Below are 55,641 nucleotides of genomic sequence, written 5' to 3'. Positions count from 1 at the left end.
CTCACGCCGTCCATGAAGCTGCGCCGGGACGCCATCGTGCGGCACCACGCGGCCGAGATCGAGGCGATGTACGAGGCGCGCGCCCGCTTGCGGCCGAGCCCTCAGGAACCGGCCGACTGGGACGAGCAGGACGACGTCTTCCGCTGAGGGGGTGCACCGGGGAGCGCGGTCCGGGGAGACGGATAGGCCGCGCCGCTGTGGGAACCCGCAGGGCAAGGAGAGATCAGCAACGACGACCGCGCTGGTCGGAGGGCCTGGATGGGCCCCTCACCGGCCGGAGCCGGGGAATGTGAGATGGCGACGGAGCCGCGTTGGGACGACACATCGCCCTCGGAGGAGAGGTACGAACGTACGTTCTCCTTCGCGGGTGAGCTGCGCAACGTCACCGAGGCGCGGCTCGCGGCGGAGGACTTCCTGGGCGCGCTGGCCGGCGAGACACCGCCGGGCGCGCACGAGTACTGGGACGACATCCTCCTGGTCGTGACGGAACTGGCCGCGAACGTGATCCAGTACGCGCCGGGCCCGTTCGCGCTGCGGATGCGCCGGACCTTCGACGGGGTACACGTGACGATGCGCGACACGAACACGGCCAAGCCGGAGCCGCGGCCCTTCCACCCGCGCACGGGCGGCGGCGGGATCGGCTGGCACCTGGTGCACACGCTGTGCACCCAGGTCAGCGTCGTCGTGCACGACGCCGGCAAGGACATCCACGTGTTCCTGCCGTGGTGACCGGTGTTCGACGTGTAGGTGTGCGCGAACCGGTTACTCCGCATCCGTGGGCGGGCAGGCTGGTGCCCACACGTTCGTATGCCTGCCGCGCCCCGCCGGCGTAGCGGCCGGAGGCACGGTGGGATCGGAGTCGGTGCAGCGATCCGGGGCAGGCGAACGTCGATTCGGACCGCCTGGAGCCGCAGAAAGGGATGGACACCGTGACACGACCCAGGATCCTGGTGGTCGGCGCCGGCTTCGCCGGAGTCGAGTGCGTCCGCCGGCTGGAACGGAAACTCGGACCCGGTGAGGCCGACGTCGCGCTGGTGACGCCGTTCTCGTACCAGCTCTACCTGCCACTGCTGCCCCAGGTCGCCTCCGGCGTGCTGACGCCGCAGTCGATCGCCCTGTCCCTGCGCCGCAGCAGGAAGTACCGCACCCGGATCATCCCGGGCGGCGCGATCGGCGTGGACCTGAGGGCCAAGGTGTGCGTCATCCGCACCATCACCGGAAAGATCGTCAACGAGCGCTACGACTACATCGTACTGGCCCCGGGCAGCGTGACCCGCACCTTCGACATCCCGGGCCTGACCGAGCACGCGTTCGGCATGAAGACCCTCGCCGAGGCCGCCTACATCCGCGACCACGTCATCTCGCAGCTGGACCTGGCGGACGCCAGCGACGACCCGGCTGAGCGGGCCGCGCGGCTGCAGTTCGTGGTGGTGGGCGGCGGGTACGCCGGCACCGAGACCGCGGCCTGCCTGCAGCGCCTCACGCACGCCGCCGTACGGCACTACCCGCGGCTGGATCCGGGGCTGATCAAGTGGCACCTGATCGACATCGCGCCCAAACTCATGCCGGAGCTGGGCGACAAGCTCGGCCGCAGCGCGCAGGAGATACTCAAGCGGCGCGGCATCGACGTCTCGCTGGGCGTGTCGATCGACAAGGCCGGCGCGGAGGAGGTCACCTTCACCGACGGCCGGGTGGTGCCGACGCACACCCTGATCTGGACGGCGGGCGTGGTGGCCAGCCCGCTGATCGCCACGCTCGACGCGGAGACGGTCCGCGGCCGGCTGGCGGTCGACGCCGAGATGACCCTGCCGGGCCACGACGGGGTGTTCGCGCTCGGCGACTCGGCCGCAGTGCCGGACCTGGCCAAGAACGACGAGGGCGCGATCTGCCCGCCCACCGCGCAGCACGCCATGCGGCAGGGCAAGAAGGTCGCCGACAACGTCATCGCGACGCTGCGCGGGCAGCCCCTGCAGCCGTACGTGCACAAGGACCTGGGGCTGGTCGTCGACCTCGGCGGCAAGGACGCGGTGTCCAAGCCGCTGGGCGTGGAACTGCGCGGTCTGGCGGCGCAGGCGGCGGCCCGCGGTTACCACTGGGCGGCACTGCGCACCAACGTCGCCAAGACCCGGGTACTGACCAACTGGCTGCTGAACGCGGTGGCGGGCAACGATTTCGTCCGCACCGGGTTCCAGGCCCGCAGGCCGGCACGGCTGAAGGACTTCGAGTTCACGGACTCCTACCTGACGCCCGAGCAGGTACGGGCCCTGGTGGGAGACACGGGCATCGACCATCCGTGATGTGACCGGGATCACCGAGAGGCCGCCGATCATTCCGCACCGGACCGGCGGTCTTCTCAGGTGTTCAGGAAACGTCACACGGACGGGACACACCACCATGACCGAGAAGACCGTGAAGGGCCCCGCGAGCTACTTCCCCTCGATCGAGAAGAAGTACGGCCGCCCGGTCACCGAGTGGCAGGAGCTGATCCGCTCCTCGCCGCTGACCAGGCACATGGAGCTGGTCGGCTGGCTCAAGTCCGAGCACGGACTCGGCCACGGGCACGCCAACGCCCTGGTGGCCGCCACGCTCGCCGAGGGCCGGTAGTCCCCGGCCCGCGTGCGATGCTGGGCCGGAGATCGATTTCCGGTACGGGAGAGAGCGCGGCGCAGTGAGGGCAGCGGGACGGTCGGGACGGGTACGGATGTGGGACCGGCTCGCCGCGTCCGATCCCGGACTGCTCCGCCTCACCGCGGGACTGCGCACGGTCGCCGCCATCGCCCTCACCCTCGCCGTCCTCGGCGCGCTGCGGGTCCCGGTGCCCCAACTCGTCGCCGGGGCCATCGCGGCGATGGCCGCCACCTTCGCCGTCCGGGAGAAGCAGCGCGCCCGGCAGGCGGTCACCCTGGCGCTGGGCCTGCCCGTCGCGCTGGCGTCCGTGTCGTTGGGGGCGCTGCTCGCCCAACGCGTCGTCGCCGGGGACCTGTTCTTCGTCGCCCTCATCTTCTGTGCCGTCTACGGCCGCCGGTTCGGCGACCGGGGTACGGCACTCGGGCTGATCGGCTTCCAGGTCTACTTCCTCTCCCTGTTCGTGGGCGCGACGCCGTCCGCGCTGCCGGCGCTGTACGGCGTCATCTGCGTGGCTTTCGCGTGCAGCGCACTCGCCCGCTTCGTGCTCCTGCCGCAGACCCCGGCAGGCACCCTGGACCGGCTGCGGAGGGCCTTCCGCGCCCGGCTGGCCCAGCTGCTCGCCGTCCAGGCCGAGTTGCTGGACGCCGGGCCCGACGGGGTGGAGAAGGTCCTGGTGGACCTGCGCACCGGTACCGCCCGGCTGCACGAGACGGCGCTGCTCATCCAGGGCCGGCTGGAGGAAGGCACCGCGGACCCGGCGGTGGCCCGGCTGCTCCAGCGCCGGATCGCGGACGCCGAGATCGCCGCCGAACGGCTCGGTCTGCTGCTGCTCACCGCGCGCAGCGCCGAGCGGACCGACACGCTCACCCTTCATCTGCCGGGCGCCTCGCTGCCCTCCGCGGGGGAGCTGCCGGTGCGGGACGAGGCGACGGCCGCGCTGCGCCGGGACCTGCAGGCGCTGCGGGTGCTGATGCTCCGCCCGGCCCGCGAGGCCTCGGGCACCGCGCTCGCGCAGGTGCGCAACCGGCTGCTCGGCTACCGCGAGGAGGAGAACCTGCCCGAGGCGTCCCCGGCCGTGCAGGACGTCTTCCGGGGCCTCGGCGAGGCCGCGCGGGCGGCCATGGGTCTGCGGGTCGCGCTGGACGGGCCGCAGGACGAGTCCGACGACTCGCCGGCGACCGCCCGCTCCCGCGAGGAGCTGGACGCCGAGGACGCGGCGATCGAGATCAGCGAGGACAGCGAACCGGAGGCGGTGGAGCCGGCCGGGCTGGAGCGGCCCACCACCCGGGCCGCGGTCCAGGTGGCCGTCGGCTCCTCGCTGGCCATCGTCGGCGGTGAACTGCTCTCCAGCCAGCGCTGGTACTGGGCGGTGCTGACCTGCTGGATCGTCTTCATCAACACCGCCTCCACGGGCGAGATCCTGGTGAAGGGCTACCGGCGGCTGCTGGGCACGGTGCTCGGCGTGGTGGCCGGCATCGGGCTCGCCGGGCTGGTCGGGCACCACACCTGGACGGCGTTCGCGCTGGTCCTGCTGTTCATCTTCGCGATGTTCTACACGGCGCCCCTGTCGTACACGCTGATGTCGTTCTTCGTGACGGCGATGCTGGGCCTGCTGTACACCCTGCTGAACACGTACAGCACGTCGGTGCTGGTGCTGCGGATCGAGGAGACCGCGCTGGGAGCGGCCTGCGGGGTGATCGCGGCGGCGCTGGTGCTGCCGGTCCGCACGGACCGGCGTACCAACGACCTCCTCGTGGAGGTCCTGGAGCGGCTCGCGGACGTCACCCGGGCCGCCGTCGACCAGTTGAGCGGCGGGGCGGGCGGGGACCTGGTGGAGCAGGCGCGGGAGCTGGACCAGGCGCTGGCCGACCTGCGCGCGGCCACCCAGCCGCTGACGCATCCGATCACCCCGCTGCGCTCACGGCGGGACACCGCCCGCTACGTGGTGGCGCTGCTGGAGACCTGCGCGTACCACGCGCGCTCCCTCGCGGCGACGGCGGAGCTGCTGCCGACGCATCCGTCGATCGCGGCGGACCCCCGGCTGCGCGGGGCGTGCGGCCGCATCGTGCACAACATCGAGTCGATCGCCGCGCACGTCACGGACCCGCGGTCCGCCGAGCGGATCGAGACCGGCCCCAGCATCGCGTCGATGCTGGAGCCGGGCACCCTGCGCATGCCGCGCTACGGCCGCGTGACGGACCGGGTGCTGCGCCATCTGCAGCGGCTGGACGAGGCCGTCTCCGGCCTGGCACGGCTCCTGGACGTGGCCGGCGGGCCGGCGCAGCCCGCGCAGTGAGCGGGGTGAGCGCTCACCGGGCTTCACCGCCGGGGCGCCGGCTGCCGAGCACCTCGTCGCGGACGCGGGCGCAGCTGCGGCTGATCAGCCGGGAGACGTGCATCTGGGAGATGCCCAGCTGGTCGGCGATGCGGCTCTGCGTCATGTCCTCGAAGAAGCGCATGTAGAGAATGGCCCGCTCGCGCTCCGGCAGCCGGCGCAGCCCTTCCTTGGCGGCCTCCCGGTCGACGACGACGTCGTAGGAGGTGTCGGTGGCGCCCAGGGTGTCGGCCAGGCTGTAGCCGTCGTCGCCGGCGGACAGCTCGGCGTCCAGGGACAGGGTGCTGAAGCTCTCCAGCGCCTCCATGCCCGCGGACACCTCCTCCTCGCTGAGGCCGGTGTGCGCGGCGACGGCGGCGACGGTGGGTTCGGGGCTGCCGGGGTGCTGGGTCAGCTCCCGCCGGGCCACGCGGACGCGGTTGCGCAGTTCCTGCACGCGGCGCGGCACCCGCAGGGCCCACATGCGGTCGCGGAAGTGCCGCTTGACCTCGCCGGTGATGGTCGGCACGGCGTAGCTCTCGAAGGCCCCGCGGGAGGGGTCGAACCTGTCGATGGCCTTCACCAGGCCGAGCGCGGCCACCTGGCGCAGGTCCTCGACGGACTCGCCGCGGTCGCGGAACCGGCCGGCGATCCGGTGGGCCATGGGCAGCCATGCGGTGACGAGCTCGTCGCGCACCGCGTCCCGCTCGGGACCGTCGTCCAGCTCCGCCAGCCGGACGAAGAGCTGGGCGGTGTCCGGGGCGTCGTCGTGGGTACGCCGGGCGGGCGTCGCGCCGGCGGCAGGGGTGGTGTCGGTGACGGCGGTCGTGCCGGGACGGCTTGTCGACATGTCGGTCAGCATGCGGAATCGCTCCTGAACGTGGTTTCAGGGCACGGCCGGAACACGGGTTCCGGGATCCGGCCCGAACGGGGGTGTCAGGGGTCGCCGCGGGTGAGCAACCGGGCCCGCCAGGAGGGGGCCCAGCCAGCCGTACTGGTCACCGCTGGGCGCGCGCCTCCGGTCCGAAGCACGAGATTCCGTCTGCCCCCCGGCCCCGCGGGCAAACACCGGGGGGCGAAACTCCGACGGCCGTCTCAGCGCAGCGGCACGACGGCCGTGATGCGCTTGCCGCCGCGGGGCAGCTCGGTCACCCGGACGTCCCTGGACAGCCGGCACACGATGGGCCAGCCCCTGCCCCCGGGCCGGGCGCGTCCGCGCTCGTCGTCGGCCGCGTGGGCGACCGGAAGTGCTTCGCTGCGGTCGCTCACCGAGACCCGGACGCCGCCGGAGTCCACCTCGACGTCGAAGCCGGTGATGCCGCCGCCGTGCAGCAGCGCGTTGGTGGTGAGTTCGGAGGTGACCAGCAGGGCGTCCTCCACGGCCTCGGGCGGGCAGGACACGGCCCCGGCGCGGCAGCGTTCGGTCATCACCCGCTCGACCGTTCTGCGGGCGTCGGCGGGGCGGAGCGGTGGTCGGCGGCGCTGCTCCGGCAGGGTTGCGGAGGGGCCGGTCCGGTGCTTGTCGAGCATCCCTTCCTCCCTGGACGGTGCCCGGATTGCAAGGTTTTCCTCTCCCTGTCGGCTGACCTCTTCGAGCGCCGTCAAACCCGGCCGGAGCACTTGTCATCGCCGTGCGGGGCGCGGGTACCCGGGCGGTATGACCGATGTGGTGGACGCGGACGAGTTGTTGCGGAGGATCTGGCGGGGCCGTGCGTGCGCGGCCGAGGCGGAGCGCTCCTGGCGGGAGCGGGCGCAGCGGCTGACGGCGACGGATCCGGACGGCGCGCGGGAGGCGGCGGTACGGGCGCACGCGTACGAGGCGGTGCTGCGGGTGCTGGAGGAGATCGTCAGCCCGGGCGGGGGCCCGGTGCGGGCGGACGGAGTGAAACAGGTCACCTGACCTGCTTCTGGCTGGATACTGTCAAGAGCAATGGTTTATTGTTCATCCATACGTGATGCACGGAGCGGCGCGGAACCGTCCTTCCCCCCTCCTATGTGCGTCACCGCATACGGCCCTGGCTGGCTTCCCCCGTCCAGCCAGGGCTTTTTGCTGCCCGCAGAAGGGTGGCAGCGGCGAAAACCGCCGCCTTCGAGGTGCTCCCGACGGCGGCAGCGGCTGAAATGGGCTTAGGCACAGCACTCGAACCGCAACCGCCGCCAGGCGAGGAGCGCGCATGACCAAAGCGATCAAACTGCTCACCGCCCTGCCCCAGGCCCAGCGCGAGCGCCTGATGGAGCTGGCCAAGGAGGTCTCCTTCCCGGAGGACACCCGCATCTTCGAGGCGGGCGGCACCGCCGACCGGTTCTGGGTGATCCGCTCGGGCGCCGTCCACCTGGATCAGCAGGTCACCTCCCGGCAGCGGGTGACCGTGGCCACGCTCGGCGCCGGCGACCTGCTCGGCTGGTCCTGGCTCTTCCCGCCGTACCAGTGGGACTTCGGCGCGGTGGCCTTCAGCAATGTGCGCGCCTACGAGTTCGACGGGCCATCGGTGCTCGCGGTGTGCGTGGAGGACCCGCTGCTCGGGCTCTCCGTGGTGCGGACCGTGGCCGAGATCCTCGCCCACCGTCTGGAGACCACCCGTGGAAAGCTCATGGACCAGTACACGATCCGGCGGCGCGGCGGCCTCCTCTAGTCCGCCGGGGCCCGCCTGGGACGCAGGCCTCAGGAACCGGCGAAGGGTCGCGCCCAGCGCGAGCATGGTGACGGCGACCAGACCGTCCAGCACCCGCCACGCGGCGGGCCGGGCCAGGAACCGGCCGAGCAGCCTGGCGCCGAAGCCGAGCGCGGCGAACCAGCAGAGGCCGGCGAGCGCCGCACCGGCCGCCGCGGCGCTGCACGTGACGCCGTCGGCGGTGAGCCAGCGGGTCAAGGCCCTGGAACAGCGCACCGGCCGGGTCCTGCTCCAGCGCACCAGACCGGTGCGGCCCACGGAGTCCGGCGCGGTGCTCGTGAGGTTCGCCCGGCAGCTCGCGCGGCTGGAGCGGGACGCCTGGTCCTGCTCGCCCCGCGCCGGTGGATGGACGTCGCACTCCACTGGCAGCCGTGGAAGCTGGACTCGCCCGCCCCGGCGGCCCTGGCGGACGCGGTGACGCGTACCGCGGCGGAGACGCGGCGCCGCTGAGCCCCGCGCGGCCGGTGCCGGGCGATCCGTCACATGACGGGCGCCCGGGGCGCCGTGACGGAGTACGGTGGGCCCGCAGTGGCGCGGCGGCCGCCGGACCGCCCCTCGGCCGTGCCGAACTCCCCGCCTCCGGTGCCCGGTCGGGCACTGCGGTGGCCCGCACGCCCCGCATACCGGCCTGTTGGCCGCGCAGGTCCCCCTGGGCCGGCGCGCGCCCCGTGGGAGCGGAGGGCGAGCGCCGCCCGATCCGCCACCGATCCGACCGTTTCACACCGTCCCGACCGGTCACCCGAATCCGGAGAACGCATTCGACAGGACACGGACGACTTCGAGCCGATCCAGGAGATTCCGATGGACAACTGGCGCCAACATGCCGCGTGCCGCCACGAGGACCCCGACCTGTTCTTCCCGATCGGCACCACCGGGCCGGCGCAGGTGCAGACCCAGCAGGCCAAGGTGGTGTGCGGGCGCTGCCCGGTCCGGGAACAGTGCCTGGAGTGGGCACTGGACACGGGGCAGAGCATCGGCATCTGGGGCGGTACGTCGGAGCCTGAACGCCGGGCGCTGCATCGCCGCGCCCGCTCCCGGCCGCGCTCGGGCTGAGCGCCGCCCGCGCCGTGGGGGCTCAGCGGCCCCCGCGGACCGTCCCGCGCCGTGGGGGCTCAGCGGCCCCCGCGGACCGTCCCGCACCGTGCGGCTCAGCGGCCCCCACGGACCAGCCCGCACCGTGCGGCTCAGCGGCCCCCACGGACCAGCCCGCCCCGTGCGGGCTCAGCGGCCCCCACGGACCGTCCCGCACGGTGCGGCTCAGCGGCCCCCGCGGCGTAGCGTCCCCCACTGCCGTTCCTGCCGGGCCACCTCGTCCTTCGCCGCGTCGATCACCTCACCGGCGATCCAGCACAGCGGCTCGGCGTCGGCCACGAGCGGCTCGTTGTCGGGGCCCCGGCCCGTCTCCCTCCCGGTGAGGACCCAGGGACGGACGCCGGGGCCCTTGTCGTGCGGCAGATGCGCGTAGTCGTACAGGCGGCGCGCCACCCACAGCCGCACGGAACGGTCCTCCCACCAGTCCTCCACGTCGAGCGGGTTGGCGGACAGCCCGGGCATGGGCACTCCGGTCAGCTCGTCGACGCTGGACACCTTTTCGAGGTCGGTGTCCGGCCCCTTGGACCAGCGCACGTACAGACCGCGGCGGCGCTCCACGAGGCGGGCCACCTCGCCGAGCGTGGTCACGACCGGCAGGTTCTCCGTGGTGCTCATGGCATGACCTCCCTCGACTGCGCGTGCGCGACCGGAGTACCCCCGGCGTGCGCCGGGAATCGGACCGCAACGTTCCGCCCTCGGCCCCGCCGCCGCAGGCCCCGCCGCTCACACCCGCCGCTCACACCCGGCGCTCACACCCGGCGCTCACACCCGGCGCTCACCCTGGAGAGCGGGAGGTTCCGGCCGCGCCCGGTGACGACGACGGCCCGCTCGCAGCGCTCGGGTAGCGTCGCGGACCGCCGGGGGCCGAGCACGGGTGTGCCCTGCGGCTGCGGCTCTCGCTTCGTCGGCCTCGCAGGGGAGGCCGTCGGGCGCGTGACCGCCTCGTGAGTGGGCGCCGGCGTCGTGCGGGAGGAGGTGGGCGCCGGACGCGAGGGCGTCCGGCGCCCGGTCGCCGCGGCCCCGCCGCCACAGCCGGTGAGCAGCAGCGGGGAGGCGAGGAGTGCGACAGTGGTGGCTCTGCGCCGGATCATGGGTCGACCATGGCCGACGGTCGTCTGGAACCGGTCAGGGCTCAGGCGCTGTCCGGCTTGCCGGCCGTGTACAGCCAGGTGTGCAGCAGCCTCTTCAGCGGCTTCCCCGACTTCTGCTCGGCAAGCCTGACGAACTCCCCGGTCGTGCCGTGCCCGCCGTGGTGCCCGGCCGTCCATGCCCGCAGGATCCGGAAGAAGTCGCGGTCGCCGACGGCCCGGCGCAGTTCGTGCAGGGCCATGGCGCCACGGGCGTAGACGGGCGTGCCGAAGATGCGGGCGCCGCTTCCCGGGTCGCCGGGCGGATAGGCCCACAGGTCGTCGCTCGCGGGGCGGGCGTAGAGCGCGTCGAAGGTCTGCTGCGCGCTCCGGCCGCCGTGCTGCTCGGTGTAGAGCCACTCGGCGTAGGTGGCGAAGCCCTCGTTGAGCCAGATGTCCTTCCAGGCGGTCAGCGAGACGGAGTCGCCGAACCACTGGTGGGCGTTCTCGTGGACCAGGGTGCCGAGGTCGGGCGCGGAGTCGTAGACCGGCCGGGTCTGGGTCTCCAGGGCGAAGCCGACGTTCGGGGCGTGGTCGACGATCGAACCCGCGGCGCGGTAGGGGTAGGGCCCGAACAGCTTGCTCTCCCAGTCCAGTACGGCGGGCAGCTTCTTGAGCACGGGTGCGGCGGCACGCGCCTCGCGGGCGTCCACGGCGTTGTAGACCTGGATGCCGTCGCGGGTGGTGTACCGCTCGATCCGGAACCTGCCGATGGTGGCGGTGGCGAGGTAGGCGGCCATGGGCTGGGTCTCGCGCCAGTGGAACGTGGTCCGCCCGTGGGCGGTGCGCTGCCCGAGCAGGACGCCGTTGGCGACGGCGGTGCGGCCCTGCGGGACGGTGACGGTGAAGTCGTAGGACGCCTTGTCCTTGGGGTGGCTGTTGGCCGGGAACCAGGTCATGGCGCCCTGCGGCTCGCTCGCGACGAACGCGCCGTCGTCGCTGGGGATCCAGCCGTCCACCGCGCCGTCGGGGTCGGTGACCGGTTTCGGGGTGCCGTGGTAGGCGACCGTGACGCGGAAGTCCTGGCCCGCGCGCAGGGCGTGGCGCGGGGTCACGACGAGTTCCTGGCCGTCGCGCCGGAAGGTGGCCGGTGTGCGGTCGACGGTGACGGCGGTGACCTTCAGGCCCTTCAGGTCGAGGTCGAAGCGGGTGAGCCGCCGGCCGGCGCGGGCGGTGAGCACCGCGGTGGCGTCCAGGCGGCGGGAGGTAGTGTCGTAGCGGAGCGTCAGGTCGTAGTGCCGGACGTCGTATCCGCCGTTGCCGCTGAGCGGGAAGTAGGGGTCGCCGGCGCCGGGTGCTCCGGTGGTGCCCGGCGCGGTGGGTCCACCGGCGCCGAGGAGCGCCGCGACGGCGACGGGTACGGTGGCGAGGACGGCGGTACGGCGGCGGGCGGGCTGTCTGCGCGGTGGCGTCACGTGCGCTCCTTGGAACGGGATGACCGGTGATCGACTGGCGGCCACCCTAGGCGCGGCGGGCGCCCGGTTTCCCCCTGGTTCCGGTCAAATCACGCCGCGTCGCCGTCCGGTGGGCGGGGCCGGCCGGAGTACGCTCGCCGGACCGTCCCCGACCTCTGAAGGGCTCCGCCGTGAGCGTGCGTCTGCGCCGGATCTACGAACCGCCCGAGCCCGACGACGGCCTGCGCGTGCTGGTCGACCGGCTCTGGCCGCGCGGCATCGCCAAGGAGGCGGCGCAGGTGGACGAGTGGCCCAAGGGGCTCACCCCGTCGAGCGAGCTGCGCACGTGGTACCACGCGGGCGAGGGCTCGTACGAGGAGTTCCGCACCCGGTACGAGCAGGAACTCGAGGCGCCGGAGGCCGCCGAACTGCTCGACGGCCTGCGCACGTCGGTCCGCGACGGGCGCGTGACGCTGCTGACGGCGTCGAAGAAGCCGGAGCAGAGCCACGCGTCCGTACTGGTGGAGCTGTTGGGCGGCTGAGTTCAGGCCGTCTGGCGGGCCGCCGCTCGTCCCGCGGCGCGCCCGGAGAACAGGCAGCCGCCGAGGAAGGTGCCCTCCAGGGCGTTGTAGCCGTGGACCCCGCCGCCGCCGAACCCGGCCACCTCGCCCGCCGCGTACAGCCCCTCGACCGGCGTGCCGTCGGTGCCGAGGGCGCGGGAGTCCAGGTCGGTCTGGATGCCGCCGAGGGTCTTGCGGGTGAGGATGCGCATCCGGACCCCGATGAGGGGGCCCGCGGCCGGGTCGAGGAGGCGGTGCGGGCCGGCGACCCGGCCGAGCCGGTCGCCGATGTAGCGGCGGGCGTTGCGGATGCCTTGGACCTGGGCGTCCTTGCTGTAGGGGTTGGCGATCTGCAGGTCGCGGGCGACGATCTGGCGGCGCACCTCCTCCGCGTCCAGCAGCGCCTTCCCGGTGAGGGCGTTCATCTTCCCCACCAGCTGCTCCAGGTTCCCGGCGGTCACGAAGTCGGCGCCGTGGTCGAGGAAGGCCTGCACCGGGGCGGGCGCGCCCTTGCCGAGGAGCCGGTCGCGCAGCACCGCCTTGCGGTCCTTGGCGGTGATGTCGGGGTTCTGCTCGGAGCCGGAGAGCGCGAACTCCTTCTCGATGATCTTCCGGGTGAGGATGAACCACGAGTGGTCGTAACCGGCGATGTCCTCGGTGGTGCGCAGGTACTTGAGGGTGCCCAGGGTGTCGTAGCCGGGCAGGCAGGGATCGGGCAGCCGGCGGCCGAGGGCGTCGAGCCAGACGGAGGACGGGCCGGGCAGGATGCGGATGCCGTGGCCGGGCCAGATGGGGTCCCAGTTCTGCAGGCCCTCGGTGTAGTGCCACATGCGGTCCCGGTTCACGAGCCGTACGCCGGCCTCGGCGCTGATGTCGAGCATGCGGCCGTCGACGTAGGCGGGGACGCCGGTGACCATCTCGGCGGGGGGTGTGCCGAGCCGCTCGGGCCAGTGGCGGCGGACGATGTCGTGGTCGGCGCCGATGCCGCCGGTGGTGACGACGACGGCCTGGGCGGTGAGTTCGAAGTCGCCGGCGCGCTCGCGGCCGGAGGCGACGCCGCGCGGGGAGTCGTCGGGGGCGAGTACGGTGCCGCGCACACCGCGGGCCGTTCCGTCCTCGATGACCAGCTCGTCGACCCGGTGGCGGTGGTGGAAGGTCAGCAGCCCGTCGCGGGCGGCCTGTCGGGCGTACCGGACGAAGGGCTCGACCACGCCGGTGCCGGTGCCCCAGGCGATGTGGAAGCGGGGCACGGAGTTGCCGTGGCCGTCGGCCCTGAGGTCGCCGCGCTCGGCCCAGCCGACGGTGGGCAGCAGCTCGATGCCGTGCCCCTGGAGCCAGGACCGCTTCTCGCCGGCGGCGAACTCGACGTAGGCGCGGGCCCAGCGCACCGCCCAGGAGTCCTCGTCCTCCAGACGGTCGAACTGCGCGCTGCCGCGCCAGTCGTTCCAGGCGAGGTCGAAGGAGTCCTTGATGCCGAGGCGGCGCTGCTCGGGCGAGTCGACGAGGAAGAGCCCGCCGAAGGACCAGAACGCCTGGCCGCCGAGGTTGGCGGCGTTCTCCTGGTCGACGAGGGCCACCCTGCGGCCCCGGCTGGTGAGTTCGTGCGCCGCGACCAGGCCGGCGAGACCCGCTCCGACGACGATGACGTCCGCGTCCATGGCGACTGTGTCCTTTCCGAGGGGGCTCATACCGGGGCCGCACCGCCGTCCGTCAGCAGCGCGGTGAGCAGCTGCTTCAGCCAGGCCCGGGCGGCCTCGACGTCCCTGTCCAGCAGCAGTTGGGTGGTGACCCCGTCGTACGCGGCGACCACGGCGTGGGCGGCGCCGTCGGCGTCGCCCAGTACGGCGGGCAGTTCGGTGTGACCCCGGGCCCGGAACAGGCGGTCGGCGATGGCCTGCCGGAGCCGGGCGCGGTGGTCGAGGAGGGCCCGGGCGACGGCGGGGTCACGGGCGGCGTGCACCAGGAAGTCGGTCTTCACCAGGAGCCAGTCCACGTCGAGCAGCAGCACCTCGGTGACCCGGTCCACGGAGGCGGGCACGTCCAGGTCGGGGCCGTCCTGGCCGAGCGCGTCGGCCACCTGGGAGGCGATGAGGTCGGCGCGGTCCTGGTAGAGGGCGAAGAACAGCTCGTCCAGGGTGGCGAAGTTCGAGTAGAAGGCGCCGCGGCTGAACCCGGCCGCCTCGCAGACCTCCTCGATGGAGACGCGCCCGAAGCCCTTGGCGGCGAACACGGCGAACGCGGCGTCGAGCAGCCGGGCGCGGGTGCGGACCCGGCGCCGGGTGACGCGCCTGGGTGCGTCACCCGCGTCGCCGCCCGTCTCACCTCTGCCGCCTTTGCCGCCCTCGTCGCCCGTCGCCACCAGGTCTCGCCTTCCCTCGAACACGCGCCCCCCGTTTCGATACGCGAATGTATCGGATACACCGATGTATCGAAAGAGGCCGGACGCCTCGGGACGCCGGACACAGCAAATGGAACGGATTTTCGATTCAGGAGTACGCTGGGCCCATGTCCACGCACCTCCAGGGCTCCCTGTTCGACCAGACCGACGAGCTGCGGCTCGGCCCGCTCGGCGGGCTGCGCCGGACCGAGCTGGGCGCCGGCGCCTGGATCGACGTCCTGCCGGGCTGGCTGAGCGGCGCGGACGCCCTGTTCGAGAAACTGGCGGCGGACGTCCCGTGGCGGGCCGAGCGCCGCAAGATGTACGACAACGTGGTGGCCGTCCCCCGCCTGCTCGCGTACTACGCGGCCCGGGACCCGCTCCCCCACCCGGTCCTGGCCGAGGCGCGCACCGCCCTGTCCCGGCACTACGCCGAGGAGCTGGGCGAGCCGTTCACCACGGCCGGGCTGTGCTTCTACCGCGACGGCCGGGACAGCGTGGCCTGGCACGGCGACCGGATCGGCCGGGGCGCCCGCGAGGACACCATGGTCGCGATCCTCTCCGTCGGCGCCCCGCGGGACCTGCTGCTGCGCCCGGCGGGCGGTGGCGGCGGCACCCTGCGCCGGCCCCTCGGCCACGGCGACCTCATCGTGATGGGCGGCTCCTGCCAGCGGACCTGGGAGCACTGCATCCCCAAGTCCACCCGCGCGACAGGGCCGCGGATCAGCATCCAGTTCCGGCCGCAGGGGGTGAACTGAGACGTCCGGCCGGCCCCTCCTGCGGGGCACCGGCGGATCTGGTTGGCTGTCCCCGACGATCAGCCGCTCAGGGCTCGGAGAGATCATGCGGGCAGAAGTACACCAAGTCGCCGACGGCACCTATCTGGTGCACGGCAACCACGTCAACTGGGTGATCCTGAAAGACGGCGACGCCGTCACTCTGGTGGACACCGGGTATCCCGGGGACCGCCAGGGAGTCCTGGAGTCACTGGCCGCGGTGGGCAGTTCGCCGGAGGCGGTCGCCGCCGTGCTGATCACCCACGCGCACAACGACCATCTGGGCTCGGCCGAGTACCTGCGCAGCTCCCACGGCACCCCGGTGTACCTGCATCCGGCCGAAGTACCGCACGCCCGCCGGGACTTCCTCCAGCAGGCGACCATCGGGGACGTCGTCCGCAACGCCTGGCGGCCCGGTGTCGTGCCCTGGGCGCTGCACGTGTTCAAGGTGGGCGGCACCGACCACAACCCCGTCAGCGCGCCCGAACCGTTCCCGGCCGAGGGCCCGCTCGACCTGCCCGGCCGGCCGGTGCCCGTGCACACCCCCGGTCACACGGACGGCCACTGCGTCTTCCACCTGCCCGGGTCGGGCATCGTGATCTCCGGGGACGCCCTGGTCACCGGGCACGCCACCTCGCGGATCAAGGGCCCGCAGGTGCTGCTCGACTTCTTCCACCACGAGCGGCCGCGGGCGCTGGAATCGCTGGAGCTGATCGCCGCGCTCGACGGCGACACCCTGCTGCCCGGCCACGGGCCCGTCCACCACGGCCCCGTACGCGCGGCCGCCGAGCAGGCCCGGGAGCGGGCCTCCTAGAAGCCGCGCCCGCCCGGGCCGGACCGCTCAAGAGCCGAGCCGGCCCGGGAGCGGGCTTTCCGGAAGCCGCGCAGACGCGACGCCGGTCTCCCGCAGACCGAACGGACACGGAAGCGGGCCTCCCGCAAAACCGAACAGATGCGGAAGCCGGCCTCCTGCAACGGGCGTCCGGGGTCTTAGGGTGCGTGCCATGGCCTTGCAGATCAGCGCCACGAACCCGGAGCACCCCGCGCTCCTGCTCGCCCTGCCCTGGGACGCGCCCCTGGAGGAGTGGCCCGAGGAATACCTCGTGCCACTCCCGCGCGGCATCTCCCGGCACGTCGTGCGGTACGCGCACGCCGGCGACGAGGTGATCGCCGTCAAGGAACTCGCCGAGCGTCCCGCCCTGCGCGAGTACCGGCTGCTGCGCGACCTAGACCGGCTGGGCATCCCGGCCGTCGACCCCCTCGCGGTGGTCACCGGCCGCACCGACCGCTCCGGCGCCCCGCTGGAGCCGGCCCTCGTCACCCGGCACCTGGGCGGCTCCCTGCCGTACCGCTCGATGTTCGAGACGACCATGCGCCCGGCGACCATGCACCGGCTGATGGACGCCCTCGCCGTGCTGCTGGTCCGGCTCCACCTCGCCGGGTTCGCCTGGGGCGACTGCTCGCTGTCCAACACCCTGTTCCGGCGGGACGCGGGCGCCTACGCGGCCTATCTCGTCGACGCCGAGACCGGCGACCTGCACCCGCGCCTCAGCCCCGGGCAGCGCGAGTACGACCTGGACCTGGCCCGCGTGAACATCAGCGGCGAGCTGCTGGACCTGGAGGCGTCCGGCGCACTCCACCCGTCCGTCGACCCGGTCGGGTTCGGCCGCGAGATCTGCACCCGGTACGAGGGGCTGTGGCGGGAACTGACCCGCACCTCGGTGTATCCGGCCGGCAAGTACCACTACATCGAACGCCGGATCCGCCGGCTGAACGAGCTGGGTTTCGACGTGGCCGAGATGCAGATCGAGCACTCGGCGGGCGGCGACAGCGTCACCTTCGTCCCCAAGGTCGTCGACGCCGGCCACCACCAGCGGCAGTTGCTGAGGCTGACCGGGCTGGACACCGAGGAGAACCAGGCTCGGCGGCTGCTGGGCGACCTGGAGAGCTGGATGGCCACCCAGGACGACCACGGCCCTGGCGATCCCGCCCCGGGCTCCCGGCTGCGCCCGCGCGCGGGGGACCTCCGTCCGGCACGCCCCGAGGTGCTGGCCCACCGCTGGGTCCGGGACGTCTTCCGGCCCGCCGTACGGGCGGTGCCGCCGGAGCTGCGCGGCTCCATGGACCCGGCGGAGATCTACCACGAACTCCTCGAACACCGCTGGTACCTGTCCGAGCGCGCCCAGCGCGACATAGGGCTCGACACCGCCGTACGGGACTACCTCGAGAACGTCCTGCCCAGGGCCCGCACCACCGGGGAGCCGGCCGGCCCCGAGTAGCTCACTCGTGCGGGACCACGGCCACCGGGCAGTCCGCGTGGTGCAGCACCCCGTGCGCGACCGACCCGATGCGGGCGCCCACGGCCGTCCGGTGCGCCCGCCGTCCGACGACCATGAGCTGGGCCCGGCCGGCCATCGACAGCAGCACCTGGCCGGCGCTGCCCATCTCGACGTGCTCGGCCACGGGCACCTCCGGGAACCGCTCCCGCCACGGCCGGAGCGCCTCGGCCAGCGCCTGCTTCTCGTACGGTTCCAGACCGCCCGCGTCGTCGAGCAGCTTGAGCGAACCGGGGCTGTAGGCGAAGACCGGCGGCAGGGTCCACGCCCGCACCGCCCGCACGGTCGCCCCGCGGGCCGCCGCCGTCCGGAACGCGAACCGCAGCGCCGCCGCGCTGTCCTCGGGGCCGCCGTGCTGACCGACCACGACGTCCCGGCCGGCCGCCTCCGCCACGGGCTGGTCCCCGGCGCGCACCAGCACCACGGGCCGGGCCGCCTCCGCGATCACCTGCTGGCCGACCGAGCCGAGCAGGAAGCCGATGACCGGTCCGTGCCCGCGCGAACCCAGCACCAGCATCTCGGCCCCGGCCGCCGCACCCGCCAGCGCCTCCACGGCCGCGCCCTCCACGACGTCCACGGTCACCGACAACTCCGGATGCTGCTCCGCGACGGTGCGCACGGCCTCCGCCACCCCTTGCGAGACCCAGTCGTGCTGGGTGTCCCGGTCGGCGGTCGCCAGTGCCTCGGCGTAGCGCCAGGCGTGCACCGCCCGCAGGGGGAGCCCCCGGCGTACGGCTTCCCTGGCCGCCCAGTGCAGGGCGGCCAGGCTCTCCGCGGTACCGTCCACACCTGCCGTGATCGGGCGTGTCATCCGTGGGCCTCCTCGAAGGATTCGCGCTGCTGCGGAGCCAGTCTTCACTACGCTGCGGTCATGACCTTGGAATGGGAGCAAGTGATCGTCGACGCGGCCGATCCGGCGGCGCTGGGCCGCTGGTGGGCCGAGGCGCTGGGCTGGGCGGTGGTGGACGACTCGTCCGACGAGTTCGAGATCCGGCCGGCACCGGAGCGGCTGCCGGGGCTCCTCTTCGTGGCGGTACCCGAGAAGAAGACGGTCAAGAACCGGCTGCACCTCGACTTCCGTCCGCAGGACCAGGCGGCCGAGGTGGCCCGGCTCCTCGCCCTCGGCGCCCGGCACGCGGACGTCGGGCAGGGCGAGCAGCCGTGGGTGACGCTGATGGACCCCGAGGGCAACGAGTTCTGCGTGCTCGGGCAGCGGCAGGGCTGATCACGGCCCCTGCCTCGTACCGGAGCGGATCCGGGCCATCGAACATACGATGGCCTGGTACCGGTGCGGTGGTCCCCACGACACCGGCCGGCGGGACCGACGCCCGGGGTGGGAGACGTATGGCACAGGCCGGCGAGACCGCGCGGACCGTCATCCTGACCGTGGACGACGATCCGGGGGTATCCCGTGCCGTCGCCCGCGATCTCAGGCGGCGCTACGGCGAGTCGTACCGGATCGTGCGCGCGGAGTCCGGGGAGTCCGCGCTGGAGGCGCTGCGCGAGCTGAAGCTGCGCGGCGACCTGGTGGCGGTGGTCCTGGCGGACTACCGGATGCCGCAGATGAACGGCATCGAGTTCCTGGAGCAGGCGCTCGACGTGTATCCGGGGGCCCGGCGGGTGCTGCTCACCGCGTACGCGGACACCAACGCGGCCATCGACGCGATCAACGTCGTCGACCTCGACCACTATCTGCTCAAGCCCTGGGACCCGCCGGAGGAGAAGCTCTATCCGGTGCTGGACGACCTGCTGGAGGCCTGGCGCAGCGGCGCCTACAAGCCGGTGCCCAGCACCAAGGTGGTGGGCCACCGCTGGTCGTCGCGGTCGTCGGACGTACGGGAGTTCCTGGCCCGCAACCAGGTGCCCTACCGCTGGTACTCGGTGGAGGAGCCGGAGGGGCAGCGGCTGCTGACCGCGGCCGGACAGGACGGGCAGCGGCTGCCGCTGGTGATCACCCCGGACGGTTCGGTGCTGGTGGAGCCGGAGGCGCCGGAGCTGGCCGCGCGGGTGGGCCTGGCGACCATGCCGACGGCCGACTTCTACGACCTGATCGTGATCGGTGGCGGCCCGGCCGGACTGGGCGCGGCCGTGTACGGGGCCTCGGAGGGGCTCAGGACCGTCCTGGTGGAGCGGTCGGCGACCGGCGGACAGGCCGGGCAGAGCTCCCGGATCGAGAACTACCTCGGCTTCCCGGACGGCGTCTCCGGTGCCCAGCTCACCGACCGGGCGCGGCGCCAGGCCGCGAAGTTCGGCGCCGAGATCCTGACCGCGCGCGAGGTGACCGGGCTGGAGATCAACGGAGCGGCCCGCATCGTACGGTTCGCCGACGGCTCGGCGATCGGGGCGCACAGCATCATCCTGGCGACGGGCGTGCAGTACCGGCAGCTGGAAGCACGGGGCTGCGCCGATCTGACCGGCTGCGGGGTGTTCTACGGTTCGGCGCTGACCGAGGCGACCGCCTGCCAGGGCCACGACGTGTACATCGTCGGCGGCGCCAACTCGGCCGGCCAGGCGGCCATGTACCTGTCGCGGTTCGCCAAGTCGGTGACCCTGCTGGTGCGCGGGGCCGATGTGGCGGCGTCGATGTCGTACTACCTGATCCAGCAGATCAACGACGCTCCCAACATCTCGGTGCGCAGCCGGACGGTGGTCGACGCCGCGCACGGCAGCGAGCGGCTGGAGCGGCTGACGCTGCGTGATCTGGCGACCGGGGAGACCGAAAGCGTCGACGCCGAGTGGGTGTTCGTGTTCATCGGCGCCGCCCCGCTGACCGACTGGCTCGGTGACACCGTGCTGCGCGACCCGCGCGGCTTCATCCTGGCCGGGCCCGATCTGACCGCCGACGGCCGGCCGCCGGCGGGCTGGGAGCTGGACCGGCCGCCGTACCACCTGGAGACCAGCATTCCCGGCGTGTTCGTGGCGGGCGACGCGCGCGCCGAGTCCGCCAAACGCGTCGCGTCCGCCGTCGGAGAGGGAGCCATGGCCGTGATGCTCGTCCACCGGTACCTGGAGCAGTCGTGAGCGGGCAGGTCGTGCCGTGCAGCCCGCAGGAGATCAGCTCGCTGTTCCTCTTCGAGAAACTGAGCCCCGAACAGCTGGGCCGGCTGTGCAGCCAGGGCCGGGTGGAGCGGTTCGAGCCCGGCCCGGTGTACACCGAGGGTGACCCCGCCACCTGCTTCTTCGTGATGATCGAGGGCACGGTCGTGCTGTACCGCCGGGTCGGCGGGGACGACGTGGAGGTCACCCGGACCTCGCAGCCCGGGGTGTACGCGGGGTCGATGCAGGCCTACCTGGGGGACCGGGTGCGGCAGGTGTACACCAACTCGATGCGGGTCACGGAGCCGACCCGGTTCTTCGTGCTGCCGGCGGACCTCTTCGCGGACGTCATGCGCGAGTGGTTCCCGATGGCCGTGCACCTGCTGGAGGGTCTGTTCTTCGGGGCGAAGAACACCCAGGCGATGATCGGGCAGCGGGAACGGCTGCTGGCGCTGGGCTCGTTGTCGGCGGGGCTCACGCACGAGCTGAACAACCCCGCGGCGGCTGCCGTCCGGGCCACCGCGACGCTGCGCGAGCGGGTCGCGAAGATGCGCCGCAAGCTCGGCATCATCGCCGAGGGCTCCTTCTCCCGTGACTGTCTGGCGAATCTGATCGAGATCCAGGAGCGCACCGCGGAGCGGGTGGCGAAGGCCCCCGTGCTCAGCCCGCTGGAGGCCGCCGACCGGGAGGACATGCTCACCGACTGGCTGGAGGACCACGGCATCGACAACGGCTGGCAGGTGGCACCCACCTTCGTCCAGGCCGGACTCGACGTCGACTGGCTGGAGCGGGTCGCGGCGGCGGTGGAGGGGGAGATCCTGCCGGGCGCCGTCGGCTGGCTCAACTACACCGTCGAGACCGAACTGCTGATGAACGAGATCGAGGACTCCACCACCCGCATCTCGCACCTGGTCGACGCGGCCAAGCAGTACTCGCAGCTGGACCGGGCGCCGTACCGCGAGGTGGACGTGCACGAACTCCTGGAGAGCACCCTGCTGATGCTCTCCGGGAAGATCGGGCCGGGCATCGAGGTCGTGAAGGAGTACGACCGTACGCTGCCGCCGGTGCCCGCCTATCCGGCGGAGCTGAACCAGGTGTGGACCAACCTCGTCGACAACGCCGTCTCGGCCATGCAGAGCGGCGGCGGCGAGGGCACGCTGACCGTGCGGACGGCGCTGGACCACGACCGGCTGCTGGTGGAGTTCAGGGACACCGGGCCCGGCGTCCCGCCGGAATTCAAGGACCGCATCTTCGACCCGTTCTTCACCACGAAACCGGTCGGTGAGGGGACCGGGCTCGGCCTGGACATCTCCTGGCGGATCGTCGTGAACAAGCACCACGGCAGCCTGCGGGTCGAGTCGGTGCCCGGCGACACCCGGTTCCAGGTGCTGCTGCCCCTGACCGCCGAGACGCCCGACGAGGAGACGGTATGAGCAACGACGACGCGATCGACCCGTCGGTGCCGCCCAGCGGTCCGGGCTGCGTGGAGTGCGACGAGGCGGGCGGCTGGTGGTTCCATCTGCGCCGGTGCGCGCAGTGCGGGCACATCGGCTGCTGCGACGACTCCCCCGCCAAGCACGCCACCGCCCACTACCGGGAGACCGGGCACCCGGTGATCCGCAGCTTCGAGCCGGGCGAGGACTGGTTCTGGAACTACGCCACCGAGGAGCTGTACGCCTCCGGCCCCGAACTCGCCCCACCCGCCGCCCATCCCGCCGACCAGCCGACCCCGGGCCCGGCCGGCCGGGTACCGGCGAACTGGGCGCAGACACTGCGCTGAACGGAGGCCGCTGGGCGGTCGCCGGCCGGGGGTGCGGGCCGGGGCGGTGGTGGCGGACGCGCCGGCGGTGCCGCGTGTCAGGATGGGGCCGTGTCGCAGACCGCCTTCACCACAGCGCCGTTGATCGGCCGGGACGACGAACTGGCCCGGCTCACGGGTGTGCTGGAGCGTGCCCGGGCCGGCGCGGCCGGTGCGGTGCTGATCGCCGGGGACGCCGGCGTCGGCAAGACGCGGCTGCTGGACGAGGTGGCCGGCCGGGCGGCGCGGGCCGGGGCGACCGTGGTGACGGGTCACTGCGTGGACCTGGGGGACGTGGGCCTGCCGTACCTGCCGTTCACCGAGATCCTCGGCGTGCTCGCCGCCGACGCGCGGTTCGCGGCCGTCCTGGCCGCGCACCCGGCGGCGGACCGGCTGCTGGGCGCCGGACCGGACGCGGGTGACGGCCCGGACGGGCGGCTCAGGCTCTTCGAGGACGTCGCCGGGCTGCTGGCCGACCTGGCCGCGGTGGCGCCTCTGCTGCTCGTCCTGGAGGACCTGCACTGGGCCGACCAGTCCTCCCGGGACCTGCTGCGCTTCCTGCTCAGCCGTGGCGTGCCGCACCGGCCCGGCGGCACGGAACGGCGGCTCGCGGTCCTCGCCTCCTACCGCGCCGACGACCTGCACCGCCGGCACCCGCTGCGCCCGCTGCTGGCCGAGCTGGTACGGCTGCCGGCCGTGGAACGCCTGGAGCTGCGTCCCCTGCCGGACCCGGAGGTCGCGCGGCTGGTGCGGTCCCTGGAGGACCGCCCGTTGGCCGACGCCGTCGTGCACGGCATCGTGGCCCGTGCGGAGGGCAACGCGTTCTACGCGCAGGAGCTGCTGGCCGCGGCCGGCGCGGACACCTGCGGGGTGCCCAGCGGCCTGGCCGACCTGCTGCTCATCCGGGTCGAGCAACTGTCCGAGACCGCCCAGCAGGTGCTGCGGACCGCCGCCGTGGCCGGCCGGCGCGTGGAGCACGAGCTGCTCCGCGAGGCCGCCGGGCTGCCCGAGGACACGCTGGAGGCGGCCCTGCGGGAAGCCGTCGGGCACCAGCTCCTCACCCCGGGGGGCGCCGGCACCTACGCCTTCCGGCACGCCCTCACGCGCGAGGCGGTCTACGCCGACCTGCTGCCCGGTGAGCGCTCGCGGCTGCACGGTGCGTACGCCCGGCTGCTGGCGGCCCGCGGACGGGCCGCGGAGACGGCGGCGGAGCGCGCCCACCACGCCCGCGAGAGCCACGACCTGCCCGCGGCTCTCGCGGCTCGTCTGGAGGCCGCCGGCCACGCCCGGCGGCTGGGCGCCCCCGCCGAGGAGCTGCGGCACCTGGAGGCCGCCCTGGACCTGTGGCCGTCGGTGCCGGCGGCCGACCGGCCCGCCGGAGAGGGGCTGGACCGGATCACCCTGACCCTGCGGGCCTCGGCCGCGGCGGCCCATGCCGGGGAGTTCCACCGCGCGGTCTCGCTGACCCGGGCGGCGCTCGCCGGGATCGGCGAGGACACCGACGGGGAGCTGGCCGCCCGCGTCCGCTACACGCTGGCCGGGAACCTGCTGATCGTGGACAGCCTGTCGGCGGCGTTCCGGTACAGCAGCGAGGCACTGGCGATGATCCCGGCCGAACCGCCGTCGCGCACGTGGGTGTGGGCGGCGGCCACCCATGTCGCGGCTGCCCGGCAGGTCGGCGAGGACGAGACCGCGCTGCGCATCGGCCGCCGGGCGCTGCAGGTCGCCGAGGAGCTGGGCGTGACCGCCGCCCGGGCCGATCTGCTGATCTCGCTGGCGGTGACCGAGGCCGGTGGCCGCCGTTCCCCGGGGGGCCGGGAGCGGCTGCGGCAGGCGAGGGAGCTGGCCCGCACCGCGGGGAACGCGCCCGTGGAGATGCGCGCGCTGTTCAACCTGGCGATCGGCACCTTCGAAGCCGGCGACCTCGCGGAGTGCCTGCCGCTGCTGGAGGACGGGCTCGACGGGGCCCGCCGGGCCGGCCTGCTGTCCTCGGCGTACCCGCTCGAGCTGCGCTACCTCCAGCTGCTCGTGCTGTACACGCTGGGCCGCTGGGACGAGTGTGTGCGGGCCGCGGCCGAGGCGGCACCCGGGCTGCCCGCGCAGGGCGGCGCCTACGCGACGAGCCCCGCCCTGTACGTGGCCCACGCCCGCGGTGACGAGACCGCCGTGGACCGGGCCCGGGCGCTGCTGGAGGGGCCGTTCGACTGGATGGGGGCGCTCGTCGCGGGCATCGTCCTCACCGACGCGGCCGTGCGGGACGGCGATCCGGCGGCGGCGGTCGAGCGGTTGCGGACGACGGTCGCGGCCCTGGGTGACGGCACCACGCGGCGTCCGGGCGTGGCGGTGCGGCTGGCCGCGCTCTGTCTGACCGCGGTCGCCGACCGGGCCGTGGAGCTGCGGCGCCGCGCCGACGGGGAGGCGGAGGCGGTCCGCTGGGCCGGCCTCGGGGCCGAGCTGGTGGACCTGGCACGGGCGACGGCCGGGCAGGACGAGGAGGTCCTTGCGCAGGGCCCGGAGGGTCGGGCGTGGCTGGCCCGCGCCGAGGCGGAGTGGGCGACGGCCCGGTCCGGGCCGGACCCGGCGGCCTGGGAGAGGACGGTCGCCGCGTTCGGGTACGGCGATGTCCACGAGCAGGCGCGGTGCCGGCTGCGGTATGCGCAGGCCCTGCTGGCCGTGGACCGCCGGGCGGAGGCGGCGGAGCAGGCGCGGCTGGCCCGGGAGACGGCGGCCGCGCTGGGCGCGGCGCCGCTGCTGGAGCGGATCGACGCGCTGACCCGCCGGGCGCGCCTCGGGGCCGGGCCGGCCGGCGCGGACGAGGCGCCGCTGACCGCGCGGGAACAGGACGTGCTGAGGCTGCTGGCGCGGGGCCGCAGCAACCGGCAGATCGGCGAGGAGCTGTTCATCTCCGGGAAGACGGCGAGCGTGCACGTCTCCAACATCCTGGCCAAGCTGGGCGCCGCGAGCCGTACGGAGGCGGTGGCGGTCGCCTACCGCCGGGGGCTGATCACACCGGAGCCGGCCGGGTCGGGGTGACCCGGCCGGGGCCCGTTCAGCGGGCACAGTCCAGGCGGTCCGGATCGACGGCGTCGGCCAGGGCCTGCATTCCCTTGTCGTTGGGGTGCAGGTGGTCGCCGCCGTCGAAGAACGGCTGGATGCGCTCGGGGTCGTGGGGGCTGCGCAGGATGCGGTCGAAGTCGGTGACGGCGTCGATCTCGGCGCTGCTGCGCAGGAACCGGTTCACCTCCTGCCGTACGGCCTCGGCGGCCGGGTCCCACTCGGACCAGCCCTTGAACGGGCCGACGGTGGCGGCGACCACGCACCTGCCCGCCGCGTGGGTCCGCCGGGCTATCTGCAGGTAACCGGCGATGAGATCGGCCGCGGTGACCCCGGTGTGCGCCTTGAGGTCGTTGACACCCTCGAAGAGGAACACGGTCCGCACGCCGGGCTGGGCGAGGACGTCCCGGTCCAGCCGCTGCAGGGCGGCCTGCCCGGCTCCGTCCGCGAGGATCTTGTTGCCCGAGATGCCCTCGTTGGCCACGCCCCGGACGGCCGTGCCGGCCGTGCCGAGGCGGCGGGCGAGGTAGTCGGTCCAGCGGCGGTTCAGGTCGGTGGTGGACTGCCAGCCGTCGGTGATGGAGTCGCCGAGCGCGACCACGGCCCCGGGTACCGCGTGGTCGGCCCGCACGGCGACGGAGTCGATGTACCACCAGGAGCTGGTCGTCTGCGCCCAGTTGGCGCCGCTCTCCTCGGCGGTGTGGGCGCCCCGGCCGGTGTACGACGTCTGCATCGCCATCCAGTGCCCGGTGGCCGGACCGGCCGCGTCCGGGGTGTGCAGGCTGATGACGAGGTCGGTGCCGGCGGGTATCCGGCCGGGCAGCGGGTCGCTCCAGGCGACGGCGCCGGCCGGGACGGTGACCGTGCGGGCGCCGCCGAAGGTGAGCGGCCGGTTGGTGCCCGGCCGCAGGGCGGCGCCCTGGCTGCGCAGTCCGGCGTGGACGCCGTCCAGGGTCAGCGGCCGGTCGCCGAAGGCGTTCGTGAAGCGGACCCGCAGGTCGCTCCCGCCGAGGCTGGTGCGGACGACGAGCCGGTAGCCCCGGCCGGCCGTGCCCTCGCCCATGCGGTCGGCGCTGGCCGCCCAGGTGACGACCCCGGTGGCCCGGGTCGCCGAGCCGGGCAGGGTTGCTGCGCGAGCGGTGCCCCGCGGCGCCGGGTCGGGCGGCGTGGCCGCCCGGGCGGGCGGCCCGGGCTGGCAGGCGACCGCGGTGAGCAGGGCCGCTGCGGCGCGGCAGCCGCGCCCGAGCCGGCCGGTCACCGGTCGAGGTCCCGGAGCGTGACGGCCCCGCCGGGTTTCACGGGGACCGTCCGGGACGTACCTGCGTATCCCACGGAGGTCATGGTGCCGCCCACGCTGCGGATCCGCACCTCGGCGGGCTTTCCGGCCCGCCGGTGCAGGTCGGCGGGGAAGCCGCCGCGGGCCCCGGCCCCGGTCGGCGAACCGGAGGCGGCCCGGGCGTCCGGGAAGGCCGGGAGCGGTTCCAGGTGCTCCGGCCGGGAGTGGAGCGGCACCGCGGGAACGACGGCCGGGGTGCCGGAGCCGGCGTCGATCCGGAAGATGCCGCGGCCCTGCTCGGCCTCGTGGCTGCCGGACAGGCCGGGGGCGGCGCGATCGCCGCTGTCGGTCGAGGGGCGCAGGTTGTTCACGATGAGCTGGTACGCCTTCTCGGGGTTCTTCAAACGCCCTTCGGCGGTGGTGCGGCCGCCGGCGTCCCGGCGGTTCGCGGGCGCCCGGACATGCGGATGCCCCGCGCGAGGCGGGGCATCCGGTGGTGCTGGTGTCTGCCGGCGTCCGTCAGTGGGCGCGCGGCGTGTTGGCGGCGGTGACGTTCACCGCGGCCCACGACTTGTCGACCGTCTTGTACTCGGTGCTGTTCGAGCCGTACAGGTCCTTGGCCGCCTTCAGGGTCGCGGTGCGCGCCTGGTGGAAGTCGGTCGTGGAGACCATGTAACGGGTCAGCGCACGGTAGTAGATGGCGGTCGCCTTGGTGCGGCCGATGCCCTTGACCGTGACGTTGTGGTACGTCGGCGAGTTGTAGTTGACGCCGTTGATCGTCTTCTTGCCGCTGCCCTCGGCGAGGAGGTAGTAGGCGTGCGAAGAGACACCGGAACCGGCGTGCACCTCGGTGTAGTAGGTGTCCGCCGACCAGTAGTCGATGGTGCCCTCGAGCTTGTCGAGCGACGGGTGGTCCAGGCGGCGCAGGAACTTCTGCGCGAGGCCCAGCTTCTCACCGACCAGGTAGTCCGCGGTGTCCTTCGAGTTCTTGGCGTAGAACTCGACGTTCGAGCCGAAGATGTCCGCGAGCGACTCGTTCAGCGAGCCCGGCTCGCCGTACTGGTTGCCGTCGGAGTCGACGAAGGTCGGCTGCAGGTTGGCGGTCGCCTCGACCACGCCGTGGGTCAGCTCGTGACCGGTGACGTCGAGAACGACGAGCGGCTTCTTGAACATCTGGCCGTCGCCGTCGCCGTACAGCATGCAGTTGCAGGTGGGGTCCCAGAACGCGTTGGCGACCTTGTTGCCCCAGTGGACCATCGCCTGCGCGGGCTTGCTGTTGTTGGCGATGCCCTTGCGCTTGAAGGTGCTCTTGTAGAAGTCGAGCGTCTTCGTGATGCCGTACTGGGCGTCGGCCGCGGCGCTGACCCGGCTGGTGGTCTTGCCGTTGCCCCACACGTTGGACGTGTTGGTGAACTTCGAGCCGGAGCTGAACTTCTCCGTGTACGAGCCCTTGGCGTCCCGCGTCTCGGTGCCGTACCGGTTCGGGTCCTTGAGCTGGTAGTGGCCGCGCGAGGTCTGCGTGGTGGTCAGACCGACGGTGCCCACGAAGAGGGTCTTGCCGGTGCCCTTGGCGGCCGACGGGTAGGCCGCGGCGCCGGTGGAGCGGGAGCCGACCAGGCCCGAGGTGGCGGCGGTGGAGCCGGCACCGGTGGCGGGGTCGGCGCTCTCACCGCGCTCGCGCAGGGTGTCGAGCAGCTTCGGCGACAGGAACTCGTCCTGGTCGGGCGTGTTGCTGCGCACCTTGCCGGAGATCGCGTCGACGACGACGGTGTGGGAGCCGTCCTTGTCGGCGACGGACACCTGGTAGGCGAGGGCGGAGGCGCCACCGCGGGCGTCCAGCACGAGCTGGGCGCTGCGCGCGTCGCCCTTGGCCGCCCGGGCGGCCTTGGCGGCGGCCTGCTCCGCGGTCAGCTTGGCCTTGGCGGCGGCCGGCTTGACGGCGTGGGCGGCCGCACGGGTCACGCCCGTGTACGAGAGCTTGCCGTCGAGGTGGACGATCAGGTCGCCACCGAGGACCGGCAGGCCGTCGTGGGTGCGGACGAAGCGGACGTGGCGGGCGCCCTCGGGGTCGATCATGACGTCCTGGGCGTGCAGTGCATCGCCCTTCGAGACGCCGGTCGCCGAGGCGTGGGCGAAGGCCGCGGTGCGCGCAGCCTCCACCACCGCCGTGGCGTTCGAGGCGGCGGAGGCGGCGGACCGCTCCGCGCTGGTGGAAGGAGCCGCGAAGGCCGTGCCGGCCAGGCCCGTGGCAGCCGTCGCCACCGCGACGGCAACGGCCACGGTACGTATGTGCGGTCTACGCAATCTGATCAGGGTTCCTTCGTTCATCGGCGGCCGGGGTCGCCAACCACCTTGAGGCATGGCGCAGTTGAGCACCATGGGGGCTGTTCCGGCCCCGGGGTAACCCTTGCGGATCAGTCATGTGCGCGTAAAGACGGAATGATCCATTTCGCGAACTTCTATGGCAATCCTTTACGAATGGCCGCCACAGAGTGATCACAGGAGCACCAACTGTGTGTCGGCTGTGGAGACGTTGCCTCAATCCTCTAGGTTCCCAGGGCGGAATGTGACCGATATCGCATCAGGAACCGTACCGATGGGAGTGGGTAGGGGATGGTCTCAGCAACGGTGGGGCGGGGAGCGGTCCTCGGAGCGGTCGCGCTGTCGCTCCTCGCGATTCCGGCGCAGGCCGCGACCGGGGCACCGAACGGCCCGGCCGCAGCGGCTCTTCCGGCGCCCGACACCGCGGGCCTGGCCGCTGTGCTGCGCTCGACGGTGGCCCAGGGCGCACCGGGGGCGCTGGCACGGATCGACGACCACGGCCGGACGTACCGGGTCGCACAGGGCGTTGCCGACCGCGGCACCCAGCGGGTCGTCTCGACCGACGACCGGTTCCGGGTGGGCAGTGTCACCAAGACCTTCTCGGCCGTCGTCCTGCTCCAGCTCGTCGACGAGCACAAACTCGCCCTCGACGCGCCGGTCAACCGCTACCTGCCCGGGCTGCTGCCCGACGACCGCATCACGGTCCGCCATCTGCTGAGCCACCGCAGCGGCCTGTACGACTACACGGAGGACATGTTCGCCGACAGCGTGTCCGGGTTCGAGGCGGTCCGCAAGAAGGTCTTCACCTACCGCCAACTGGTCGCCCTCTCACTGAAGAAGCCCCGCACCAACACGCCGGGCGCGGCCTATTCGTACTCCAACACGAACTTCGTCGTCGCCGGCCTGCTCATCGAGAAGCTCACCGGACAGTCCGTGAAGACCGCGTACCAGAACCGCATTTTCGCACCGCTGAAACTGAACGACACATTCTACGTTCACCCGGACACCGCCATTCCTGGACGATACGCCCGCGGCTACCTCACTCCGGACAAGGCGGGCGCCCCGCTGGTCGACGCGACCACGCAGACGGTGTCCTGGGCGCAGAGCGCGGGGGCCATCATCTCCAGTGCACGGGACCTCGACGCCTTCTACGGCGCCCTGCTCGGCGGCAGGCTGCTGTCCGCCCCGCGGCTCGCCGACATGGAGCAGTTCGTCAAGGTGAACGGCACGACGGCGTACGGGCTCGGGCTGCGGCGCCGCGACCTGTCCTGCGGCATCTCGGTGTACGGGCACACGGGGGCCGTGCAGGGCTACTACACGTACGCCTTCGCGACGAAGGACGGCGGCCGCAGTCTCACGGCCGTGGCGAACACGTCGAACAACGGCAAGGTGCTCGACACGCTGGCGGGGGCCCTGGAATCGGCGTTCTGCGGAAAGCCGGAGAGCAGGACGGGCCGGGAGCAGGGGTAGCGGCCCGGCCGGGTCGGCGCTCGGCACCGGCCCGGCCGGCGGACGCTGAGCGCCGGTCTGCCCGGGCGGACGCTGAGCGCTGGTCCGCCCGGGCGGGCGCTGAGCGGCGGTCCGCCCGGGCGAGTGCTCAGCGCCGGTCCTCCCGGGCGGGTGCCCGGCGCCGGTCCTCCCGGGCGGGTCCGCCGGCCGCGACCGCGGCACCGGAGGGCTGCGGGCCGGTGTCCTCGTCGGGGAGCCGCGCCGCGAGCCGTTCGCCCTCGAGGTCGAGGTCGGGCAGCAGCCGGTCCAGCCACTGCGGCAGCCACCAGCCCGCCCGTCCGACGAGGGCCAGCACGGCCGGCACGAGCGTCATGCGGACCAGGAAGGCGTCGATGAGGACACCGACGGCGAGGGCGAAGGCGATCGGCTTGAGCATGGCACTGCCGCCGGGAACGAAACCGGCGAACACCACCGACATGATGAGCGCGGCGGCGGTGACCACGCGGGACGCGTGCCGGGACCCGGCCAGGACGGCGTCCCGCGGCGCGGCGCCGTGGGCGTACGCCTCGTGCATGCGGCTGACCATGAACACCTCGTAGTCCATGGCGAGTCCGAACAGGACGGCCATCACGAGGATGGGCAGGATGCTGACTACCGGCCCAGTCCCCTCGGCCCCGACCAGGTCCGCGAGCCACCCCCACTGGAAGACGGCCACGACCGCGCCGAAGGTGGCGGCGACCGAGAGCAGGAAGCCCAGGCCGGCCTTCAGCGGCACGACCACCGAACGGAACACCAGCAGCAACAGCAGCAGCGAGAGCCCGACGACGACGAGGGCGAAGGGGGCCAGCGAGTCCGCGAGCCGGTCGGACACGTCGATGTTCACGGCCGTCGTGCCGGTCACCGAGACCTCGGCCCCGGTCCGCTTCTGCCAGCCGTCCGCCTCGCTGCGGAGGTGCGCGACGAGGTCCTCCGTCCTGTCGTCCGTCGGGCCGGTCGTGGGCACCACCTGGATGACGGCCACGTCCCCGCCCTGGGCGAACTGCGGTTCGCCGACCGCGGCGACGCCGTCGGTGGCCTTCAGGTCGCCGGCCAGGGTGGCCGTGGCCTGCCGCGGGTCGCGGGCGCGGGAGGTGTCGGCGCGCAGGAGCAGTGGGCCGTTGAAGCCGGGGCCGAACTTGCCGGCGACCAGGTCGTACGCCTGCCGGGGGCTGCTGCCCGCCGCGGCCGAGCCGTTGTCGGGCAGGGCGAGCCGCAGATCACGGGCGGGCAGCGCGACGACCAGCAGACCGACGAGGACCGCGGCGAGGGTGAGGAGCGGGCGGCGGATCGCGGCCCGGCCCCAGCGTTCGCCCATCGGCCGGCGCCCGGCGGGTCCGGTGCCGTGCGCCGCCTGTTCGCGTCGGGCGGCACGTGAGCCCGGCTTCGGGCGCAGCCGCTCACCGGCGAAGCCCAGCACGGCCGGCAGCAGTGTGGTGGAGGCGCAGACGGCGACCAGGACGGCGGCGGCACCGGCCAGGCCCATCACGGTCAGGAACGGGATGCGTACGACGGCCAGCCCGCACAGCGCGATGATCACCGTGAGGCCCGCGAAGACGACCGCGCTGCCCGCCGTGGCGGTGGCCCGCGCCGCCGACTCCTCGACGGCCATGCCCGCGGCCAGTTGGGAGCGGTGCCGGGAGAGGATGAACAGGGCGTAGTCGATGCCGACCGCGAGGCCCAGCATGGAGGCCAGCGAGGGTGCGGTGCTGGAGACGGTGAGGACGCCGGTCAGCGCCGACAGGCCGAGCAGCGTGACGGCCACGCCGCTGATCGCCGTCAGCAGGGGCAGGCCGGCCGCGAACAGCGAGCCGAAGGTGACGGTGAGCACGACGAGTGCGACGGTGGCTCCCGTCAGTTCCTTGGTGTGGCCGGTGGTCTTGCCGCTGCCGTACGCGGGGCCGCCGACCTCGACGGTGAGCCCGGTGTCCGCGGCGTCCCGGGTGGTGCGCTCCAGCGCGGTGAGGCTGTCGTCGTGCAGGCCGGCACGGGTGACCTGGTAGCGGACCTGGCCCAGTGCGGTCGTGCGGTCCGCCGATATGGCCTTGCTGTGCACCGGGTCGGTGACGGAGACCACCTGCGGGGCCTTGCCCGCCCGCGCCATGGTGGCGGCGACGGCCTGGGCGTACCGCGGCTCGGTGATCTCGTGGCCGGCGGGAGCGACGAAGACGATCTGGGCGCTGGTGCCGGCCGCCGGGGGCAGCTCGGTCCGCAGGGCGTCCATCGCGGTCTGGGCCGGTGAGCCGGGGACCGTGAACTCGTCGTCGGTCTCGCCGCCGACGGTGACGACGCAGGTGACCAGGGCGGTCAGCACCAGCAGCCAGGCGGCGAGCACCGCCCTGCGGTGCCGGAAGGCGGCCCGGCCGAGCCGGTGGAGGAGGGATGGCATGGGACACGTGCTCCTTGGGAGGAACTGGCGGGGCTGAGCGGCACGTTCGGGGCAGGGCCCGCCGGCGGGGAGGGGCCGGGGTCGGGCGCGGACGGCGGCGCGGCTGCCGCTCGGGCACCGGGCCGGGAGCAGACGGCGGCGCGGGGCCGAGGTCAGACGGAGACGGCGGCGTGGCCGCCGCTCAGGGTGAGGCGCAGCCCGGTGTCGGTGACGGTGAGCCGGCGCGGCCGGAGTTCCAGGGGGAGGTCGGTCAGGGGGATCGTGCGGGCGGCCCTCGCGGTGACCTCTTGGGCCAGGGCGCCCGGGAGGGGGCTGCCGTCGAACGCGGGCCGGCCGGGGACGAGGCGGATCGTCCGGCCGTGCAGGGTGGGCGTCACGGGAACGGTCAGGGCACCCGAGCGGCCCAGGTGGACGACGAGTCGTCCGTGTGCCGGGTCGGGGACGACCACGCCGCTCCCGCCGGTGCCGGCCAGGGAGGCGGCGTCGGCGTCGACGGTCACGGCGGACGAGCCGACCGTGCCGCCCTTCCCGCTCCGGCGCACCTGGTGCAGGTGGGCGTCGACGGCGAGGCCGGTCATGTGCCGGGTGGCCACCCCGTCGGCGGTCAGCTCGACGTCGGGGAGCGTGCCCCGGGCCAGTTGCCAGAGCGCGGGCGTGCTGCCGAGGCCGACGTCCGGTGTGGTGCCGAGCCGCTTCCCGGCGGCGGCCGCGATGCGGTCGGCGATGCGGTCCCGGACCGTCACTTCGGCCGTGCCGGTGAGGGCGGCGGCGAGGGTGAGGACGACGGTCAGGACGACCGTCGTACGCCGACGCGCGCGCAGCCAGGAGGGCGGCGACCCGAAAAGTGTCATGACTGACACGATACCCGAAGTGTCAGGGCTGACACTTTCCCGGGGTGCCGGCGGACGGAACCACCCGGCCGGCATGTCAGGATGAAGGCGTGCAGGAGCGGGACGTGCGGGAGATGGGCAGGCGGGACCTCAAGAAGGCCGCCACACGCCGGAGCTTGCTCCGCACGGCCACCCGCATGTTCGCGGAACGCGGGTACCAGGAGACGACGGTCCGGGACATCGCCGCCGCCGCCGGCGTGACCGAACGCACCTTCTTCCGCTATTTCCCGTCCAAGGAGGACCTGGTCTTCGCCGAGGTCCTGGACTTCGTGCCGCTGCTCGTCGAGGAGGTCGCCGGGCGCCCGGCAGCCGAGCCTCCCTACACCGCCGTGCTGAACGGCCTGATCGCCGCCGCCGCGCGTCTCGACGGCGGCCTGGGCATCCTGTTCGTCGGAGCCCCGCCCCGCACCCTGGCCACCGGCACGCGGGGCACCGGCGTGCTCACCGCCTTCGAGGACGGCATCGCCGAAGCCCTCGAGGGCCGGCTCGCCCGCCAGTCCCCGGACGAGCCGGCCCGGGCACGCGCCCTGCGCGCCTCCGTACTCTCCCGCTCGTCCGTCGCCGCCGTGCGCAGCGCCCTGATCGTGTTCACGACCCGCGACGGCGGGCCGGCCGATCCGCTCGCCGTCGAGGAGTTCGGGCGCCTGCTGCACGAGGCCTTCGCCGTCCTGCGCAGCGGCGGAGCGTGACGCCCCTCCCCCGGACTCCGGCTCCGGCCACGGCTCTTCGGTGGCCGAACCGGTACCGTCCGCGATCTTGGCGGAATGCGATCCTCCGGGCCACCATGCCCCCATGAAGGGTGATCTCTTTTCCAGCCGGCACATGGTGCAGGCCGCCGCGCAGCCGGGCATGTCCGTCGAGAACGCCAAGTGCATCAAGTACGCGGTGAGCGGCGAGATGTACGCACGGCAGGGCGCCATGGTGGCCTACCGCGGCGACCTCAGGTTCGAGCGCAAGGGGCAGGGCGTCGGCGGCATGCTCAAGCGTGCGGTCACCGGCGAGGGGCTGCCCCTCATGGCGGTGCGCGGACAGGGCGAGGCCTGGTTCGCGCACGAGGCGCAGAACTGCTTCATCGTGGAGGTCGAACCCGGTGACCAGTTCACCGTCAACGGCCGCAACGTCCTGTGTTTCGACGCCTCGCTGTCGTACGAGATCAAGACGGTGAAGGGCTCGGGCATCGCCGGCGGCGGCCTGTTCAACAGCGTGTTCGCGGGGCATGGCATGCTGGGCCTGGTCTGCGAGGGCAACCCGCTGGTCATCCCGGTGTCCGCGCAGGCGCCGGTCTACGTCGACACGGACGCGGTGGTGGGCTGGACCGCGCACCTGCAGACCTCGCTGCACCGCTCGCAGTCCATCGGCTCGATGCTGCGCGGCGGCTCCGGCGAGGCGGTGCAGCTGATGCTCCAGGGCGAGGGCTACGTCGTGGTGCGGCCGAGCGAACTGACGCCCCAGAAGCCGCAGCAGCACTGAATCCCGCCGGACACCGCGGCACCGAACCTTCACAAGTGATCCGTGCCGCGCGGGCAACCCCCTCCGGCGTACCGGCGTCTTGATCGACAACAGACCGAGCCCCGGCCCCTCGGGCCGGGGCGTGTTTCCGAGACGCTATACACGACATGTATACACTCCGTGTATAGAAGGGTACGCATGTACGGCAAGGCTTTCGCCCCGGAGTACCAGGGCACCCTGACCACCCTGTCCGTGAACTCCTCGCTGGTCGACGTGCTGGCCGAGGGCACCGAGCAACTGCACGCGGCCCAGCGTGCGGGACGCCCCGGCGAGGCGGCGCGCTGCGGGCTCGCCGTCGCCGAGGCGCACCGGCGGCTCGGCCAGGTGCGGGACGCCGACCGGGCCTGGAAGGCGAGTTACCGCGCCGCGCGGGAGGCCGGGGACACGGCGGCCATGGCCTGGGCGCTGTGGAGCGGCGGCACCCTGGCCCGGCAGCGCGGAGCGTTCCCGCTGGCCTGGCGGCTGCTGGGCCTCGCGGCCGAACTCGGCGAGCGCGGCGGGGACGTGGTGGTCCGCGGCTACTCACTGGCCGGCCTCGCGGAGACGGGCCGGATCCAGGGCGACTACGAAGCGGTCGGCCGGCTGCACGAGCAACTGCTGGCCGAGGCCCGCCGGCGCGGGGAGGCCCGGCACACCGTGTGGGCGCTGGAGGGCATCGCCCAGATGCACCGCAACACCGGCGCGTACGACCGGGCGTACGCGCTGTTCGAGGAGGCGGCGGAGATATCCGCGCGGGCCGAGGACCGGCGCGGGCACGCGTGGGCACTGCGCGGACTGGCGGACGTCCTCTCCGTGCGCGACGGCGCCACCGAGCGCGCGCTGGACCTGCTGCACCAGGCGGAGACCACCTGCCGGGAGATGAACCTGTCCAGCGCCCTCGCCTACAACCACAAGATGCAGGGCAACGTCCTCTACCGGGCCGGGCGGTACGCCGAGGCGCGGGAGCGGTACGAGCTGGCGCTGGCGGAGTTCCGGACGATGAGCGAACCGCGCGGTGAGGCACTCTCCCGGCTCGGTCTCGCCAAGTCCCTGGCCCGCCTCGGCCGCGACCGCGCCGAGACCGCCGCCGAACTCGCCGACCTGGCCCGGACGCTGGAGCGCAGCGGCCTGCGGCACGCCCGGGAGATGGTGACCCGGGCCCGGCAGGAATTCGGCCTCGAGGCGGAGGTCGTACGGTGACCGCGCTCACCTCGCCGGTGCAGGAGTCGGCGCAGCAGCTCCTCACCCGCTGCCGGCGGCTGGTGCGGCCCGCGCTGGAGGAGGCGGTCGGGCGGCTGCACCCGTGGGTGGCCGAGATGGCCGCGTACTCCTTCGGCTGGTGCGAGGTCGGCGGGGCTCCCGCCGACACGCCCGGCGGCAAGGGCGTACGGCAGGCGCTGGCGGTGCTCGGCGCAGAAGCGGCGGGGGCGGACGGCCGGGCCGGCATCCCCGCCGCGGTCGCGGTGGAACTGGTGCACGCCTTCTCGCTGCTGCACGACGACATCATGGACGGCGACCCGACGCGGCGCCGCCGGCCCGCCGTGTGGCAGGCGTACGGCACGGGTCCGGCCGTACTCGCCGGCGACGCGCTGTTCGCGCTGGCCGTGGACACCGTCGCCGCCGCGCCCGAGGCGTCCGGCGCACTGCGGCTGCTCACGGCCGCCCTCGCGGACCTGGTGCGCGGGCAGGCCGACGACCTGCTGTTCGCCACCCGGCCGTGGACCGGTCCCGAGCGCGTGACGGCGCCGGAGTACCGGGTGATGGCGGAGGCCAAGACCGGCGCGCTGCTCGGCTGCGCCCTCGCGCTGGGTGCCGCGCTCGGCGGGGCTCCCCCGGGCACGGTCGCCGCCCTGGACCGGGTCGGGCGCCACCTGGGGGTCGCCTTCCAGCTGGTGGACGACGTGCTGGGCGTGTGGGGAGATCCGGACGTCACCGGCAAGCCCGTGGGCGGCGATCTGCGGGAGCGGAAGAAGACGTTCCCGGTGCTGGCCGCACTGGACTCCCCGACGGCCCGGCACCTGCCTGCGCTGCTCGGCTCGCCCGGGCGTGCGCAGGAGGCCGCCGCGCTGATCGAGGCCGCCGGGGGCCGGGCCGCGGCACTGGCCGAGGCCCGCGCCCACACGACCGCCGCCCGGACCCTGCTCGCCGGCACCCCCTTGGCCGGCCGGGCACCGGGCGACCTGGCCGAGCTGCTGGACCTCTTGGTCGGCCGCGAGCTGTAGCCGGGCGAGGGGCCACCGGCCGGCCGCGCGCCGCAGCCGGCCCGGCCGACCGGACCGGCCACCGGTCTCCCGGCCGGCCGCGGGCTCCGGCCGCGCCGGGCGGCCTCCCCGGTCGGCCGCGCCTGCCACCGCCCCGAGGGCTCCCCCGTCGGCCGCGCCTGCCACCGCCCCGGGGGGCCTCGCCCGTCGGCCGCGGGCTGCCGGCGGGCTGCGAAACGGCGTTGACCGGCGACGTCCTGCCGGGTCAAGGTGCGATCGGCGCGGTTCCCGATCCGCGCCGGGAAGGGTGAAGCACCTTGATCGGCATCTCGGACATCGAAGCCGCCGCGGGGCGGATCGCCGGACACGTCGTACGGACCCCCACGGTGGCGAGCCCCGGCCTCACCGAACTGCTCGGCGTCCCGGTCACCGCCAAGCTCGAACTGCTCCAGCGCACCGGCTCGTTCAAGGCCCGCGGGGCCACGGCGAAGCTGCTGTCGCTGAGCGAGGCCGAGCGGGCGGCGGGTGTGGTCGCGGTGAGCGGCGGCAACCACGGGATCGCGCTCGCGGTGATGGCGGCGGCCCTCGACGTGAAGGCGACCGTGGTGATGCCGCGTACCGCGCCGGCACGGTCCCTGGCACTCGCCGGGGACGCCGGGGCGTCGGTACGGCTGACCGACGGCATGGACAGCGCGTTCCGCCTGGTGACGCAGTTGCGGGACGAGGGACTGACGCTGGTCCACCCGTTCGACGACCCGGTCGTCATCGCCGGACAGGGCACCGTGGGGCTGGAGTTGGCCGAGGACGCGGACGAGCTGACGGACGTCGTCGTGAGCATCGGCGGCGGCGGGCTGATCGCCGGGGTCGCCGCGGCCCTGCGCGCCCGGCGGCCCGGGGTGCGGGTCTGGGGCGTGGAGACCGAGGGCGCCGAGGCGATGTCCGCGGCGCTGAAGGCGGGCGGCCCGGTGCCGGTGCCGCTGTCGTCGCTGGTGACCACGCTCAGCGCGCCCTCGGTGTCCCGGCTGACGTACGAGCACGTGTCGGCGCTCGTCGAGGAGGTGCTGGTGGTGCCGGACCGGGATGCGGTGCAGGGCTGTCTGGAACTGGCCGAGCGCGCCAAGGTGTGGGCGGAGCCCGCCGCGGGCTGTCTGCTGCCGGCCGCCCGGCAGGTGGCGGCGCGGGCCGGTGACGGCGCCCGGATCGGACTCGTGGTGTGCGGGGGCAACACGGCACCCGCCGAACTCACCGGGTGGGCCCGGCGCTTCTCCCTCCTGTGAGCCCCCGGCCGCACCGGCGCGTCGGCCGCACCGGCGAATTACCCTCGGTAACAGACAGGTCGAACAGGCGACCGGTGCGACCATCCCTAACTCGCAAGCCCTTTCGAGGGGCGGATTGAAAGGCCTTTCCGGTCCCCTGGTCGAGAATTCTTTGAACGCACCCGGGCGCGCCCCCCGTACCTCTGGGAAACACGAGGCAGGGGTGTCAGCGAGGGATGACCATGGCCAGGACGCACGTCTCCGCACACGAATTGGTCGCCGGGAGGTACCGGCTGCTGGAGGTCTTCGCCCGCGAGACGAACCGCCTGTGGTGGTACGCCGAGGACGTGACCGCCGAACAGCCACGCCTGGTCGCCCAGACGGCCCTGCCGGAGCCGGCCGCCGCGGACACCGCGCGCCGTGTCACGGCCCGCGTCGTCCGCACCTCGGAGACCATGCGGCTGCTGTGCCCGGGCCGGGTCGCCGCGGTCGTGGACGCCGTGGTCGAGTCGGGCACCCTGTGGACGGTCACCGAGTGGATCGACGGCACGCCGCTCGGCGAACTCCTGGCCCGCGAGGGCTCCTTCAACCCGGTCCGGGCGGCCCGGCTCGGCCTGGAACTGCTCGACGTGCTGCAGGCCGCGCACGACGAGGGCATCACCCACGGCGAACTGAGCCCCGGCCAGGTCTTCGTCCGCGAGGACGGACCGGTCGTCGTCACCGGGTTCGGGCTGGCGGGCGCGACACTGGTCCCACGTCTCACGGCACCGTCCTACGCCTCGCCGGAGCAGGCCCGTGACGAACGCATCGGCCCGGCCGCCGACCTGTGGGCGCTGGGCGCGCTGCTCTACACCATGGTCGAGGGCCGGCCGCCGTTCCGGGACCGCGGCCGGCCCGACGCCACCCTGAGGGCCGTGGACCGGCTGCCGCTGCGCACCCCCCTGCGCGCGGGCCCGCTCGGTCAGGCCGTACAGGGGCTGCTGCGCAAGAACGGGCGGGAGCGGCTGACCCGGCCGGTGGTCCGCGAGGCCCTGACCCGGGCACTGAGCGAGGACGCCGACGCGGACCGGCAGCCGGCGCCCGAGCCCCGGCTGCGCGGCGCGTACCGGGGTGTGCGCCACGCCGGACACGGGCCGAGCGGGCGCGTCCTGGCCGCCGGCACCGCGGTGGCCGTGATCGCCGTCGCCGCCGCCGTGCTGGCCGGGACCGGCGCGCTGCCGGGCACCGGCACGGCCGCGGCACCGCCCCGGGCCGGCGTCCCCGCCGCCCCGTCCGGCCGGCACACCGACGGCGGACCCACACCCACACGCACGCCCACACCCACACCCACGGCTACGGCCGCCCCGACCGCTCCGGCCTCCCCCTCCCTGCCGGCCGGCTACCGCCCGTACACGGCTCCCGAGGGTTTCGCGGTGGCACTGCCCGACGGCTGGAAGCGGCTGGCCACCTCCCGGGTCACCGACCTCGCCTACCGGGTCACCTTCGGCCGGGACGACGACTCCCCCACCCTCGCCGTCACCTACAGCGAGCGCGTCGGGCCCGACCCGGTCGCCGTCTGGCGGGACGACGTCGAGCCCGGTCTGGCGCAGCTGCCCGGCTACCGCCGCCTCGGCAGCATCCGGGCCACCACCTACCAGGGCCGCGCGGCGGCCGACCTGGAGTGGCTCGCCGGGTCCGGGGACGAGCGGGTGCACACCTTCGGGCGGGGCTTCCTGCTGGGCGGCCGGCAGGGCTTCTCGCTGCGCTTCACCACCCCGGCCGGGACCTGGGACGACGCGGCCAACCGGCAGGCACTGAAGACGTTCCTGCAGACGTTCCGTGCGCCGCGGAACTGACCGGAGCCCTGGTCGGACGTTCCGTGCACCGCGGGATCCCGCCCGTTTTCCCGCCGCAGGGCCGGGGACTCGCAGTTTATGGTGCAAATCGGATACACGATGATGACGGAGCAGACCGGCCCCCGTGACCTGGTGGACCACCTGGTGCGGGCGGAGGAGGCCGGATTCGACTTCTCGGTGATCTCCGACCACTACTTTCCGTGGCTGCGCTCCCAGGGGCACTCCTCGTACGCGTGGAGCGTGCTGGGCGCGGCCGCCCAGGCCACCTCGCGGATCCCGCTGATGACCTACGTCACCTGCCCGATCCTGCGCTACCACCCGGCGATCGTGGCACAGAAGGCGGCGACGGTGCAGTTGCTGTCCGAGGGCAGGTTCCGGCTCGGCCTGGGCGCCGGAGAGAACCTCAACGAGCACGTGGTGGGCGGCGGCTGGCCTCCGGTGGACGTGCGCCACGAGATGCTGGAAGAGGCGGTGCAGATCATCCGGGCCCTGTTCGAGGGCGGCCATGTCACCCACCACGGACAGCACTACGACGTGGAGTCGGCCCGTCTGTGGGACCTGCCTCAGACGGCACCGCCGATCGGCATCGCCGTCTCCGGCGAACAGTCCTGCAAGCTCGCCGGTCATCTCGCGGACCTGGTCATCGCGACCGAGCCGAAGGCCGGGCTGCTGGAGGCCTTCGACCGGCACGGCGGCAGCGGCAAGCCCCGGGTCGGCCAGCTGCCGGTGTGCTACGACCACGACCGGGACACGGCGATCAAGCGCGCCCACTCCCAGTTCCGCTGGTTCGGGCTGGGCTGGAAGGTGAACGCCGAACTGCCGCACCCCGACTCCTTCGAGGCCGCGACCCAGTTCGTGACCGAGGACGACGTCGCGTCCGCCATCCCGTGCGGCGACGACCCGGATGCCTTCGTGGAGGCCGTACGGCCCTATGCCGAGGCCGGGTTCGGGGAGATCGCCCTGGTCCAGATCGGTGGCGATGCGCAGCCGGAGTACCTGGACTGGTCGGCGAAGACCCTGCTGCCGGCACTGCGGGAGGCGTTCGGCTGAGGCCGTGCCGCCCTGCGCGGGGCCCGTGAAGACGGTGACGGCGGGAATCAGTCGCACGGGTGAGCATTCCGTGCGCTGCCGGGGTACTAGAGGGCTCTACACCGTTCGTCCCCGGAGGCCCCCGCGTGAACTCGTTCGTGCACAAGACCCTGGTGGTGGAGCTGCTCGCTCCGGGCACCGGCCGGTGCCCGGTGCTGGCGCACCTCGGCTACGACGCCGACGACCCGTTCGCCGTCACCGCCGTCTTCGCCCACGACGGCCGCGTGCTGGCCTGCTGGCGGCTGGACCGGGAGATGCTCTCGGACGGCCTGGTGGGTCCGGTCGGTGCCGGTGACGTACGGCTGCGGCCGTCCACCACCGGCCTCTGGCAGGAGCTGCGCCTGGAGTTCTTCGGGGACGTACGGCCGGACGGCGGCAGGCACCACGCAGTGGTGTTCGCGTGGGCTGACGCGGTCGCCGCGTTCCTGCGCGAGACCCACCGGATCGTTCCGCCGGGTGCGGAACGGGTCCCGGTGGACGCCCTGCTCGAGGAGATCCTCTCCACGGGCTGAGTAGCCGTACTCATGCCGCGGCCGTGGCCCGCCGCCACGATGGGGGCACTTCGACGTCCTGAGTCAAGGAGCCCCGCCGTGACCGCAGTCCACCCCACCCTGCTCCCGGCCCCGCGCCGCGTGCCGCCCGCCCTGTTCGCCGTGGTGGCGGCCGTCGGGCTGGCCGTGTCGGCATGGGGGGTGCACGACCGCACCACCTGGTTCCTGGAGACCGTGTGGGCGCTGGCCGGTCTGCCCCTCGTGGTGCTGCTGTGGCGGCGCTTCCCGCTGACGGGGCTGCTGTGCGGGCTGCTCACCGTGCACGCGCTGGTCCTCGCGGTCGGCGGACACTACACCTATGCGCAGGTCCCGCTGGGCGACTGGGTGCGCGACACCTTCGGCCTGGACCGCAATCCGTACGACCGCTTCGGGCATCTGATGCAGGGCTTCGTCCCGGCCGTGCTGGTCCGCGAACTGCTCAGCCGTACCTCGCCGTTGCGCGGCAGCCGCTGGCTGGCGCCGCTCACGGTGTGCGCGTGCCTGGCCTTCAGCGCCTGCTTCGAGCTGCTGGAGTGGCTGGCGGCCGAGATCGGCGGGCACGGCGCGGACGCGTTCCTGGCCACCCAGGGCGATGTGTGGGACACCCAGTGGGACATGTTCTGCGCGCTGATCGGCGCCGTGCTGTCGGTGCTGCTGCTCAGCCGGGTGCACGACCGCCAGTTGCGGTCCCTGCCGGGCCGTCCGTCGCCCTCCGGGACGGAGTGACACGGCCGCTCAGTCGCGGCCGGCCTTCGGCTCGCACATCCGGCGGGCGGCCTCGACGACCGCCGAGCGGTGCGCGGCCAGCCGCTCGGCCGGCCAGGACCGGCCTGCCTCTCCCGGATCGGAGCCCTCGGCGGCCCAGAACCACGCCTGGGCCGCCGCGAGGACCATGCTGAGCAGATCGTCGGGTTCCATCTCCCCGGTGAGCCCGCCGTTTCGCTGCGCCTCGGCCACCGCGGCGATCTTGCGCCGGAGCGCCTCGCCCTCCCCTCCGGTGGCGGAGGGGCGCTCCAGCAGTTTCCACAGCCGCAGCCGCATGAGATCCGGCCGGGCGACCAGGTGATCGAAGATCCGCCCGGCGTATCCGGGCAGGTCGTCGACGTCGAAGGGCACGGACTCCGCCCCTTCGGTCATGGCCCGCCGCAGCACCTCGTCGAACAACTGCTCCTTGTTGCCGAAGTAGACGTAGATCAGCCGCTTGTTCGCCCCCGCCGCTTCGGCGATCCGGTCGACCCGGGCGCCGGCGATGCCGTAGGCGGCGAATTCCGTGAAGGCGGCGTCGAGCAGCCGGGCCTTGGTGGCGCTGGAGTCCCGTGACATGCCGGCCACCCTACCAAGTAACTATCTGGTTATTGACGTCCTCGGCGGGCACGGTCTACGGTGGGTATCTATCCAGTTAGTTATGACAGGAGCACCACTATGGAACACCGCGCACTCGGCAGTCAGGGCCTGACCGTCGGCGAGCAGGGCCTCGGCTGCATGGGGATGAGCGCCTTCTACGGAGCCACCGACGAGACCGAGTCACTGGCCACCATCGACCGGGCGCTGGAGCTGGGCGTCACCCTGCTGGACACCGCGGAGAGCTACGGCCCCTTCGCCAACGAGCGGCTCGTCGGCAAGGCACTGGCCGGGCGCCGGGAGGCCGCCGTGCTCGCCACCAAGACTGGCGTCGAGATCACCGATGACGGCCGGGCGGTCGGGCTGAACGGCCGGCCCGAGTACGTCCGCCGGGCCCTCGACCGCTCGCTGCGGCACCTGGGCACCGACCACGTCGACCTGTACTACCTGCACCGCATCGACCCCGCGGTGCCGGTCGAGGAGACCGTCGGTGCCCTGGCCCAACTTGTCACCGAGGGCAAGATCCGCCACATCGGCGTGTGCGAGGCGTCCGCCCGGACCATCCGCCGGGCCCACGCCGTCCACCCGCTGACCGCGGTCCAGACCGAGTACTCGCTGTTCGAGCGGGGCATCGAGCACAACGGGGTGCGCGACACCCTGAAGGAGCTGGGCATCGGGCTGGTGGCGTACTCGCCGCTGGGCCGCGGCTTCCTGTCCGGTGCGATCACCAGCCCCGACGACTTCGCCGCGGACGACTGGCGCCGGACCGACCCGCGCTTCCAGGGCCAGAACTTCGACCGCAACCTCGACGTCGTCCGCGAGGTCCGGCGCATCGCCTCCGGCAAGGGCGTCACCCCCTCGCAGCTGGCACTCGCCTGGGTCCGGCACCAGGGCGCGATCGCCATCCCGGGCACCAAGCGCCGCCGTTACCTCGAGGAGAACATCGGCGCGACCGGGACGACCCTGACCGACGCCGACATCGCCGCGATCGAAGCGGTCGCCCCGCACGGCGTGGTCACCGGCGACCGCTACACGCCCGAGCTGATGGGCACGCTCGACGGCTGAGAAGCGGACTGCGGACGCCCTGGACCAACGACGACGCGGCGCGCCTGTGGGCGGTCCCGGAGACCTTCGTCGCTGAGCGGAACGCCCCGCCGTGGGCCGGGCTAGTCTTCCGGGCGGGCGGTGTGCCTGTGGCGGGACCACAGCGGCAGGCCGTACCAGCACACGAGGTACCAGGCGACGACGGCCGCCACCAGGTACGGCACATAGCCGTCGTGCGTGGCCACCCGGAGGATCAGCAGCAGGGACGACGTCATCGTGGCGAGCAGCAGGATCAGGCCGATGAACGTCATCCGGGACGCCAGCCGTACCGCCTGCGGTTTGACCCGCCGGCCGGCGACCAGGCGGTGCAGGGACACCGGTCCGATGAGGGCGCCGGTCGCGCAGGCGCCGAGGACGACGGTCACGATGTAGATCGTCTGGTCGACGGTCGCCAGGCCGGCGTACTTGGGCTGGAAGACGACGGTCAGCAGGAAGCCGAAGAGGATCTGCACTCCCGTCTGGGCCACCCGCACCTCTTGGATGAGTTCGCCCCACATCCGGTCGGCCCGCTCCTCCTCGGTCTCGTCGCGCCCCCTGCGGCGTCCTGCGTCCGTCATGCGGTTGCATGTAACCCCGCGGCCGTCACTTCAAACGGTCCGCGTATCCGCGGCTACCAGCGGTGCTCGACCCGGTCCTTGATGCGGCGGTCGTACAGCTCCCGGATCGCGGTGAACGTCTCGGCCGGCAGCGGGGGCAGCTTGGCCGCGGCGGCGTTGGCGCGGGCCTGCTCCGGGTTGCGGGCGCCGGGGATCACCGTGGTCACGCCGTCCTGCTCGGTGATCCAGCGCAGCGCCAGCTGGGCGGGCGTGTACCCCTCGGGAGCGAGCGCGGCGAACTCGGCGGCGGCCTCGACGCCGACGGCGTAGTCGACGCCGGAGAAGGTCTCGCCCTGGTCGAAGGCCTCGCCGTGCCGGTTGTACGTGCGGTGGTCGTCGTCCGCGAACACCGTGTCCTTGGTGTACTTGCCGGACAGCAGCCCGGAGGCGAGCGGTACGCGCGCGATGACGCCGACGCCGGCCTCGCGCGCGGCGGGCAGCACCTCGTACAGGGGTTTCATGCGGAACGGGTTGAGGATGATCTGCACGCTCGCCACGTTCGGCCGGGCGATCGCGGTCAGCGCCTGCGCGCAGGTCTCCACGCTCACCCCGTACGCGGCGACGCGTTCCTCCTCGACCAGGGTGTCCAGGGCGTCGAACACCTCGTCGGAGGAGTAGACCGGGGTGGGCGGGCAGTGCAGCTGCACGAGGTCGATGCGGTCGACGCCGAGGTTGCGGCGCGAGCGGTCGTTCCAGGCGCGGAAGTTGTCCAGGACGTAGTTCTCGGGGATCTGTTCGACCCGGCGTCCCATCTTGGTGGCCACCAGCACGTGCAGATCGGGACGACCCCCCAGGAAGGCGGCGATGGTCTGTTCGCTGCGCCCGTCGCCGTACACGTCGGCCGTGTCGAAGAAGGTGACCCCCGATTCGGCCGCCGTCTCCAGGACGGCCAGGGCCTCCTTGTCGTCCACGTCGCCCCAGTCGGCGCCCAGCTGCCAGGTGCCGAGGCCGACCACCGACGCCCACTGGCCCGACCTGCCCATCACGCGTTCGTCCATGGCGTCAGTGTGTCATCCGGTACGACGTACCGCGGGCGGGCCGCTCCGGCGGGAAAGTGCGCGTCTTTCACCCGGACAGGTGAGGGGGCGTCGCCGGAAGGACGTCCGCCCGGCGGTGCCGCCTAGCGTGATCACGTGATCGATCGTTCAGTCGGCAACTTCCCTCCCGCGGAGGCCGTTTCGGGCCGGTTCGGCCGCCGCGCCCTGCTCCGCTCCGCCGCCGCGCTGGCCGCCGTGCCGGTGCTCCTCGAGGCCGACCCGGCGGCGGCCGCGGCCGAACTCCCGGGCTTTCCCGGCGAGGTGGCGCTCTACCGGTCCGCCTACCGCAACTGGGTGGGCGAGATCACCGCCGACGGCCTGTGGGCCTGTGCCCCGGCCGGCCCCCGGCAGGTGCTCGCCGTCGTGGACTGGGCCTGGCGCAACGGCCGGCGGGTCCGCGCCCGGGGGTGCTCGCACGGCTGGTCGCCGCTCACGGTCACCGCAGGGACGACCGCCTCCGCCGACGTCCTGCTGGTCGACACCACGGCCCACCTGACCGGGCTCGCCCTGGAGTCCGGCACGGCCGTCCGGGCCGGCGCCGGCGTCACCCTGGAGCGCCTGCTCACCTTCCTGGAGGGACACGGGCTGGGGCTCACGGCGGCACCCGCGCCCGGCGACCTGAGCCTGGGCGGGGCCCTGGCGATCGACGCGCACGGCACCGCCGTACCGGCCGACGGCGAACGCCCGCCGCCCGGCAGCACCTACGGCTCGCTCAGCAACCGGGTGCTGGAGCTGACGGCGGTGGTGTGGGACGCCGGCCGCGGGGCCTATGTGCTGCGCACGTTCCGCCGTGACGAGCCGGACTGTGCCGCACTGCTCACCCATCTCGGCCGCGCCTTCGTCACCGAGGTGGTCCTGCGGGCCGGCCCGGACAGCAGCCTGCGCTGCGTCAGCCGTACGGACGTACCGGCCCGGGAACTGTTCGCGGCCCCCGGCTCCGGCGGGCGCACCCTGGAGTCCTTCCTGCGGCGTTCGGGCCGGCTGGAGGCGATCTGGTTCGCGTTCACCGAGTTCCCGTGGCTGAAGGAGTGGAGCCTCGCCCCGGTCCGGCCGCCAGGCTCCCGGCACGTCACCTCCCCGTACAACTACCCCTTCTCGGACAGCATCCCCGAGCCCGTCGCCGGCCTGGTGGGACGGCTCGTCTCCGGCGCCGCCTGGTACCTGGCGCCGCTGGTCGGTGCGGCCCAGCTGGAGGCGGCCTCGCTGGGGCTGGCCGCCACGGGGTCGGCCGACCTGTGGGGGCCGTCGAAGAACACGCTGCTGTACCTGCGCCCGACCACCCTGCGGGTCACGGCCAACGGGTACGCCGTGCTCACCTCCCGGGCCGGGGTGCAGCGCGTGGTGCACGAGTTCACCCGGTACTACCGGGAACGCCTCGCCGCGTACGCGGCTCGCGGCCGCTTCCCGGTCAACGGCTCGGTGGAGATCCGTGTGACCGGCCTCGACGATCCCGCCGACACCGGTGTACCGGGCGCCGAGGCCCCGCTGCTGTCCGCGCTCCGGCCGCACCCGGCCCACCCGGAGTGGGACACCGCGGTCTGGCTGGACGTGCTGACCCTGCCGGGCACGCCGTACGCCGAGGCGTTCCTGAGCGAGCTGGAGGACTTCCTGCTCGGCAGCCACGACGGCGGGCACTCCCTCGCGCGCGTGGAGTGGTCCAAGGGCTGGGCGTACACCGGCGACGCGGCCTGGAGCGACGCACGGGTGCTCGGCACGTCCGTACCCGGGTCCTTCGGGGCGCCGGTCTGGTCCCGGGCGGTCACGTCGCTGGACCGGCTGGACCCGCACCGGGTCTTCACGAACGGGTTCCTGGACCGGCTGCTGCGCTGACGTCCCGCGGCCCGGTGCTCCGGGCCTCGCGGCGATTCAGCGCCCGGGCGTCAACTGCGCCTGTACGGCCGCTCCGTAGCGGTCGGCGACGGCTTCGGTGTCGGTGTCGCGCAGGTGCGGGCCGCGGGCGATGCCGTACATCACGCCGAGGCCGACGAGGGCGGCGACGGCGAGTTCGGCGCGCAGGCCCGCGTCGGGGCCGGTGAGCCGAGCGGCGAGGCGTTCGGTCACCTGGGCGCGGAAGTTGGCGCGCAGAATGTCGCCGTGGTCACCGTGCAGCGGGGCGAAGGCGATGCGCAGCAGCGGGTCGGCGCCGCGCTCCCGCTGGCTGGACAGGACGTGCCGGACCATGTGCCGTCCGAGGTCGTCCAGCGGGGCGTCGAGAAGGGTGTCGGCGTCGGTGTCGAAGGACATCACACGGGCGAACAGGGTGTCCTTGTTGCCGAAGTACTTGAGGATCAACGGCGGGCTGACGCCGGCCCGGTCGGCGACGTCCTTGAGGGTGATGTCGGCGTGCGCGTGCCGGGCCAGGAGGTGGCGGGCCGCCTTGAGGATGTCGGCCTTGGTGGCCTCGGCGTCCCGGCGTGCGGGGGCGGCCGGCCGGCCGGGGGGCGTGGTCATGGTCCTCATGCTCCCTCCATCGCCTCGTCCCGGGTGCCCCGGGTGGTCCCCCGGGCGCACCGGGTGCCGCCGGCGGGGCCGTCGCCGGGGATGGCCAGGGCCGCCGCGCAGGCCGCGAGGGCGATGGCGCCCGCCATGGCGAAGGCGAGCTGGTATCCGTGCAGGGTGGGCACGGGGACGCCGCCGAGGGGACTGCTGTGGTGGACGAGGACAGCGGCGACGGCCGCGCTGGAGACGGCCTGGCCGATGGTGCGCATGAGGACGTTGACGCCGTTGGCGGAGGCGGTCTGGGCGGCCGGTACGGCCCGCAGGATCAGGGTCGGCAGGGCGGAGTAGGCGAGTGTGGTGCCGGTGGCCACCACGGTGGCACCCAGGATGATCATCCACAGGTCGCGGCTGTCGGCGATGCGCAGCGCGTAGCCGCAGGCGATGACGGCGGCGCCCAGCGCGAGGGTGATCCGCGGGCCGCGTGTGGCGGAGATGCGGGCGGACACCGGGGAGAACAGCAGCATGGTGACGCCGCCGGGCAGCAGGCAGAGTCCGGTGGCGACGATGGACAGGCCGAGGCCGTAGCCGGTGGCCCTGGGGGCCTGTACCAGCTGGGCGGTCACGAGCGAGTTGGCGTAGAAGGCGAAGCCGGTCAGCAGGGCCGCCACATGGGACAGGCCCACCCGGGGGCGGGTGACCAGCCGCAGGTCGACCAGCGGCGTCGCGGTGCGCAGCTGCTGCCACCACCACAGGGCGAGCACGGCGGCGGCCCCGAGGAACAGCCCGAGGACCCGCGCGCTCCCCCAGCCCCAGGTCCCGCCCTGCGAGACGCCCAGCAGCAGGCAGACCAGGCCGGCGGCGAGGCCGAGCGCGCCGAGGACGTCGAACCGGCCGGGTTCCCGCACCGGTGACTCCCGCACCGCCCACCAGGTCGCCGCGACGCCCAGTGCACCCAGGGCGCTGGTCAGCCAGAACATGGTGTGCCAGTCGGCGTACTGCACGACCAGCGCGGCGAGCGGCAGGCCGAGGGCGGCGCCGATGCCGACGGTGGAACTCATCAGGGCGACCGCCGAACCCCGGCGCTCGGGCGGGAGTTCGTCGCGCAGGATGCTGATGGAGAGCGGGACGACGGAGGCGGCGGCGCCCTGCAGCGCACGGGCGGCGATGAGCACGCCGATGTCGGAGGAGAGCGCGCACAGGACCGAGCCGACGGTCATGAGGGCGAGCGCGGCGGTGAGCACCCGGCGCTTGCCGTACATGTCGCCGGCCCGGCCGAGCACCGGGGTGAGGACGGCGCCGGCGAGCAGGGTCGCGGTGACCGTCCAGGAGACGGTGGCGGCCGACGCTCCGGTGACCCGGGGCAGGTCGGGCAGCAGGGGGACGACCACGGTCTGCATGACCGCCATGAGGATGCCGCCCGAGGCCAGCACCGGGATGGTGAGCCGGTCGCGCAGTCGGGGCGCCGGTGTGCCGGTGCCGGGCGACGGGACTGTGGGGGCGGGCTGGTCCATCGGCGCTCCTGAGCGGCACGGATTCGCGGTGAATGACAATTCACCCTATCGAGTGAATGGCCATTCACCAACTTCTCCGGGCCGGACGGGCGTCCGGCGGCTCGGGCCAGGTTCTGTTCCAGGGCCGTCACGCAGTGGTGGATGGAGTGGTCCCGGACGCCGTCGGACGTGGGGGCGAGAGGTCCGCGGTCAGCCTCTCGGCCCGGTGCTGCCAGGGGGAGGAGCCGGCTAGTGGCGGCGGGCGTGCAGGGCGCGGGCCGCACGGGGGCCGAGCCAGCGCTTGAACCTGCGCAGTGCTTCCAGCTGTCCGGCGGCCTTGTCCAGGCCGTAGTAGAGCTGTGGCGGGACGTACGGCAGCAGCGGCGAGTGGCGCTGGCCGAGCAGGGCGAACATCCGGTGCGGGGGAAGGTGGATGTAGCGGGGCAGGTTCTCGTACCACTGGGCGCTGTAGCGGGCCGCGCTCTGCACGGACAGCAGCTCGGTGCGGCGGGTGCGCCCGTAGGCGGCGAGCGCCTCCGGCAGGCGGGGGTGTTCGCGGAGGGCGCCGGCCAGGCACATGGCGTCCTCCAGGGCGAGGGTGGTGCCGGCGCCGACGGAGTAGTGGGTGGTGTGGGCCGCGTCGCCGACCAGGACCAGGTTGCCGTGGTGCCAGTTGCGGTTGGTGAGGGTGCGGAAGTTCAGCCAGGCGGCACCGGGACGGGCGATGAGGGGGTGGCCGTCGAGCACGTCGGCGAAGAGTTTCTCCAGCAGGGCGAGCCCTTCGCCCTCGTCGGCCCGGTCCAGTCCGAGACCGGTGAAGGTCTCCGGCGAGCACTCGACGACGCAGGTGCTGTGGTCGCCGCTGTAGCCGTAGCCGTAGGCCCAGATCCAGCCGTGCGCGGTCTCGGTGAAGGCGAACGTGAAGGCGTCGAAGACCCGGGTGGTGCCGAGCCAGATGTAGTGGTTGCGGCCTTCGGTGGTCCGGCTGCCGAACCGGTCGGCGTGCTGGGTGCGCAGGGCGCTGTGCACGCCGTCGGCCGCGACGACGAGGTCCGCGTCCGCGGGCGGCCGGGTCAGCTCGCTCTCGAACTCCAGGCGGACGCCGAGGGCGCGGGCCCGGTCGGCGAGCAGGTCGAGCAGCCGGTGCCGGCCGATCCCGAAGCCCTCGTCACCGCGATGCCGGGCCGTCAGGCCGCCCACGTGAGCGACGCCGTCGCTCCAGCGGACGGAGTGGGCCTCGATCGCCCGCGCCGAGTCGGGGTCGTTCTCCCGGAGCCTGTCGAGCAGCCCGTGCCAGTACGTCACGCCCCACCCGTAGGTCGAGCCCTCGGGGTTGCGCTCGTGGACGGTGACGTCGTGGGACGGGTCCTGCCGCTTGAGCAGGATGGAGAGGTACAGGCCCGCGGGCCCGCCCCCGACACAGACGACCTTCACGTGCACACCCCTGACAGTCACTCGACGTGCTCGGACGGGTCCGGAGAGTAGCAGGGCGGAGGGTCGAACGATCGCGTCAGTCTGCGACGGTGAGCCGCGCCACTCGGACGGGGGCAGCCCGGGAAGGATCACCGGGAAGCGGGTCCGCACGGCAAGGAATTCCCCGTTCCGCTATGCACGGACGAGCGGCCGAAGCAAGATCATCTTAGTTCAAGCCTGTACGACATGTGACTAATTGTCCGGATCGAAGCCAACCGGTCCCAGGTGATTTCTTCCGTACCGGAACGGCCCGATAAGCATGCGTCGTCCCCACTCGACCACTCTTCAGGAGGACCCGCATGCCCGACCTCACCCGGCGCCGCGCGCTCACCGCGGCAGCCGCCGTCGCCGCGACGGCCTCGGCCGCCACGCTGGCCGCGCACGCCGCGTCGGCCGCCGACCACCACCAGCCCGGCTCACCCGGTTCCTTCGACGAGGTCTACAAGGGCCGCCGGATACAGGGCCGTCCGGCGAGCGGAGGCGGACACCACCACGAACACGGCGGCGGCTACGCGGTGTTCGTCGACGGCGTGCAACTGCACCTGATGCAGAACGCGGACGGCACCTGGATCAGCGTCGTCAGCCACTACGACCCGGTGGCCGACCCGCGCGCCGCCGCCCGTGCCGCGGTGGACGAGCTGCAGGGCGCACCGCTGCTGCCGTTCCCCGCCAACTGACCGCCACCGCAAGGACTTCCGGAGCCCCCCGCACCATGACCGTACGCAAGAACCAGGCCGCCCTGACCGCCACCGAGAAGAAGCGGTTCACCGACGCCGTCATAGAACTCAAGCGCAGCGGACGCTACGACGAGTTCGTCCGCACCCACAACGAGTTCATCATGTCCGACACCGACGGCGGTGAGCGAACGGGCCACCGTTCCCCGTCCTTCCTTCCCTGGCACCGCAGATTCCTGCTCGACTTCGAACAGGCGCTGCAGGCGGTGGACTCCTCGGTGGCGCTGCCCTACTGGGACTGGAGCACCGACCGCACCGTCCGGGCCTCGCTGTGGGCGCCGGACTTCCTCGGCGGCACCGGGCGCAGCAGCGACGGCCGGGTGATGGACGGCCCCTTCGCCGCGTCCACTGGCAACTGGCCGGTCGAGGTACGCGTCGACGCCCGTACCTTCCTGCGCCGTTCGCTCGGCACCGGCGTGCGCGAGCTGCCCACGCGGGCCGAGGTGGAGTCGGTGCTGTCGATCGCGACGTACGACATGCCGCCCTACAACAGTTCCTCGGACGGCTTCCGCAACCACCTGGAGGGCTGGCGCGGGGTCAACCTGCACAACCGCGTCCATGTCTGGGTCGGCGGCCAGATGGCCACCGGGGTCTCCCCCAACGACCCGGTGTTCTGGCTGCACCACGCCTACGTCGACAAGCTGTGGGCGGAGTGGCAGCGGCGGCACCCGGGCGCCGCGTACGTGCCCGCGGGCGGCACGCCGAACGTGGTGGATCTCGGCGACACCATGAAGCCGTGGAACACCGTGCGTCCGGCGGACCTGCTGGACCACAGCAAGCACTACACGTTCGACACCTGATCAGGCCTCGGCGGTACGGCACTCCGGGTGGCCCCAGCCCTGCGCGTTCTTGGCGATCTTCTCGCCGGCCGCGTAGGACCGGCCGCACAGGCAGCGGCCGGGGAACTTCGCGCTGATGGTGCGGGAGGACGCCGCCCCGCCGGTGCGGCGGGGCGCCTTCTTGCGCGGGGCACCGGCGGCCGGGGTGCCGGACGACGGCGGCGGTTCCGGCGAGCCGAGCGCGCTGCCGGCCGGCTCCTGGACGGATGCCGCCTGGCTGGCCGCCTGGTCGGCGAAGTCGTTCAGCGGATCGCCGTCGACCTGGTGGGCCGGGACGTAGCGGAACTCGACGGACCGGCCGTCGAGCAGCTCGTCGATGCGGACCACCAGGTCCTGGTTGGCCACCGGCTTGCCCGCGGCCGTCCTCCAGCCGTTGCGCTTCCAGCCGGGCAGCCAGGTGGTGACGGCCTTCATCGCGTACTGGGAGTCCATCCGGACCTCCAGCGGCACGTCCGGGTCGACGGCCGTGAGCAGCCGCTCCAGGGCCGTCAGCTCGGCGACGTTGTTGGTGGCCCGGCCGAGCGGGCCCGCCTCCCAGCGGGCCGGGCTCCGCTCGTCGTCCGAGACCACCCATGCCCATCCGGCCGGCCCGGGGTTCCCCTTCGAAGCCCCGTCGCACGCGGCCACCACTCGTTCACGCATGCGCTCGATCATGCCATGGCCGGGCGGGGCACCGGTCCGGGCCGTTCAGACGTCGTTGATCTTCGGCATCTCGCCCTCGGTGGTCGTGATGTCGATCACCGAGAAGTTCGCGCCCTGCGGATCACTGAGCGCCGCGAACCGGCCGAAGGGGCTGCTCATGGGGCCGAAGCGGAGGATGCCGCCCAGCTCGGTGGCGCGGGCGACGGCCGCGTCGCAGTCGCCCACGGTGAAGTAGACGTTGACGTACGACGGCACCTCGGGCGGGAAGTCGTCGGTCATCCGCATCCGGCCGAGCACGGTGTCCTCACCGACGTCGAACATCCGGAAGTCCACCGCGTCGTCCTCGATCTCCTTCATCCGGTACGGGAACACGGCGGAGAGGAAGGCGTCGGTCTGCTCCGCGTCACGGGTGAAGACCTCGGCCCAGCAGTAGGCGCCCGGCGTGCCGGTCGCCTCGAAGCCCTCGTGGGTGCCGGCCTGCCACACGCCGAAGACCGCTCCGCTGGGCTCCCGGGCCAGGCACATCGTGCCGAATTCGCCGACCTGCATCGGCTCCATCAGCACCTCGCCGCCGTTCTCCCGGATCTTGTCCGCGGTGGCCGCGGCGTCCGGCGACGCGAAGTACAGGCACCACTGCGACTGGCCCTCCTGGCCGGGCATGGGCGGTACCACGGCCGCCACGACCTTGCCGTCCACGTAGGCCTGCGTGTAGTGGCCGTACTCCGGCGACGACTCGCCGAACGTCCAGCCGAGAACGTCGCCGTAGAACCGCTTCGCTCCCTCGATGTCGCTGAACATCGCATCGGCCCAACAGGGCGTTCCCTCGGGTTGCACGGCCATGATCAGGACCCTCCTGGATTCTCCCGGGCGCACGGTGCCCCACACGCGCCGCGTCCCGCATTTCACGCTAGCCACCCCGCCGTCGGCCCGCGCGCCGAACGGGTGACCCGCCGGACACTGGAGGAGGCGGCCTCTGTCTCGGAAGGGCGGACGCGATGACGGCGGCGACGATGCACGCGTGGTCGGTGGTGCGGCCCGGGCCGGCCGAGGGGGACCCGCTGCGGCTCGTGGAGCGACCGGTGCCGGTGCCCGGCACGGACGAGCTGCTGGTGCGGGTGCGGGCCTGCGGCGTGTGCCGGACGGACCTGCACGTCACGGAGGGGGATCTCCCGGTGCACCGGGCCAGGGTGGTGCCCGGGCACGAGGTCGTGGGCGTCGTCGTGGGGGCCGGACCCGCGGCGCGGGACTTCGCCGAGGGCGACCGGGTGGGCGTGGCATGGCTGCGCCGCACCGACGGGACCTGCGCCCACTGCACCCGGGGCGCCGAGAACCTGTGCCCCCGCTCGCAGTACACCGGCTGGGACGCCGACGGCGGCTACGCGGAGTACACCACCGTGCCGGCCGCCTTCGCCTACCGGCTGCCCGGCGCCCTGCCCGACGTGCCGGCCGCGCCCCTGCTGTGCGCCGGGATCATCGGTCTGCGGGCGCTGCGGCGCACAGGCCTGCGGCCGGGCGGCCGGCTCGGGCTCTACGGCTTCGGGGGCAGCGCCCATCTGTGTGCCCAGGTGGCGCTCGCCGAGGGAGCCACCGTGCACGTGCTGACCCGGGACCCGGCCGCCCGGCGCCTGGCCCGGGAGCTGGGGGCCGCGTCCGCGCGGGACGCGACCGGCCCGCCGCCGGAACCGCTGGACGCGGCGATCCTGTTCGCCCCCGCCGGCGACCTGGTCCCGGTCGCGCTGCGCGCCCTGGACCGGGGCGGGGTGCTGGCGATCGCCGGCATCCACCTGAGCGACATACCGCCGCTGCGCTACGAACGCGAGCTGTTCTACGAGCGCGAGCTGCGCAGTGTCACCGCCAACACCCGGGCCGACGGGCGCGAGTTCCTGGCGCTGGCCGAACGGCACGGCGTGCGGGCGACGACCCACGCCTACCCGCTGTCCGAGGCCCCGCGTGCCCTGCGGGACCTGAAGGCCGACCGCTTCGACGGGGCCGCCGTACTGGTGAACGACCTTTCCCCGGGC

53 protein-coding genes and 2 pseudogenes (2 of these 55 running past the window's edge) are annotated in these 55,641 nt (G+C 73.5%); 33 read left to right on the top strand and 22 right to left on the bottom strand.

Features of this window, described 5'->3' with window-relative positions; genetic code table 11:
* The 5 genes from JK359_RS22485 to JK359_RS22465 all read left to right on the top strand — a co-directional run.
* On the top strand, nucleotides 1-147 hold the final stretch of the coding sequence (locus JK359_RS22485) for an AMP-dependent synthetase/ligase (RefSeq protein ID WP_201838400.1). It extends 1,752 nt beyond the left edge of the window; 147 of the gene's 1,899 nt are visible here — the last part of the coding sequence; its start codon lies off the left edge, out of view; the stop codon is at nucleotides 145-147.
* A gap of 147 nt (nucleotides 148-294) precedes the next feature.
* Complete coding sequence (locus JK359_RS22480) at nucleotides 295-729, top strand: ATP-binding protein (protein ID WP_201838398.1); 435 nt, start codon at nucleotides 295-297, stop codon at nucleotides 727-729.
* 191 nt (nucleotides 730-920) lie between these two features.
* The gene (locus tag JK359_RS22475; RefSeq protein ID WP_201838396.1) at nucleotides 921-2,297 is read left to right on the top strand and encodes an NAD(P)/FAD-dependent oxidoreductase; all 1,377 of its coding nucleotides are present in this window, start codon (nucleotides 921-923) and stop codon (nucleotides 2,295-2,297) included.
* Nucleotides 2,298-2,394: 97 nt separating this feature from the next.
* Nucleotides 2,395-2,604, top strand: a complete 210-nt coding sequence (locus tag JK359_RS22470) for a DUF4287 domain-containing protein (protein ID WP_201838394.1) — start codon at nucleotides 2,395-2,397, stop codon at nucleotides 2,602-2,604.
* Between the two features lie 97 nt (nucleotides 2,605-2,701).
* Nucleotides 2,702-4,924, top strand: coding sequence for an FUSC family protein (locus JK359_RS22465; protein WP_201838393.1), 2,223 nt, complete (start codon nucleotides 2,702-2,704; stop codon nucleotides 4,922-4,924).
* A gap of 13 nt (nucleotides 4,925-4,937) precedes the next feature.
* Here JK359_RS22465 and JK359_RS22460 read toward each other — a convergent pair whose 3' ends face one another.
* A complete protein-coding gene (locus JK359_RS22460; RefSeq protein WP_201838387.1) occupies nucleotides 4,938-5,804 on the bottom strand; it encodes a SigB/SigF/SigG family RNA polymerase sigma factor in 867 nt (288 codons plus the stop codon).
* 233 nt (nucleotides 5,805-6,037) lie between these two features.
* Nucleotides 6,038-6,472, bottom strand: coding sequence for an ATP-binding protein (locus tag JK359_RS22455; RefSeq protein WP_201838385.1), 435 nt, complete (start codon nucleotides 6,470-6,472; stop codon nucleotides 6,038-6,040).
* Nucleotides 6,473-6,599: 127 nt separating this feature from the next.
* Between JK359_RS22455 and JK359_RS22450 the strand changes: the two genes are divergently transcribed.
* Together JK359_RS22450 and JK359_RS22445 are read left to right on the top strand one after the other, a co-directional pair.
* Nucleotides 6,600-6,842 carry a hypothetical protein gene (locus tag JK359_RS22450; protein WP_201838383.1) on the top strand — a complete coding sequence of 81 codons (243 nt, stop codon included), beginning with the start codon at nucleotides 6,600-6,602 and terminating at the stop codon, nucleotides 6,840-6,842.
* Nucleotides 6,843-7,116: 274 nt separating this feature from the next.
* Nucleotides 7,117-7,575, top strand: a complete 459-nt coding sequence (locus JK359_RS22445) for a cyclic nucleotide-binding domain-containing protein (protein WP_201838381.1) — start codon at nucleotides 7,117-7,119, stop codon at nucleotides 7,573-7,575.
* 42 nt (nucleotides 7,576-7,617) lie between these two features.
* Here JK359_RS22445 and JK359_RS22440 read toward each other — a convergent pair.
* A pseudogene (locus JK359_RS22440) lies at nucleotides 7,618-7,761 on the bottom strand (LysE family transporter); the annotation flags it as partial.
* 1 nt (nucleotide 7,762) lies between these two features.
* Between JK359_RS22440 and JK359_RS22435 the strand changes: the two are divergent.
* A pseudogene (locus JK359_RS22435) lies at nucleotides 7,763-7,933 on the top strand (LysR family transcriptional regulator); the annotation flags it as partial.
* Between the two features lie 482 nt (nucleotides 7,934-8,415).
* Entirely contained in the window at nucleotides 8,416-8,667 is a 252-nt protein-coding gene (locus JK359_RS22430; RefSeq protein ID WP_201838380.1) for a WhiB family transcriptional regulator, read from the top strand.
* A gap of 204 nt (nucleotides 8,668-8,871) precedes the next feature.
* Here the strand turns inward: JK359_RS22430 and JK359_RS22425 are convergent, their stop codons facing one another.
* The 3 genes from JK359_RS22425 to JK359_RS22415 form a co-directional block, all read right to left on the bottom strand.
* Entirely contained in the window at nucleotides 8,872-9,321 is a 450-nt protein-coding gene (locus JK359_RS22425; RefSeq protein ID WP_201838379.1) for a DUF6098 family protein, read from the bottom strand.
* Nucleotides 9,322-9,455: 134 nt separating this feature from the next.
* On the bottom strand, nucleotides 9,456-9,797 hold the full coding sequence (locus tag JK359_RS22420; RefSeq protein WP_201838378.1) for a hypothetical protein: 342 nt from the start codon (nucleotides 9,795-9,797) through the stop codon (nucleotides 9,456-9,458).
* Nucleotides 9,798-9,838: 41 nt separating this feature from the next.
* Complete coding sequence (locus JK359_RS22415; RefSeq protein ID WP_201838377.1) at nucleotides 9,839-11,248, bottom strand: M1 family metallopeptidase; 1,410 nt, start codon at nucleotides 11,246-11,248, stop codon at nucleotides 9,839-9,841.
* 170 nt (nucleotides 11,249-11,418) lie between these two features.
* Between JK359_RS22415 and JK359_RS22410 the strand changes: the two genes are divergently transcribed.
* Nucleotides 11,419-11,769: a DUF488 domain-containing protein gene (locus tag JK359_RS22410; RefSeq protein ID WP_201838376.1), complete on the top strand. Its 351-nt coding sequence runs from the start codon at nucleotides 11,419-11,421 to the stop codon at nucleotides 11,767-11,769.
* A gap of 2 nt (nucleotides 11,770-11,771) precedes the next feature.
* Here JK359_RS22410 and JK359_RS22405 read toward each other — a convergent pair whose 3' ends face one another.
* Both JK359_RS22405 and JK359_RS22400 read right to left on the bottom strand, forming a co-directional pair.
* A complete protein-coding gene (locus tag JK359_RS22405; protein ID WP_201838484.1) occupies nucleotides 11,772-13,445 on the bottom strand; it encodes an FAD-binding dehydrogenase in 1,674 nt (557 codons plus the stop codon).
* Nucleotides 13,446-13,471: 26 nt separating this feature from the next.
* The gene (locus JK359_RS22400; RefSeq protein WP_201838482.1) at nucleotides 13,472-14,038 is read right to left on the bottom strand and encodes a TetR/AcrR family transcriptional regulator; all 567 of its coding nucleotides are present in this window, start codon (nucleotides 14,036-14,038) and stop codon (nucleotides 13,472-13,474) included.
* Nucleotides 14,039-14,292: 254 nt separating this feature from the next.
* Here JK359_RS22400 and JK359_RS22395 point away from each other — a divergent pair, with 254 nt between their 5' ends.
* From JK359_RS22395 to JK359_RS22385, 3 genes are all read left to right on the top strand, one after another.
* On the top strand, nucleotides 14,293-14,922 hold the full coding sequence (locus tag JK359_RS22395; protein ID WP_201838375.1) for an alpha-ketoglutarate-dependent dioxygenase AlkB: 630 nt from the start codon (nucleotides 14,293-14,295) through the stop codon (nucleotides 14,920-14,922).
* Between the two features lie 85 nt (nucleotides 14,923-15,007).
* The gene (locus JK359_RS22390) at nucleotides 15,008-15,754 is read left to right on the top strand and encodes an MBL fold metallo-hydrolase (RefSeq protein WP_201838374.1); all 747 of its coding nucleotides are present in this window, start codon (nucleotides 15,008-15,010) and stop codon (nucleotides 15,752-15,754) included.
* A gap of 190 nt (nucleotides 15,755-15,944) precedes the next feature.
* The gene (locus JK359_RS22385) at nucleotides 15,945-17,219 is read left to right on the top strand and encodes a DUF4032 domain-containing protein (RefSeq protein WP_201838373.1); all 1,275 of its coding nucleotides are present in this window, start codon (nucleotides 15,945-15,947) and stop codon (nucleotides 17,217-17,219) included.
* Between the two features lies 1 nt (nucleotide 17,220).
* On the opposite strand, the gene JK359_RS22380 is transcribed toward JK359_RS22385, so the two are convergent.
* Nucleotides 17,221-18,087, bottom strand: coding sequence for a universal stress protein (locus JK359_RS22380; RefSeq protein WP_201838371.1), 867 nt, complete (start codon nucleotides 18,085-18,087; stop codon nucleotides 17,221-17,223).
* Nucleotides 18,088-18,147: 60 nt separating this feature from the next.
* On the opposite strand from JK359_RS22380, the gene JK359_RS22375 reads away from it, so the two are divergent.
* From JK359_RS22375 to JK359_RS22355, 5 genes are all read left to right on the top strand, one after another.
* Nucleotides 18,148-18,501: a VOC family protein gene (locus JK359_RS22375; protein WP_201838370.1), complete on the top strand. Its 354-nt coding sequence runs from the start codon at nucleotides 18,148-18,150 to the stop codon at nucleotides 18,499-18,501.
* 119 nt (nucleotides 18,502-18,620) lie between these two features.
* Nucleotides 18,621-20,297 (top strand): NAD(P)/FAD-dependent oxidoreductase, encoded by a 1,677-nt coding sequence (locus JK359_RS22370; protein WP_201838369.1) that lies wholly within the window; start codon nucleotides 18,621-18,623, stop codon nucleotides 20,295-20,297.
* Nucleotides 20,294-21,745, top strand: coding sequence for an ATP-binding protein (locus JK359_RS22365; RefSeq protein ID WP_201838364.1), 1,452 nt, complete (start codon nucleotides 20,294-20,296; stop codon nucleotides 21,743-21,745). Before JK359_RS22370 ends, JK359_RS22365 begins: the two co-directional genes overlap by 4 nt.
* Entirely contained in the window at nucleotides 21,742-22,092 is a 351-nt protein-coding gene (locus tag JK359_RS22360; RefSeq protein ID WP_201838362.1) for a UBP-type zinc finger domain-containing protein, read from the top strand. Before JK359_RS22365 ends, JK359_RS22360 begins: the two co-directional genes overlap by 4 nt.
* Before the next feature lie 90 nt (nucleotides 22,093-22,182).
* The gene (locus JK359_RS22355) at nucleotides 22,183-25,143 is read left to right on the top strand and encodes a helix-turn-helix transcriptional regulator (RefSeq protein ID WP_201838360.1); all 2,961 of its coding nucleotides are present in this window, start codon (nucleotides 22,183-22,185) and stop codon (nucleotides 25,141-25,143) included.
* 16 nt (nucleotides 25,144-25,159) lie between these two features.
* Here the strand turns inward: JK359_RS22355 and JK359_RS22350 are convergent, their stop codons facing one another.
* The 3 genes from JK359_RS22350 to JK359_RS22340 form a co-directional block, all read right to left on the bottom strand.
* Nucleotides 25,160-26,422 carry an SGNH/GDSL hydrolase family protein gene (locus JK359_RS22350; protein WP_372445457.1) on the bottom strand — a complete coding sequence of 421 codons (1,263 nt, stop codon included), beginning with the start codon at nucleotides 26,420-26,422 and terminating at the stop codon, nucleotides 25,160-25,162.
* Nucleotides 26,419-26,844 (bottom strand): hypothetical protein, encoded by a 426-nt coding sequence (locus JK359_RS22345; protein ID WP_201838358.1) that lies wholly within the window; start codon nucleotides 26,842-26,844, stop codon nucleotides 26,419-26,421. Before JK359_RS22345 ends, JK359_RS22350 begins: the two co-directional genes overlap by 4 nt.
* 115 nt (nucleotides 26,845-26,959) lie before the next feature.
* On the bottom strand, nucleotides 26,960-28,720 hold the full coding sequence (locus JK359_RS22340) for a M4 family metallopeptidase (protein WP_307788233.1): 1,761 nt from the start codon (nucleotides 28,718-28,720) through the stop codon (nucleotides 26,960-26,962).
* Between the two features lie 333 nt (nucleotides 28,721-29,053).
* On the opposite strand from JK359_RS22340, the gene JK359_RS22335 reads away from it, so the two are divergent.
* Nucleotides 29,054-30,232 (top strand): serine hydrolase domain-containing protein, encoded by a 1,179-nt coding sequence (locus JK359_RS22335; RefSeq protein WP_201838354.1) that lies wholly within the window; start codon nucleotides 29,054-29,056, stop codon nucleotides 30,230-30,232.
* A 127-nt stretch (nucleotides 30,233-30,359) separates the two neighbouring features.
* Here JK359_RS22335 and JK359_RS22330 read toward each other — a convergent pair whose 3' ends face one another.
* Nucleotides 30,360-32,636: an MMPL family transporter gene (locus JK359_RS22330; protein WP_201838352.1), complete on the bottom strand. Its 2,277-nt coding sequence runs from the start codon at nucleotides 32,634-32,636 to the stop codon at nucleotides 30,360-30,362.
* Between the two features lie 152 nt (nucleotides 32,637-32,788).
* Nucleotides 32,789-33,487 (bottom strand): LmeA family phospholipid-binding protein, encoded by a 699-nt coding sequence (locus JK359_RS22325; RefSeq protein WP_201838351.1) that lies wholly within the window; start codon nucleotides 33,485-33,487, stop codon nucleotides 32,789-32,791.
* An 89-nt stretch (nucleotides 33,488-33,576) separates the two neighbouring features.
* Here JK359_RS22325 and JK359_RS22320 point away from each other — a divergent pair, with 89 nt between their 5' ends.
* The 9 genes from JK359_RS22320 to JK359_RS22280 all read left to right on the top strand — a co-directional run bounded on the left by JK359_RS22320 (nucleotide 33,577) and on the right by JK359_RS22280 (nucleotide 42,651).
* On the top strand, nucleotides 33,577-34,215 hold the full coding sequence (locus tag JK359_RS22320; protein WP_201838349.1) for a TetR/AcrR family transcriptional regulator: 639 nt from the start codon (nucleotides 33,577-33,579) through the stop codon (nucleotides 34,213-34,215).
* Nucleotides 34,216-34,318: 103 nt separating this feature from the next.
* Nucleotides 34,319-34,996, top strand: a complete 678-nt coding sequence (locus JK359_RS22315; RefSeq protein ID WP_201838348.1) for an AIM24 family protein — start codon at nucleotides 34,319-34,321, stop codon at nucleotides 34,994-34,996.
* Nucleotides 34,997-35,173: 177 nt separating this feature from the next.
* Nucleotides 35,174-36,214, top strand: coding sequence for a tetratricopeptide repeat protein (locus JK359_RS22310; RefSeq protein WP_201838346.1), 1,041 nt, complete (start codon nucleotides 35,174-35,176; stop codon nucleotides 36,212-36,214).
* Nucleotides 36,211-37,236 carry a polyprenyl synthetase family protein gene (locus tag JK359_RS22305; protein WP_201838344.1) on the top strand — a complete coding sequence of 342 codons (1,026 nt, stop codon included), beginning with the start codon at nucleotides 36,211-36,213 and terminating at the stop codon, nucleotides 37,234-37,236. Before JK359_RS22310 ends, JK359_RS22305 begins: the two co-directional genes overlap by 4 nt.
* A gap of 296 nt (nucleotides 37,237-37,532) precedes the next feature.
* Nucleotides 37,533-38,492: a threonine/serine dehydratase family protein gene (locus tag JK359_RS22300; RefSeq protein WP_201838342.1), complete on the top strand. Its 960-nt coding sequence runs from the start codon at nucleotides 37,533-37,535 to the stop codon at nucleotides 38,490-38,492.
* 215 nt (nucleotides 38,493-38,707) lie between these two features.
* On the top strand, nucleotides 38,708-40,306 hold the full coding sequence (locus JK359_RS22295) for a serine/threonine-protein kinase (protein ID WP_201838340.1): 1,599 nt from the start codon (nucleotides 38,708-38,710) through the stop codon (nucleotides 40,304-40,306).
* A gap of 78 nt (nucleotides 40,307-40,384) precedes the next feature.
* Nucleotides 40,385-41,356: an LLM class F420-dependent oxidoreductase gene (locus JK359_RS22290; protein ID WP_201838332.1), complete on the top strand. Its 972-nt coding sequence runs from the start codon at nucleotides 40,385-40,387 to the stop codon at nucleotides 41,354-41,356.
* A 125-nt stretch (nucleotides 41,357-41,481) separates the two neighbouring features.
* Nucleotides 41,482-41,907 (top strand): SsgA family sporulation/cell division regulator, encoded by a 426-nt coding sequence (locus JK359_RS22285; protein WP_201838330.1) that lies wholly within the window; start codon nucleotides 41,482-41,484, stop codon nucleotides 41,905-41,907.
* Nucleotides 41,908-41,946: 39 nt separating this feature from the next.
* On the top strand, nucleotides 41,947-42,651 hold the full coding sequence (locus JK359_RS22280) for a DUF2238 domain-containing protein (protein WP_236678266.1): 705 nt from the start codon (nucleotides 41,947-41,949) through the stop codon (nucleotides 42,649-42,651).
* A 9-nt stretch (nucleotides 42,652-42,660) separates the two neighbouring features.
* Here the strand turns inward: JK359_RS22280 and JK359_RS22275 are convergent, their stop codons facing one another.
* Complete coding sequence (locus tag JK359_RS22275) at nucleotides 42,661-43,248, bottom strand: TetR/AcrR family transcriptional regulator (protein WP_201838328.1); 588 nt, start codon at nucleotides 43,246-43,248, stop codon at nucleotides 42,661-42,663.
* A gap of 99 nt (nucleotides 43,249-43,347) precedes the next feature.
* Between JK359_RS22275 and JK359_RS22270 the strand changes: the two genes are divergently transcribed.
* A complete protein-coding gene (locus JK359_RS22270; protein ID WP_201838325.1) occupies nucleotides 43,348-44,331 on the top strand; it encodes an aldo/keto reductase in 984 nt (327 codons plus the stop codon).
* Between the two features lie 101 nt (nucleotides 44,332-44,432).
* Here JK359_RS22270 and JK359_RS22265 read toward each other — a convergent pair whose 3' ends face one another.
* Nucleotides 44,433-44,927, bottom strand: a complete 495-nt coding sequence (locus tag JK359_RS22265; protein ID WP_201838323.1) for a DUF6328 family protein — start codon at nucleotides 44,925-44,927, stop codon at nucleotides 44,433-44,435.
* Between the two features lie 53 nt (nucleotides 44,928-44,980).
* A complete protein-coding gene (locus JK359_RS22260) occupies nucleotides 44,981-45,964 on the bottom strand; it encodes an aldo/keto reductase (RefSeq protein ID WP_201838321.1) in 984 nt (327 codons plus the stop codon).
* Nucleotides 45,965-46,099: 135 nt separating this feature from the next.
* On the opposite strand from JK359_RS22260, the gene JK359_RS22255 reads away from it, so the two are divergent.
* Nucleotides 46,100-47,833, top strand: a complete 1,734-nt coding sequence (locus JK359_RS22255) for a cholesterol oxidase substrate-binding domain-containing protein (protein ID WP_201838319.1) — start codon at nucleotides 46,100-46,102, stop codon at nucleotides 47,831-47,833.
* A 36-nt stretch (nucleotides 47,834-47,869) separates the two neighbouring features.
* Here JK359_RS22255 and JK359_RS22250 read toward each other — a convergent pair whose 3' ends face one another.
* The 3 genes from JK359_RS22250 to JK359_RS22240 form a co-directional block, all read right to left on the bottom strand.
* Nucleotides 47,870-48,463: a TetR/AcrR family transcriptional regulator gene (locus tag JK359_RS22250; RefSeq protein WP_201838311.1), complete on the bottom strand. Its 594-nt coding sequence runs from the start codon at nucleotides 48,461-48,463 to the stop codon at nucleotides 47,870-47,872.
* Entirely contained in the window at nucleotides 48,460-49,953 is a 1,494-nt protein-coding gene (locus JK359_RS22245; RefSeq protein WP_201838309.1) for an MFS transporter, read from the bottom strand. The genes JK359_RS22250 and JK359_RS22245 overlap by 4 nt, the downstream gene beginning before the upstream one ends.
* A gap of 228 nt (nucleotides 49,954-50,181) precedes the next feature.
* Nucleotides 50,182-51,372 (bottom strand): FAD-dependent monooxygenase, encoded by a 1,191-nt coding sequence (locus JK359_RS22240; RefSeq protein WP_201838307.1) that lies wholly within the window; start codon nucleotides 51,370-51,372, stop codon nucleotides 50,182-50,184.
* 332 nt (nucleotides 51,373-51,704) lie between these two features.
* On the opposite strand from JK359_RS22240, the gene melC1 reads away from it, so the two are divergent.
* Both melC1 and melC2 read left to right on the top strand, forming a co-directional pair.
* Entirely contained in the window at nucleotides 51,705-52,082 is a 378-nt protein-coding gene (gene melC1 / locus JK359_RS22235) for an apotyrosinase chaperone MelC1 (RefSeq protein ID WP_201838305.1), read from the top strand.
* Nucleotides 52,083-52,117: 35 nt separating this feature from the next.
* The gene (gene melC2 / locus JK359_RS22230; RefSeq protein ID WP_201838304.1) at nucleotides 52,118-52,939 is read left to right on the top strand and encodes a tyrosinase MelC2; all 822 of its coding nucleotides are present in this window, start codon (nucleotides 52,118-52,120) and stop codon (nucleotides 52,937-52,939) included.
* Here the strand turns inward: melC2 and JK359_RS22225 are convergent, their stop codons facing one another.
* Both JK359_RS22225 and JK359_RS22220 read right to left on the bottom strand, forming a co-directional pair.
* On the bottom strand, nucleotides 52,940-53,632 hold the full coding sequence (locus tag JK359_RS22225; protein ID WP_201838302.1) for a ribonuclease H family protein: 693 nt from the start codon (nucleotides 53,630-53,632) through the stop codon (nucleotides 52,940-52,942).
* A gap of 33 nt (nucleotides 53,633-53,665) precedes the next feature.
* Nucleotides 53,666-54,460 (bottom strand): VOC family protein, encoded by a 795-nt coding sequence (locus JK359_RS22220; protein WP_201838300.1) that lies wholly within the window; start codon nucleotides 54,458-54,460, stop codon nucleotides 53,666-53,668.
* A gap of 170 nt (nucleotides 54,461-54,630) precedes the next feature.
* Between JK359_RS22220 and JK359_RS22215 the strand changes: the two genes are divergently transcribed.
* On the top strand, nucleotides 54,631-55,641 hold the 5' portion of the coding sequence (locus JK359_RS22215; protein WP_201838470.1) for a zinc-binding alcohol dehydrogenase family protein. It continues 12 nt past the right edge of the window; only the first 1,011 of its 1,023 coding nucleotides appear in the window; it begins with the start codon at nucleotides 54,631-54,633; its stop codon lies off the right edge, out of view.

The organism is Streptomyces actinomycinicus (assembly GCF_016741775.1).
Taxonomy (GTDB): domain Bacteria; phylum Actinomycetota; class Actinomycetes; order Streptomycetales; family Streptomycetaceae; genus Streptomyces; species Streptomyces actinomycinicus.
This window is presented reverse-complemented; position numbering and strand designations above follow the sequence as displayed.

Bases quoted from the DNA above. Each gene is read 5' to 3' on its own strand.
- JK359_RS22480 (WP_201838398.1), top strand. From the start codon at position 295: ATGGCGACGGAGCCGCGTTGGGACGACACATCGCCCTCGGAGGAGAGG.
- JK359_RS22475 (WP_201838396.1), top strand. From the start codon at position 921: ATGGACACCGTGACACGACCCAGGATCCTGGTGGTCGGCGCCGGCTTC.
- JK359_RS22470 (WP_201838394.1), top strand. From the start codon at position 2,395: ATGACCGAGAAGACCGTGAAGGGCCCCGCGAGCTACTTCCCCTCGATC.
- JK359_RS22465 (WP_201838393.1), top strand. From the start codon at position 2,702: ATGTGGGACCGGCTCGCCGCGTCCGATCCCGGACTGCTCCGCCTCACC.
- JK359_RS22460 (WP_201838387.1), bottom strand. From the start codon at position 5,804: ATGCTGACCGACATGTCGACAAGCCGTCCCGGCACGACCGCCGTCACC.
- JK359_RS22455 (WP_201838385.1), bottom strand. From the start codon at position 6,472: ATGCTCGACAAGCACCGGACCGGCCCCTCCGCAACCCTGCCGGAGCAG.
- JK359_RS22450 (WP_201838383.1), top strand. From the start codon at position 6,600: ATGACCGATGTGGTGGACGCGGACGAGTTGTTGCGGAGGATCTGGCGG.
- JK359_RS22445 (WP_201838381.1), top strand. From the start codon at position 7,117: ATGACCAAAGCGATCAAACTGCTCACCGCCCTGCCCCAGGCCCAGCGC.
- JK359_RS22430 (WP_201838380.1), top strand. From the start codon at position 8,416: ATGGACAACTGGCGCCAACATGCCGCGTGCCGCCACGAGGACCCCGAC.
- JK359_RS22425 (WP_201838379.1), bottom strand. From the start codon at position 9,321: ATGAGCACCACGGAGAACCTGCCGGTCGTGACCACGCTCGGCGAGGTG.
- JK359_RS22420 (WP_201838378.1), bottom strand. From the start codon at position 9,797: ATGATCCGGCGCAGAGCCACCACTGTCGCACTCCTCGCCTCCCCGCTG.
- JK359_RS22405 (WP_201838484.1), bottom strand. From the start codon at position 13,445: ATGGACGCGGACGTCATCGTCGTCGGAGCGGGTCTCGCCGGCCTGGTC.
- JK359_RS22395 (WP_201838375.1), top strand. From the start codon at position 14,293: ATGTCCACGCACCTCCAGGGCTCCCTGTTCGACCAGACCGACGAGCTG.
- JK359_RS22390 (WP_201838374.1), top strand. From the start codon at position 15,008: ATGCGGGCAGAAGTACACCAAGTCGCCGACGGCACCTATCTGGTGCAC.
- JK359_RS22385 (WP_201838373.1), top strand. From the start codon at position 15,945: ATGGCCTTGCAGATCAGCGCCACGAACCCGGAGCACCCCGCGCTCCTG.
- JK359_RS22380 (WP_201838371.1), bottom strand. From the start codon at position 18,087: ATGACACGCCCGATCACGGCAGGTGTGGACGGTACCGCGGAGAGCCTG.
- JK359_RS22375 (WP_201838370.1), top strand. From the start codon at position 18,148: ATGACCTTGGAATGGGAGCAAGTGATCGTCGACGCGGCCGATCCGGCG.
- JK359_RS22370 (WP_201838369.1), top strand. From the start codon at position 18,621: ATGGCACAGGCCGGCGAGACCGCGCGGACCGTCATCCTGACCGTGGAC.
- JK359_RS22360 (WP_201838362.1), top strand. From the start codon at position 21,742: ATGAGCAACGACGACGCGATCGACCCGTCGGTGCCGCCCAGCGGTCCG.
- JK359_RS22335 (WP_201838354.1), top strand. From the start codon at position 29,054: ATGGTCTCAGCAACGGTGGGGCGGGGAGCGGTCCTCGGAGCGGTCGCG.
- JK359_RS22330 (WP_201838352.1), bottom strand. From the start codon at position 32,636: ATGCCATCCCTCCTCCACCGGCTCGGCCGGGCCGCCTTCCGGCACCGC.
- JK359_RS22325 (WP_201838351.1), bottom strand. From the start codon at position 33,487: ATGACACTTTTCGGGTCGCCGCCCTCCTGGCTGCGCGCGCGTCGGCGT.
- JK359_RS22315 (WP_201838348.1), top strand. From the start codon at position 34,319: ATGAAGGGTGATCTCTTTTCCAGCCGGCACATGGTGCAGGCCGCCGCG.
- JK359_RS22310 (WP_201838346.1), top strand. From the start codon at position 35,174: ATGTACGGCAAGGCTTTCGCCCCGGAGTACCAGGGCACCCTGACCACC.
- JK359_RS22295 (WP_201838340.1), top strand. From the start codon at position 38,708: ATGACCATGGCCAGGACGCACGTCTCCGCACACGAATTGGTCGCCGGG.
- JK359_RS22290 (WP_201838332.1), top strand. From the start codon at position 40,385: ATGGTGCAAATCGGATACACGATGATGACGGAGCAGACCGGCCCCCGT.
- JK359_RS22280 (WP_236678266.1), top strand. From the start codon at position 41,947: ATGGGGGCACTTCGACGTCCTGAGTCAAGGAGCCCCGCCGTGACCGCA.
- JK359_RS22275 (WP_201838328.1), bottom strand. From the start codon at position 43,248: ATGTCACGGGACTCCAGCGCCACCAAGGCCCGGCTGCTCGACGCCGCC.
- JK359_RS22270 (WP_201838325.1), top strand. From the start codon at position 43,348: ATGGAACACCGCGCACTCGGCAGTCAGGGCCTGACCGTCGGCGAGCAG.
- JK359_RS22265 (WP_201838323.1), bottom strand. From the start codon at position 44,927: ATGACGGACGCAGGACGCCGCAGGGGGCGCGACGAGACCGAGGAGGAG.
- JK359_RS22260 (WP_201838321.1), bottom strand. From the start codon at position 45,964: ATGGACGAACGCGTGATGGGCAGGTCGGGCCAGTGGGCGTCGGTGGTC.
- JK359_RS22250 (WP_201838311.1), bottom strand. From the start codon at position 48,463: ATGAGGACCATGACCACGCCCCCCGGCCGGCCGGCCGCCCCCGCACGC.
- JK359_RS22245 (WP_201838309.1), bottom strand. From the start codon at position 49,953: ATGGACCAGCCCGCCCCCACAGTCCCGTCGCCCGGCACCGGCACACCG.
- melC1 (WP_201838305.1), top strand. From the start codon at position 51,705: ATGCCCGACCTCACCCGGCGCCGCGCGCTCACCGCGGCAGCCGCCGTC.
- melC2 (WP_201838304.1), top strand. From the start codon at position 52,118: ATGACCGTACGCAAGAACCAGGCCGCCCTGACCGCCACCGAGAAGAAG.
- JK359_RS22225 (WP_201838302.1), bottom strand. From the start codon at position 53,632: ATGATCGAGCGCATGCGTGAACGAGTGGTGGCCGCGTGCGACGGGGCT.
- JK359_RS22220 (WP_201838300.1), bottom strand. From the start codon at position 54,460: ATGGCCGTGCAACCCGAGGGAACGCCCTGTTGGGCCGATGCGATGTTC.